Here is a 55,644-nt window from a genome sequence, read left to right as displayed (position 1 = left end):
TCATCGAGAAGGTGGGCGTGACGGTGGTGATGGTCACGCACGACCAGGAAGAGGCCATGACCATGGCCAGCCGCATCGCCATCATGAGCAAGGGGCGCGTGCTGCAGGTGGGCACGCCGGAAGAAATCTACGAGCACCCGACCAACCGCTTCGTGGCCGACTTCATCGGCAATGTGAATCTGTTCGAAGGCAAGCTCAGCGTGGACGAGGCCGACCGTTGCGCAGCCTCCACCGGCATCGGCGAGATCCAGGTGGGCCATGGCGTGAGCGGCACGCTCAACATGCCGGTCGCCATTGCCGTGCGTCCCGAGAAGCTCGAAATCAGCAAGCAACGGCCACCCGCCGATGCCGGGCCCAACGTGTTCACCGGCAAGGTCAAGGAAATCGCGTACTTCGGCTCGTACAACACCTACATCGTGGTGGCCAGCGACGGCTCCAAGGTGAAGATCACCGAGGCCAACACCTCGCGCCACGACCTGTCCGACATCACCTGGGAAGACAACGTGTTCTTCTGGTGGGACGACAGCGCCGGTGTCGTCTTGAGGGATTGACCATGGCCGCACCCATCCCCGTTCCCGGTAAACGCTTCGTCATCGGCGTGCCCTATGTGTGGCTGCTGGTGTTCTTCTTCCTGCCGTTCCTGATCCTGCTCTACATCAGCTTCGTGGACATGGGCGGCGACATCAGCCCGTTCAAGCCGATCTGGGACCCGGTCACCGGCATCCTGAGCCTGAAGTACGAGAACTACCTCTCCATCTTCCGGGTGTCCGAGGGCGAGCCCTGGTTCCGCACGCTCTACATCGACGCCTATGTGCGCTCGATCTGGTACGCGCTGTGCACCGCCATTCTCTGCCTGGCGATCGGCTACCCGTTTGCCTACTTCATCGCGCGCTCCCCGGCCAGCGTGCGCCCGGCGCTGCTGCTCATGGTGATGCTGCCGTTCTGGACCTCGTTCCTGCTGCGTGTCTACGCATGGAAAGGCATCCTGGCCGACCAGGGCGTGCTCAACCGGCTGATGATGACCCTGGGGCTGATCAGCGAGCCCATCCCCATGCTCTACACCAACGTGTCCATGCTGATCGGCATGACCTATGTGTACCTGCCGTTCATGGTGCTGCCGCTCTACGCGAACCTGGTGAAGATGGACTTTCGCCTGCTCGAAGCAGCGTACGACCTGGGCACCACACCGTTCAAGGCGTTCTGGCTGGTGACCGTGCCGCTGTCCAAGGCCGGTATCGTGGCCGGCTTCATGCTGGTGTTCATCCCCTGCGTGGGCGAATTCGTGATTCCTTCCCTGCTGGGTGGGCCGGAGAACCTGATGATCGGGCGCGTGGTGTGGGACGAGATGTTCACCGCCAACGACTGGCCCCGCGCCACCGCGCTCGCGGTGGTGATGATCGCCATCATCGTGATCCCGCTGGCCTTCTACTACCGATACGCGAGTGAACGCAGCGAAGGAGGCAAGGCATGAAACCCTTCCTGGAAAAACACTTCGGCAAGGCGTGGCTGGCGCTGGTGTTCGCCTTCCTGTACCTGCCGCTGCTGTTCATGATCGTGTTCTCGTTCAACAGCACGCGGCAGGACGCCCGCTTCACCGGCTTTTCGCTGCGCTGGTACGAGGCGCTCACGCGCGACACCAAGATCGTTGAAGGCTTCTGGCTCTCGCTCAAGGTGGCGACCATCACTGGCCTGCTCTCGGCCGTCCTGGCCACCTTTGCCGCCTTCGTGCTCGTGCGCTACCGGCGCTTTCTGGGCCGCACCATTTTCAGCGGCATGGTGAACGCGCCGCTGGTGATGCCCGAGGTGATCATCGGCCTGTCGCTGCTGCTGCTCGCGGTGGGCGCGCAGAACCTGTTTGGCTGGCCGCAGCGCGGCATGCTCACCATCATCCTGGGGCACACATTGCTCGGCATGGCCTATGGCATGGTGGTCATCCAGTCGCGCCTGATGGAGATGGACCGCTCCATCGAAGAAGCCGCCATGGATCTCGGCGCAAGGCCGCACCAGGTGTTCTTCCTCATCACGCTGCCCAACATTTTCCAGGCCTTGCTTGCGGCCTTCCTGCTGGCCTTCACGCTGTCGTTCGACGACGTGGTGATTTCCGAATTCCTCTCGGGGCCGGGCGTGAACACGCTGCCGCAGGTGATCTTCGGCTACGCCCGGCGCGGCATCAATCCCACCATCTATGCGGCGGCCACGTTGCTGATCGTGACGGTGACCATCGTGATCGTGAGCTACGCCATCTGGGTGGCGCGGGCGACGCGAAAACGCGAGCGGGAGATTGCGGCGGCTTTGAAAAGTTGACCCCTCCGCGCCGCAGGGGGCAACGCCTGCGGCCCGGCGGAGCCAGTTCCGCGGCGTTCTGGTCCGGTATGCGTCATGCGGAGCGGGCCAGCTTTGGCAAAGTGGACTGGCTACTTTGCTTGTTCTGGGCGTAGCATGAGGTCACTCGTTCATCCCCTCCGTTCGGGCTGAGCCTGTCGAAGCCCCACTCCCGATCATCCTGAGCGTGTCAAAGGGCAGGCTCAAGGCGAACGGGGGTTTATTCACTCGCCACCATGACCACCCTCTCGCCCCAGGCCTCATCCCTCACCTTCGACGGCCGTGCCTTCATCAACGGCGAGCGCGTCGCCGCGCGCGATGGCCAGACATTTGACTGCCTCTCGCCGGTGGACGGCCGGTTGCTCACCGCCGTGGCGCGTTGCGGCGAGGGCGACATCGACGCCGCCGTGACGGCCGCGCGCACCGCCTTTGAAGATGGCCGCTGGAGCGGTATGGCGCCGGCGCAGCGCAAGCGGCTGATGATCAAGTTCGCCGAGCAGCTCCTGGCCCATGCCGACGAGCTGGCCCTGACCGAGACGCTGGACATGGGCAAGCCGGTGAAGTACGCGCGCAGTGTGGACGTGAACAGCGCGGCCAACTGCATTCGCTGGTACGGCGAGGCGGTGGACAAGGTGTACGACGAGATCGCGCCCACGGGTCGCAACGCGCTGGCGCTCATCACGCGGGAGCCGGTGGGTGTGGTGGGCGTGATCGTGCCGTGGAACTACCCCATGATCATGGCGGCGTGGAAGATCGCGCCGGCCCTGGCGGCGGGCAACTCGGTGGTGTTGAAGCCGAGCGAGAAGAGCCCGTTGACCGCGTTGCGCCTGGCCGAGCTGGCGCTGGCCGCCGGCATTCCGCCCGGGGTGTTCAACGTGGTGCCGGGCTATGGCCCCGAGGCGGGCTCGCCGCTGGCGCTGCACATGGACGTGGACTGCATTGCCTTCACTGGCAGCACGCGCGTTGGCAAGCAGATTCACGTGATGGCCGGGCAGAGCAACTTGAAACGTGCCTGGACGGAGCTGGGTGGCAAGTCCCCCAACATCGTGTTCGCCGACTGTCCGGACCTGGACAAGGCGGTGGAGGCGGCGGTGGGCAGCATCTTCTTCAACCAGGGCGAGAGCTGCAACGCGCCCTCGCGCCTGTTTGTGGAGGCGTCGATCAAGGACGCCTTCCTGGACAAGGCGCTGAAGCTGGTGCCGCAGTACCAGCCGGGCAACCCGCTGGAGAAGGGCACGGTGATGGGCGCCATCGTTGACCAGGTGCAGAAGGACAACGTGATGCGCTACATCGGACTGGGCAAGAGCGAAGGCGCGACGCTGCTGGCGGGTGGCGAATCGGCCGAGCCGGTGAAGGGTGGCCACTATGTGCTGCCCACCATCTTCGACGGCGTGACGCCGCAGATGACGATTGCTCGCGAAGAGATCTTCGGCCCGGTGCTGTCGGTGCTGTCGTTCACCGATGCGGCCGACGTGGTGAAGCAGGCCAACCGCAGTGTGTACGGCCTGCAGGCGGCGGTGTGGACGCGCGACATCAACAAGGCGCACGGCGTGGCGCGTGCGCTGCGGGCCGGCACGGTGCACGTGAACCAGTACGACGAAGACGACATCACCGTGCCTTTCGGTGGCTTCAAGCAGAGCGGCGTAGGGCGCGACAAGTCGCTGCACGCGTTCGACAAGTACACCGAAACGAAGACGACCTGGATACGGATTGACAGTCCTGTTTAAGGAGACCGACATGAACGCACCGCAAAAGTCCGAGCACCTCAACGCGCCGCACACCAACGCCGCCTGGCACGCGCGACGGCTCGCCGCCACGCCGCGCGGCGTGGGCGTGATGGGGGATTTCTTCATCGAGCGTGCGAAGAACGCCGAGTTCTGGGACATCGAGGGGCGTCGCTTCATTGACTTTGCCGGCGGCATCGCGGTGCTCAACACCGGCCACGTGCACCCCAAGGTACAGGCCGCCATTGCCGCGCAGCTGGAGCGCTTCACGCACAGCTGTTACCAGGTGGTGCCCTACACCGAATACGTGGCGCTGGCCGAGCGCATCAATGAGCTGGTGCCGATCGACGGGCCGGTGAAAACGGCGTTCTTCTCCACCGGCGCGGAGGCGATCGAAAATGCGATGAAGATCGCACGCAGCAGCACCGGGCGCAGTGGCGTCATCGCCTTCGGTGGCGCGTTCCACGGCCGCAGCATGTTCTCGGTGGCGCTCACCGGCAAGGTGCAGCCGTACAAGGCGGGATTCGGCCCGTTCCCGCCCGAGATCTACCACGTACCGTTTCCCTGCCATTGCAGTTCGCTGGACGACACGAAGCACGCGATGGAGCAGCTCTTCAAGTGCGACATCGAGCCCTCGCGCGTGGCGGCCATCGTGTTTGAACCGGTGCAGGGCGAGGGTGGCTTCAACGTGATCCAGCCGGCGGCTGTGAAGTGGTTGCGTGAGCTGTGCGACCAGCACGGCATGCTGCTGGTGGCCGACGAGGTGCAGACTGGCTTTGCGCGCACCGGGAAGATGTTTGCACTGGAGCACTTCGGCGTGAGCCCCGACCTCATGACCATGGCCAAGAGCATGGCCGGCGGCACCACGCTCTCGGCGGTGAGCGGCAAGGCCGCCATCATGGATGGCCCGGCGCCGGGCGGGCTGGGTGGTACCTACGCTGGCAACCCGCTGGCCATTGCGGCCTCGCACGCGGTGCTGGACGTGATGCTGGAAGAGGGGTTGCCCGAGCGCGCGCAGCGGCTGGGCGACCGGCTCATCGCCCACCTGAACGCCGCCCAGGCCAAGTACCGCCGCATTGGCGATGTGCGCGGCCTGGGTGCCATGGTGGCCTGCGAGTTCAACGACCCGACCACTGGTGCGCCCGATGCGGACGTCACCAAGCGCGTGCAGGCGGCGGCCCTGAAGCGCGGCCTGCTGCTGCTGACCTGCGGCGTGTACGCCAACGTGATCCGCTTCCTGTTCCCGCTGACCATCGAGGACAACGTGTTCGACGAGGCCCTGGCGGTGCTGGACGCGGCCATGGCCGAGGTGCTGGCTTGAGTCGCCTTCCCACGCTGGAGGAGCGCATCGCCACCTTGCGAGCGCAGGGCATCCACTCGGTGCTGGCCACGTTCACCGATCTGCAGGGCGTGCCCAAGGGCAAGCTGGTGCCGCTGTCCGCGCTGGCCAGCGCGGTGGACATCGGCGCCGGATTTTCCGGCCCGAGCATCACGGGCACTGGCCTGCCGCGCATGGGCGCGCGCAGCGAGTACATGGGCCGCGTGCGGCCCGAGAGCCTGCGCCCATTGCCCTTCATGCCAGGGGTGGCGCATGCCGTGTGCGACGGGTTTGCCGGTGATGAGCCGCTGGACACCTGTTCGCGCCAGGTGCTGCAGCGCCAGGTGGCGCGGTTGAAGGCCCGAGGCTGGACGCTGTGGGTCGGCATCGAGCCGGAATTTTTCCTGCTGCGGCGCCAGGCCGCAAACGGCGGGAAGCTCGGCTGGCAGGTGGCCGACGCCGAAGACCGGCTGGCCAAGCCGTCCTACGACCTGTCGGCGATCGGCCGCAACTTCGGTTTCCTGGACGCCATGCGCCAGACGCTGGATGCGCTGGGCTTCGAGCTCCAGCAGATGGACCACGAGGACGCGTGTGGCCAGTACGAGATCAATTACCGGCACGACGACGCCCTGGCTGCTGCCGACCGCTACCAGCTCTTCAAGCTGGCCACGCAGGCGGTGGCCCATCAGCATGGCCTGGTGTTCTCCACCATGCCCAAGCCGCTGGCGCACGCGCCAGGGAGTGGGCTGCATTTCCACCTGAGCCTGGCCGATGAGAAAGGCCATGCCGTGATGGCCGATCCCGCCGGCACGCTGGGCCTGAGCGAGACCGGCCAGCGGTTTGCCGCCGGCCTGCTGCACCACGCCGACGCGCTGACCGCGCTGTGCGCACCCACGGTGAACAGCTACCGGCGCCTGGCCGCGAGCGCGAGCGCCTCGGGCACCACCTGGTCGCCGGTGTGGAAGGCGGTGGGCGACAACAACCGCACCTGCCTTGTGCGCACCGTGGCCGGCCGTCTGGAATGGCGCCTGCCCGATCCCTCGTGCAACGTTTATGCCGCGCTGGCCGCCACGCTGGCTGCTGGCCTGGCAGGTATCGACCAGGCGATGCCGATGCCGGCGCCCTGCGAGGACGACCTGTATGAACGCCACGCGGGCGGCTTGCCGATGCCTGAACGCCTGCCGCGCGACCTGCATGCCGCCCTCGATGCGCTGGAGCAGAACACCGGCCTGCGCGAGGCGGTGGGTGAAGGCTTCTGCGGCCAGTTTCTGCAGATCAAGCGCACCGAGTGGGACGCCTGGAGCCAGCAGATCAGCGACTGGGAAATGGACCGGTACGCCAACGCTGGATAATCGGCCCCGTTGAACCCGCCCAACTCCGCCCTCAAGACCTGGACCAAGACCGCCGATCGACCGCTGCGCAGCCTGCGCAAGTCGATGAGCATCTGGTTGTTCGCCCATTTCGTCGGCGTGCCGGTGCCATGGCATGCGGTGCGCCAGACCGACGGCGTGGCCCTTCTGGCCTATGAGCACGAACGCCTGCGGGCCCTGGCTGCCGCCGGTGAACACGTGCCACCGGTGCTGGCCTTCAACGGTCAGTCGCTGACCACCGGCGACGTGGGCGACACGCTGGACCACCAGTTGCACCGCCTGCCGGAAACCGAATGGCTGGCGTTGATGTGCGCGGCCAGCACCGACCTGGCGGCCTTTCACGCTCGCGGTCATTGGCACGGCGGCGCCCAGATTCGCAACATCACCTGGGACGGCGAGCGATTTGCCCGGCTGGATTTCGAAGAGCGTCTGCAACCCGGCATGGCGCTGGAGACCGTGCAGGTGTATGACATGCTCCAGCTGCTGCTGTCGCTGGCGCGCTACCTGCAGCCGCTGGGGCCGGGCGCGGTGCGAGCGGTGCTGCAGGCCTACGACGAATCGGGGCCGGGTGGGCATGCACTGCGAGCGTTCGTGATCCACCTGCTGCCGCGCCTGCAACGCGTCTCGCGCATTGCCGCATGGTCGAAGCGGCTGGACGGTTCGCGCGAGCTCGTGCGCCTGCGCACCGTGCTCGAGGGCATGGCCGCTTTCGTGGCGCCTGTGTCGTCCCCCTGAGCGGTCTGCCTCGCTGGCCGAAACGCTGGCTGCTCAGCTCCGGTAGCCCGGATCGAGCCGTTCGGCCTTGCGCAGCAGCGCCGGCCACGCCAGCTGGGCGCCCTGGCCGGCGGTGGCGATGCGCATCACGTCGGCCATGCCGGCGAGGATGGACGGGTCCACCTGGGTGAGTTCGCCGCCGCCGGCCTGCGCGTCGATCTGGATGCGGCAGGTGTTCTCCAGCGTGTACATGTGCAGGAAGGCGTCGGCGATGGTGCGGCCCACGGTGAGCATGCCGTGGTTGCGCAGCACGAGGTAGTTGGCGTTGCCCAGGTCGGCTTGCAGGCGCACCTTTTCTTCGGGCCGCAGCGCCACGCCTTCGTAGTCGTGGTACGCGAGCGAGTGCAGCACAAAGGTGCTCTGCTGGCTGATGGGCAGGATGCCGGCCTTCTGGGCGCTCACGCCCACGCCCGCGCGGGTGTGCGTGTGCAGCACGCAGCCCGCCTCGGGCCGCGCCTCATGCACCGCGCTGTGGATCACGAAGCCGGCCGGGTTGACCGGGAAGGGTGACTCGTGCAGCTTGTTGCACGCCATGTCGACCTTGACCAGGCTGCTCGCCGTGATCTCGTCGAACATCAGCCCGTAGGGGTTGATCAGGAAATGGTGCTCGCCACCGGTCACGCTCTCGGGCAGTTTGGCGCTGATGTGGGTGAACACCAGATCGCTCCAGCCGTAGGCGGCCACCAGGCGGTAGCACGCGGCAAGGTCACAGCGCAGCGCCCATTCTTCGGCGCTCACGAGTTCTTTGAGGGAAGGGATGTGCATGGCGTGTCTCCTGGGCCGCATCGACGGCGCGGCCTGTCACGCACTGTATGCCGTCCACACGGCCTCGGGTTGTCGCTGTATCGACAGCGACGCCGGATCAGGGTTTCTTCATCGAGCAGGTGTTGAAGCCCAGCATGGCGTAGGGCGGACACCAGCCGATCAGGCCGGTGAGCAGCGGCACCACACCGATGTAACCCCACAGGCCCACCGTGCCGGTGGCGGCCGCGGCAATGAGCGCCAGGCCGATGAGGATGCGCAGGGTGCGGTCGATGCCGCCTACGTTCTTGGTCATGAGTTTCTCCAGTCGGGTGACACGGGCGCCGGCTCGGCGCGTCTCCATTACGCGCCTCATGGGCCAACCTGTGTTTGATCTGGATCAGCCGGCGCGCTCGCCCTGTTGGTGGGAGAATCGCGGGTTGTCCCGGCACCGTCCGCACGGTGCCTCTCCGAAGCGATCTGCACCATGTTGTACCCCCAGGAATTCGATGTCATCGTCGTCGGCGGTGGCCACGCCGGTACCGAAGCCGCGCTGGCTGCCGCGCGCATGGGCTGCGCCACGCTGCTGCTCACGCACAACATCGAGACGCTGGGCCAGATGAGCTGCAACCCCTCGATCGGCGGCATCGGCAAGGGACACCTGGTGAAAGAGGTGGACGCGCTCGGCGGTGCCATGGCGCTGGCCACCGACGAGGGCGGCATCCAGTTCCGCATCCTCAACAGCTCCAAGGGTCCGGCGGTGCGTGCCACACGCGCCCAGGCCGACCGTGTGCTCTACAAGTCGGCGATTCGGCGCACCCTGGAAAACCAGCCGAACCTGTGGCTTTTCCAGCAAGCGGTGGACGACCTGATGGTCGAGGGTGACCGTGTGACGGGGGCTGTGACGCAAGTGGGCATACGCTTCCGTGGTCGCACGGTGGTGCTGACGGCGGGCACATTCCTGGATGGCAAGATCCATGTGGGCCTGAACAACTACGCGGCAGGCCGGGCGGGCGACCCGCCGGCGGTGTCGCTTTCGGCGCGCCTGAAGGAGCTGAAACTGCCTCAGGGTCGCCTGAAAACCGGCACCCCGCCGCGCCTGGATGGCCGCAGCATCGACTACTCGAAATGCACCGAACAGCCCGGCGACGGTGTGCCCGGGGGCATGAATGCAGACCAGCCGGTGCCGGTGTTCAGCTTCATGGGCAGCACCGCGATGCACCCGCGCCAGGTGCCTTGCTGGATCACGCACACCAACGAGCGCACGCACGACATCATCCGCTCCGGCTTCGACCGCAGCCCCATGTTCACCGGCAAGATCGAGGGCGTGGGCCCGCGCTATTGCCCGAGCGTGGAAGACAAGATCAACCGATTTGCCGACAAGGACAGCCACCAGATCTTCCTGGAACCCGAGGGCCTGACCACCAACGAGGTCTATCCGAACGGCATCTCGACCAGCCTGCCATTTGATATCCAGTACCAGTTGGTGCGCAGCATGGCGGGGCTGGAGAACGCCCACATCCTGCGCCCAGGTTATGCGATCGAATACGACTATTTCGACCCGCGCTCGCTCAAGAACAGCTTTGAGACAAGGCAGATCGCCGGTCTGTTCTTTGCGGGGCAGATCAACGGCACCACGGGCTACGAGGAGGCGGCGGCGCAGGGCCTGTTCGCGGGCATCAACGCCGCGCTGCAGTGCCGGGGGGAGGGTGCCTGGCTGCCGCGCCGCGACGAAGCCTACCTCGGCGTGCTGGTGGACGATCTCGTGACCCAGGGCGTGACGGAGCCCTACCGCATGTTCACCAGCCGAGCCGAGTTCCGTCTGCAACTGCGCGAAGACAATGCCGATATGCGCCTGACCGAAGCCGGGCGGCGCCTGGGGCTGGTGGGGGACGCCCAGTGGAATACCTTCTGCCGCAAGCGCGACGCGGTTTCACGTGAAACCGAGCGTCTGAAAGCCACATGGGTGAACCCGCGCAATCTGCCGGCGGCCGAGAGCGAGCGGGTGCTGGGCAAGGCCATTGAGCACGAGCACAACCTGTTCGACTTGCTGCGACGCCCTGGCGTGAGTCATGGCGATCTGGTCGGCATGGACGGTGGCAGGTACGCATCGTCCGAGGTTTCACGTGAAACACTGGCCGAGCTGCTGGAGCCGGTGGTGGAACAGGTCGAGATCGCCGCCAAATACGCGGGGTACATCGACCGCCAGAAAAACGAAGTGGAGCGTGCGGCCCACTATGAGGGGCTGAAGCTGCCTGCCGACCTGGACTATTTGCAGGTCACCGCCTTGTCTTTCGAGGCGCGGCAGAAACTGGCCAGACACCGCCCGGAAACCCTGGGTCAGGCCTCGCGCATCTCGGGCATCACGCCCGCGAGCATTTCTCTGTTGCTCATCCACCTGAAGAAGGGTGGCTTCAAGGGCTTTGCCACGCTGACGGCGGCCGCCGATTTGTCCGCATGAGTGGATTGCGAGCCACCCTGCAGGCCGGGCTGCAGACGCTTCGACTCGACCTCGATGCCCGCCAGATCGACCTGTTGCTGGAATTTCTGGGCCTGCTTCAGAAATGGAACAAGGTCTACAACCTCACGGCCGTGCGGGACCCCGCCGAGATGATGACGCACCACCTGCTCGACAGCCTGGCCGTGGTCGGGCCGCTGTTGACCCAGGTCGGGAATCGCCCGGTCAAACTGCTCGATGTAGGCTCTGGCGGCGGATTGCCCGGGGTGGTGATCGCCATCGCCTGCCCGCAGATCGACGTGACTTGCGTGGACACCGTCGCCAAAAAGGCGGCGTTCATCCAGCAGGCCGCGGCTACCCTCAGGCTGCCCAATCTGCACGGCCTGCACGCGCGGGTGGAAACGCTCAACGCCTTGTCCGGGCCGGCCTACGACGTGGTGGCGGCGCGGGCCTTTGCCTCGCTGCTGGACTTCACCCGTTGGTCACGCGAGGCGCTGGGGCAGGGGGGCATCTGGATGGCCATGAAGGGAAAACACCCGGGCGACGAGCTCGCAACCCTTTCGACAGAGGGTGGTGCAGTGGACGTGTTTCACGTGGAACCGCTTCAGGTTCCCGGCCTCGCTGCCGAACGCTGCATCGTCTGGATGCGCCCCGGCCCGCCTTCTGTGGCCTGAGCGGCACAGGCGCAGAATGCGCCACTGTCGGGCAAGACCGTTCACGTAAACTCGACCCTCCACTTTCCAGGGGTCTTTCATGTTCGGCATTGCGGATTACGGCGCGTTCGTCGCGGCCATCATCGTGTTTTTGCTCATTCCCGGGCCGGGCAACCTGGCGCTGATCACCTCCACCAGCAAAGGCGGCGTGCGTGGCGGCCTGGCGGCCACTTTGGGCGTGATCGCGGGCGACCAGGTGCTGATGTGGCTGGCCGTGGCGGGCGTGGCCGCCTTGCTGACGGCCTATCCCGCCGCCTTCAGCGCCGTACAGTGGCTGGGCGCGGCCTACCTGGCCTGGCTGGGCTGGAAAATGTTGACCGCCAGGCCCGGCGATGCGCCGGTGCTCAACATCCGCCCCCGCCAGTATTTCCAGCAGGCGGCGCTCATCACGCTGCTCAATCCCAAGGCCATCGTGTTCTACATGGCCTTTTTCCCACTGTTCGTGGACCCCGCCCGCCACCAGGGCCTGGCCACCTTCGGCGCCATGGCCGCCACCGTGGCCGTGCTCACCTTTCTGTATGGCCTCACTGCCGTGCTGCTCACGCATTTCCTGGCCGAGCGCATGCGCGCCAACCCAAAGATCGGCCGGGCGCTGGAGAAACTGGCGGGCGTCTTTCTGATTGGTTTTGGCATCAAGCTGGCCATTTCAAAGTAAGCGATGGCCAAGATTTTCTGCGTGGCAAATCAAAAGGGCGGGGTTGGAAAAACCACCACCACCGTCAACCTCGCCGCCGGCCTGGCCAAGGTGGGTCAGCGGGTTCTGATGGTCGATCTGGATCCGCAGGGCAATGCCACCATGGGCTCGGGCGTCGACAAGCGCAGCATGGCGCTGTCGGTCTACGACGTGCTGCTGGAATCGGCTTCCATCCATGAGGCGGCCGTGTTTTCGGACAAGTGCGGCTACCACGTGCTCGGCGCCAACCGCGAACTGGCGGGTGCCGAGGTCGAGCTGGTGGAGGTGGAGCGGCGTGAAAAGCGCCTGAAGTCGGCCCTGGCGGATGTGGCGGACCAGTTCGATTTCATCCTGATCGACTGCCCGCCGTCCCTGAGCATGCTCACGCTCAATGGCCTGTGCGCGGCGCATGGCGTGATCGTGCCCATGCAATGCGAGTATTTCGCGCTCGAGGGGCTGACCGACCTGGTCAACACCATCAAGCAAGTGCATGCCAACCTCAACCCCGATCTCGCCATCATCGGCCTGCTGCGGGTCATGTTCGATCCCCGCATCACCCTGCAGCAGCAGGTGAGCGAACAGCTCAAATCGCATTTCGGCGACAAGGTGTTCGACACCGTCATTCCGCGCAATGTCCGCCTGGCTGAGGCACCCAGCTACGGCCTTCCGGGCGTGGTGTTCGATCCCTCCGCGCGCGGAAGCCAGGCTTTTGTGGCCTTCGCGCAGGAAATGGTCGAGCGCATTCAGAAGCTTTGAAGCGAACCTGTTTCACGTGAAACCAGACAACGTCCTCATTCTTCCCGGCTGGCAGAACAGCGGCCCCGCGCACTGGCAAAGCCGCTGGGAAACGACCCATGGCTACCGTCGGGTGGACCAGCACGACTGGATGAATCCGAAGCGCGGTGACTGGTCCGCCCGCCTCGAAGACGTGCTGCTGGGCTGTGACGAGCCGGCGGTGCTGGTGGCCCACAGCCTGGGCTGCCTGCTCACTGCGGCCTGGGCTTCGCACTCCAAGAACACTGGCCGGGTGAAAGCCGCTCTGCTGGTGGCGCCGGGTGACGCCGAGCGCGAGGAAATGCGCCCGGTGCTGCCGAGCTGGTCGCCCGTTGCCATGCAGCGCCTGCCTTTTCCCAGCGTGCTGGTGGGCAGCCGCAACGACCCGTATTGCAGCTTCGAGCGCGCACAGGCCTTGGCCTCCGCCTGGGGCTCGCGATTTGTGGACCTCGGCAGCGCCGGCCACATCAATGCCGAATCCGGCCTTGGCGACTGGCCGCAAGGCCACGCGGTGCTGGTCGAACTCATGAACCTCTGAACCCCGAAACAGGACGACCCATGGTCACCAAAAAACCCAAGGGCCTCGGCCGCGGACTCGAAGCCCTGCTGGGCCCCAAAGTGGTGGAAGGTGCAGCCTCCGCCTCTGGCGCGGGTGAGGGCCTGCCATCGAGTCTCAGGCTGGATCAGCTCGTGCCCGGCATGTACCAGCCGCGCACCCGCATGGACGAAGGCGCGCTCTACGAACTGGCCGAAAGCATCAAGGCCCAGGGCGTGATGCAGCCCATCCTGGTTCGCCAGCTGGCCGATGGCCCCAGCGCCGGCAAGTACGAGATCATCGCTGGCGAGCGCCGCTTTCGCGCATCGAAGCTGGCGGGCCTGGACAGTGTGCCGGTGCTGGTCCGCGACGTGCCCAACGAAGCCGCTGCGGCCATGTCGCTGATCGAGAATATCCAGCGCGAGAACCTAAACCCTTTGGAAGAAGCCCACGGCCTACAACGGTTGGTGAAAGAGTTTGGGCTCACTCACGAACAGGCGGCGCAGGCCGTGGGTCGCTCGCGCAGCGCCGCGAGCAACCTGCTGCGCCTGTTGCAGCTGGCCGAACCGGTGCAGACCATGCTGATGGCGGGCGACCTCGACATGGGCCACGCGCGTGCGCTCCTGGCGCTGGACAAGGCCAGCCAGATCACGGCTGGCAACCAGATCGCGGCGAAAAAAATGTCGGTGCGCGAGGCCGAAAGCCTGGTGAAAAAGCTCGGCGCCGAATTCGCGTTGGCGCCTCAGAAGCTCAAGAAGGAGAAGTCGCGTGACATCCGCCGGGTGGAAGAAGAACTGGCCGACCTGCTGACCGCCGAGGTCGAGGTGCGGGTGAAGAAGCGCGTGAAGCGCCATGGGCGCTTCGAGGAAATGGGCGAAATCGCCATCCAGTTCGGCTCGCTCGACGAACTCAATGGCCTGATCGACCGCCTCAGAGGCTCACATTGAAAAGATCTTCCCGGGGTTCATGATGTTCTGCGGGTCGAGCGCGCGTTTGATGGTGCGCATCATGTCCACCGCACCGCTGCCGGCTTCGGTGAGCAGGAAATCCCGCTTGTGCAGGCCCACGCCGTGCTCGCCGGTGCAGGTGCCCTCCAGGCTGAGCGCGCGCGCCACCAGCTTGTGGTTGAGCTCTTCGGCCAGCGTGTGTTCTTCGGGCTTGTCGGGGTCGATCAGGTAGCCGAAGTGGAAGTTGCCGTCGCCCACGTGGCCGACGAGAAAATAGGGCAGGCCGGCGGCGTCGGCTTCGCTCACGGAATCGAGCAGGCAATCGGCCAGGCGGCTGATGGGTACGCAGGTGTCGGTGGAGATGGCGCGGCAGCCGGGCTTGCTCTGGATGGCGGCGAAGTAGGCGTTGTGCCGAGCGGTCCACAGGCGCGTGCGCTCTTCGGGCGTGGTGGCCCATTCGAAGGCGTTGCCGCCGAACTCCGCGGCGATCTCCTGAACCGTCTCGGCCTGTTCCTTCACGCTCGCGGGCGAGCCGTGGAATTCCATGAGCAGCATGTTCTCTTCGCGCAGGCCGAGCTTGCTGTGCGTGTTGACCATGCGCACGGTGTTGTGGTCGATGAGCTCGCAGCGCGCAATCGGCACACCCAGCTGGATCACCTGGATCACGGTGCGCACGGCGGCCTCGATGCTGGGGAATGAACAGGTGGCGGCAGAGATGGCTTCGGGCAGCGGGTAGAGCTTGAGCGTGATCTCGGTGATCACGCCCAGCGTTCCTTCGCTGCCCACCAGGAGGCGCGTGAGGTCGTAGCCGGCACTGCTCTTTTTCGCGCGTGTGCCGGTGCGGATCACCTCGCCGGTGGCTGTGACCACTTCCAGCGCCAACACGTTCTCTCGCATGGTGCCGTAGCGCACCGCGTTCGTGCCCGAGGCGCGCGTGGCCGACATGCCGCCAATGGACGCGTCGGCCCCGGGGTCGATCGGAAAGAACAGGCCTTCACTCTTCACGGCTTCGTTTACCGCTTTGCGCGTCACGCCGGGTTGCACCGTCACGGTGAGGTCCTCGGCGTTGATCGCGAGCACGCCGTTCATGCGGCTCACGTCGATGCTGATGCCACCTTCCACCGCGAGCAGGTGGCCTTCGAGCGAAGAGCCCACGCCAAACGGGATGACTGGCATGCGGTGCTGCGCGGCGATCTTCACCGCATCGGCCACGTCCTTCGTGCTCTGTGCGAACACCACGGCCGCCGGTGGTGGCACCTGGTAGACCGACTCGTCCCGGCCATGCTGTTCGCGCACCACCAGGGCGGTGGAGCACTGCGCGCCAAATCGGGTCTGCAAGGCCTCGATGAACCCGGCGGGAATGGCACGCTGGTGGACATCGGGCACCAGGTGGGCGTGGGCGGTGGGGGCGTTCATGGCGGCAGGTCTCCGGTCGGTCGCTGGTGAGGTCGGCCGGCCAGTTTAAGCCTTGCTGCCGCGCTTGTGCGGCCAGCCCCTGTGCCCAATGGGACTCAGGTACGCGGTCTGCGCGGCAGCAGGCGCGGCGCCTCGTTGAAGCTGGTTTTGGAGGGCGCCGTGGTGTGCGTGGAAGCCTGTCCCGTGATGCGAGAGAGCGTGGCGTTGGGCAGGCTGGCCACTCCGGCCAGCCCCAATGTGCAGGCGGCGATCAGCTGCACGCTGCGGGCCTCGAAGTCGGCAATTCGCTGGCGGGATCGGGACATCGGTGATCTCCTTGAAGTGAACAGGCGCCCATTAGCGCCGGAATCGCCTGCGCAGGCCAGCGCTTTTGCCCGCCGTTGCCTGGGTGACATCCCATCAGCGACATTCACATTTCCCTGCGTGTTGTTACTCGGCGAGAGGACATGGCCCTTGTCGCACAATCGGCGTCTGCATTCCCCTTCACCAGGACTTCCATGGGCAACCGACTCACCCAGATCGCCACCCGCACCGGCGACGCCGGCACCACCGGCCTCGGCGACAACACCCGCGTTTCCAAGAACAGCCTGCGCGTGCATGCCATGGGCGACGTGGACGAACTCAACTCCCACATCGGCGTGCTGCTCTGCGAAGACATGGGCGACGACGTGCGCGCCCTGCTGGTGGAGATCCAGCACCAGCTCTTCAACCTTGGCGGCGAGCTGTCCATCCCCGGCTTCGAATTGCTCAAGCCGCAGGCCGTGATCGCGCTCGACGAGGCGCTGGAAACCTACAACGGGCAGTTGCCCCGTCTGCAGGAATTCATCCTGCCCGCCGGCACTCGCGCGGCCAGCCTGGCTCACGTGTGCCGCACGGTGGCGCGCCGCGCCGAGCGCGCGGTGGTGGCCCTGGGCAGCGAAGAGGCGCTCAAGGAGACGCCGCGCCAGTACCTCAATCGCCTGTCCGACCTGATGTTCGTGCTGGCGCGGGTGCTGAACCGCATGAACGGCGGTGACGACGTCTACTGGAAGAGCGAGCGCATGGCCAGGGCCGAGGCGCCATGAGGCGGCCTGCATGGGTGGGTGGCCTCTTGCTCTTGGCCACGGGCCTGGCTTGCGCGCAAGGCGGCAAGCCGCCCAAGAGCCAGCAGCAGAAGACCGTGGCCCTGAGCTGCGAAGCGGTCTACCTGCCTGCTCGCACCACCTGGACACGCCTCGTCACCATTGACTACGACCAGCAGCGTGTGCGCTCGGTGCAGATCGACGGCGTGCCGGTCTACACCTTCAACGTGCGCGACACGGTGATCCTCACCTCCACCGACAACGAGCGCATCCAGATCGACACCGCCACGCAGGTCTGGACCAGCGACTTTCGTGGCGCCGCCACGTCGCAGGGGCGTTGCGAGCGGCGTTGATCAGCGCGGAGCGAGCACCGCCAAAGTGAGTCTTGAATCATGCCAAGTAGCACGGAAGTCTCGGCATTCGACACCGCTCTAAGGGCGGCGTGGTCGATCACAGACCCAGCGGCGCGCGCCGCTGCTCTTGCGGGCGTGCTCACCCTTCGAGCCTGCGCAGCCGTGGCTGATTCTGGCGATGTCACGGCCATTGGCCAGGCAGTGAATGCTGCGACGTGGATCTCAGACCCAGATGCGTGCGCTGCCGCTGTTACGGGCTTGCTCACCGATCCAGCGTGCGCAGCCGTGGCTGGTTCTGGCAATGCCACGGCCATTGGCCGGGCTGCAAATGCTGCGACGTGGATCACAGACCCAGGGGTGCGCGAGGCTGCTCTTGCGGACGTGCTCACCCCACGAGCGTGCGCAGCCGTGGCTGGTTCTGGCAATGCCACGGCCATTGGCCGGGCTGCAAATGCTGCGACGTGGATCACAGACCCAGGGGTGCGCGACGCTGCTCTTGCGGGCGTGCTCACCGATGACGCGTGCGCAACCGTGGCTGGTTCTGGGGATGCCACGGCCATCGGCCGGGCTGCAAATGCTGTGCCGTGGATCACAGACCCAGGGGTGCGCGCCGCCGCAGCCAGGGGCTTGCTCACCCCTCAAGCGTGCGAAGTTGTGGCTGGTACTGGCCATGCCCTGGCCATTGGCCAGGCTGCAGGTGCTGTGCCGCGGATCACAGACCCAGGGGTGCGCGCTGCCGCAGCCAGGGGCTTGCTCACCCACCGAGCGTGCGAAGTCGTGGCTGGTTCTGGGGATGTCACGGCGATTGGCCATGCTGCAGGTGCTGTGCCGTGGATCACAGACCCAGGGGTGCGCAACGCCGCTGCCAGGGACTTGCTCACCCATCGAGCGTGCGCAGCCGTGGCTGGTTCTGGGGGTGCTTGGGCCATTGGCAACGCTGCAAATGCTGCGACGTTGATCACAGACCCAGGGGAGTGCGCGGCCGCTGCCAGGGACTTGCTCACCCCTCAAGCGTGCGCAGCCGTGGCATCGGAATATGTGCAACAACCCACTTTGCAAGCAGCTTCGAGCATTGGAGCCGTTCGACGCTTGGCAGCTGATGCAGGGCACCCGATTCGGTGGGATGCAGGTTGGGACCGTGGTGCGTTTGACAGCCGCCCTCCAGCTGAAGGCGAGACCGTTGGCCTGGCTTCGGCCAGCGCAAGAGTGTTGGCATTTGCAGGACAAGTCGATCAACACCAGCCTCAGGTCTGGACCGAACTGGAAACTCATTCAGGCGCCCAAAACCTCGCCCGGGCATTGAATTCTTATTCTGCTATTCGCCAAGGCGACGACCCGGCGCCGTCCAGAAGTGCCATGAGCGAGTGGAGCCGCGCAGGGGGTGGCGCCGCCGCAGTGCTGGAGTTGCAAAGGAATCCAGCTGCGTTGAGAAAGATACTTGACACTGTTGATCCATCACAGGCGCTAGCGTGTGGAAACAACCCGGCTTACCACGCTTTTCTCGCACTCAATAATGTTCCTATGGCTGTGCAATTGGCCCACGGCGATTTACCTGCTGCAGCAGCAGCGGCACGCCAGGCAACCGCCGCACAGTACATTGCCAGCAGCGTCGCTGAGCGGATTGCAACCGTGAATCGTGCGGTACCAGAAGGCGACCCGCCCATGGTCGGGGCTGGCGTCCAAACCGAATATTTCAACAGAGTTGCAGCTGCAGCGGGTGGTGGGCGCTTGTGGGGGGCACTTCCGAGGGAAGCATCTGTGCCGTTCGGTGCGATGGTTGTCGGTGCTTGCAGATTGCCGGACCATCCAGCTTTTGTTCATGGCCTTGCAGCTAAAACGGGTCGAATTCTCAATGGCGACGAGCCGCAACTTGTTGCTGAAACCCTCACTGGGGCTCCCGGAGTGCGAGATATTTGGACTCGAGCAGTCATGCGCCAAGCCGACGCATTGTTTTTGCCTGTCGGGGCAGACGTAAACCGCGCCTTGCAACTAGAACAGCCGCCATTTGTGCCCAGCCAGGCGCTTGCCCGTGCCGCCAGGGGATTGGGGGATCCACTCGATAGGCTGACTCCAGACATGGATGGCGTACGTCCAGGAGTGAACGAGGGGGATTTTCTTCGGTTAAGTCACGCGGTTAGGGCAGCCAGCGATCAAATAAATGCCCGTGTGGTGGCTCAATTGACAGAGAGCATTGTTGGGCGGGGTCTTGATTTGCGCCATACACCCTCGCATGAAGACGTCACGCGGGCGGTGGTTAGGGCCCAGGAGCAACTCGGCGTTGCGGCCGATCGGATTCACAGGCCCGAGAATGCCGGGGGCGTTCCGGAATTCTTGCGTCGTCTCCATCCCCTTCTTTCTGGCCTGCGACCGCCTTCGGGTTCGGCACCTCACTACAGTGCCATACTCGCCGCCGCTGCGAGTGATCAAGCGCCGGGAGGGGCGCGGTCCCCGTCTGCGGGACCGCCCAGTCCTGCTCACTGAGTCCGCAAGCGCTACCTGGCCCTGCTGACGGGCAATGAAGAGGTCATCTCGCTGTACCGCGACCATGCCACCCATGAGCAGTCCCATGCGGAATTCAAGACCGACATGGACTTGAACCGCCTGCCCTCGGGCAAGTTCGCCACCAACCACCTGGTGTGTGCACTGGCGGCGGTGGCCATGAATCTGCTGCGCATCGTGGGGCAGCTCCGCGCTAGGTCGACGAAGGATGTGCTGATCAGCGGGGCGCCAGCACCGCCATCGTGATGCGTGAAACGCAGGTCAGCTCGCCCGCGTCGTTGGTCAGGTCGATCTGCCAGACCTGGGTGGTGCGCCCGATGTGCACCGGCCGCGTGACACCGGTCACCCAGCCGCTGGTGGCGCCTTTCAAATGGTTGGCGTTGATGTCCAGCCCCACCGCGCGGTGGCCTTCGGGGCAGCTGTAGGCCGCGCCGCACGAGCCCAGGGTTTCGGCCAGCACCACGCTCACGCCGCCGTGCAGCAGGCCGTAGGGCTGTTTGGTGCGCGTGTCCACCGGCACGCGGGCCCGGATGAAGTCATCGCCGACCTCCAGGAATTCAATGCCAAGTTGCTGCACCGCGGTGTCCTTGTGGATGGCGGTGAGCTCTGCGATGGAGATGGGTTTTTTCCAGATGGACAAGGTCAGGCTCCTGTGATGAGGGTTCGACTATAGGAAATATCCGATCTACACGCGCCCGGTGTGGGGGCGCAGATGCGGCAAACGCCTACAGACGGCAGCGCACCGCGGGCGCACCATGCGTGCGGAGCAGTCCCCATTCATGACACATGCAGCACGCCGCTGGGCCATTGCCGCAGCCGCCCTCGTGGCGCTGCTGGCTGCCGCGTGGCTGGCGCTGGTGGCGATCGTGCCATCGGACGAGCAGCTTGCGCGTCGTCTGGAGGCAGAGTTCGAGGAGCGCATGGGCCAGAAGCTTGTGGTGGGCAGCGTGCGCTGGCGCGTGATGGGCCTGCCAATGATCGAGCTGCTTGACGCAAGCACCTTGCAGCAACCCGAGGCGATCCGTGTCCGGCGCGTCGCCATCTACCCGGAGCTCATGCCCTTGCTGCAGAAGCGGCTCGTCATCAGCCGCCTGCTGGTGGAGGGTGCGTTGGTGCCGCGCAATGCACTGGCCGCTTACCGCGGCAAGGCGCAAGGCGGGGAGGGCGCGGTGCTGGTGCGCGCCGTGGAATTCACCGACTCGACCTACATCGCCTACAACGGCATCCCCGTGGTGTACGAAGGCGAGATCCGTTTCGACAACGACCGCCTGCCGCAGCGCCTGGCGTTGCGGCGGCCCGACGCGAGACCGCCCGCCTCGCTGGAGGCCACGCGCGACGGCACCACCGACACCGGCGCGCACCTCTACCGGCTGCGCCTGCAGGCGGCCGGTGGCTCCGCGCAGGGCCAGGCGCGGCTGACCCAGTCGGCCAAAGGTCGCATGGCGCTTGTCGGTGAACTGGCGCCGCGCGGTGTGGACCTGCAGGCGCTGCTCGACACCTTTCACCGCCGCTCGCCCATCGGCGGCCTTGCGTCGGGCGAGACCCAGCTGCAGGCTGAGGGCAACACAGCGACCGAGCTGTTCCGCTCGCTGCACTCGCGCAGCGTGCTCACGGTGGAACGCGCCAGCATCCTGCGCTTCAACCTCGACCAGGCCATCAAATCGCTCGGTGAGGACCGCGCCGGCGAGACGCCGCTGGACAGCCTCTCCGGCGTGATGGACACGCAGAACACCGAGCACGGCCTGAAGACCGTGTTCACCGACGTGAAGGCGGTGGCGGGCCATTACGCCGCCACCGGACAGGCCACGCTGTACCGCGGGCAGATCGACGCACAGGGCGAGCTCGAAATCGGCGGCGGCATCGTCGATGTGCCCTTCTCGGCGCATGGACCCACCGGCCAGCCGACGTTCAACCTGGCCTGGGGCGCCGTGGCCGGCGCCGCGGTGGGCACGGCGGTGTTGCCCGGCATCGGCACCGTCATCGGCGCCAAGATCGGCGGTGCGGTGAGCGAGCCGCCCAGGCCCGACAAGGGCGAGGCACCGCCTCAGCGGCCACGCCGGTGATGAGGGTGATGGGGCGGAAGCCGCGTCTTGCCACGCGGCCTCGCGCACTCAAACTCAGTGGATGGTGCTGGTCTGCGCGGCCTGTCCGCGGTTCAGCAACCCGTAAAGAATGATCGCGCCGAAGGTCGCGGTGCCGATGCCGCCGAGCGCGAAGCCGCCGAACTTCAGCGTGTAGTCGCCGGTGCCCAGGATCAGCGTGATGGCTGCCACCAGCAGGTTCTTGTTGTCGGAGAAGTCCACCCGGTTCTCCACCCAGATGCGCGCGCCCGCAATGGCGATCAGGCCGAAGACGACGATGGACACACCACCCATCACCGCCAGCGGAATCGCCTGGATCAACGCGCCGAACTTGGGGCTGAAACCCAGCAGCACGGCGATGCACGCGGCCACCACGAACATGGCGGTGGAATAAATCTTGGTGGCGGCCATCACGCCGATGTTTTCCGCGTAGGTGGTCACGCCCGTGCCGCCCGAGGCGCCGCTGACCATGGTGGCCACGCCGTCGCCGATGAACGCCTTGCCCAGGTAGGGGTTCAGGTCGCGCCCGGTCATGGCACTCACGGCCTTGATGTGACCCAGGTTTTCCGCCACCAGGATCAGCGCCACCGGAGCAATCAGCAGCATGGCCTGCGCCTCGAACACCGGCGCGGCAAACTTCGGCATGCCAAACAGCGGCGCGGCCGCCAGCGCCGAGAGGTCGATCGGCTTGCCCAGGCCCATGCCGTTGGTGAGCACGGCGTAGACCAGGCTGGCCACGATCAGGCCCACCAGAATCAGCAGGCGCTGCGTCATGCCGCGCGTGTACACGGCCACCAGGCCCACGCTGACGAAGGTCACGGCCTGCATCCAGGCATCGAAGCCGGTGGGCGCCATGTTCTTGATCGGGATGGCCGCCAGGTTCAGGCCGATCACGGCCACCACCGCGCCGGTCACCACCGGCGGCATCAGCCGCTCGATCCAGTGCACGGCCACGTCGTTCTCCACCTCCTCGACCTCCATGCCCTTGATGGGCGTGGAGCGCGTGTGGCGCACGTTGGTCAGGTGCACGATGAAGCCGATCAGCGCGTAGATGGCACCGCAGGCGATGATGCCGCCCAGCGCCACGCCCAGGTTGGCGTTGAGCCCGGGCCCGGCGTAGCCGCTGGCGGCGATCACCACGCCGATGAAGGCGAAGCTCGAACCCAGGTAGCTCGGCACCTTGCCGCCGGTGATGACGAAGAAGATCAGCGTGCCGATGCCGCTCATGAGGATGGCGACGTTGGGGTCGAACCCCATCAGCAGCGGCGCCAGCACGGTGGCACCGAACATGGCAATGACGTGTTGCACGCCCATCACGGCGGTCTGTGGCCAGGGCAGTCGCTCGTCGGGCGCGATCACGCCCCCCTGGTCCAGCGTGCTCGACGGTTTCTCCGCCCAGTGGAACATGCCCATGTCGTGCCTCCTCGTTGTGGATGGATGCCGTTTGCCGGCTGGCCACATTCTGCCCGCAAAGCCCGCTTGTCGCCCCCGGCCACCCGCTCCTGGTGGCCCGCTGCTAGGCTACACACCGAACAAGAGGAGCCAACCCATGAGCGAGACAACGCGCCCCCCGCACCTGCCGCAAATTCGCCTCTACCAACAGTGGCTCGCTGAACACCGAGGCCTGCGTTTTGACAGCTACGACGCGCTGTGGCGGTGGTCCACCACCGAGCTCGACGCCTTCTGGCAAAGCATCTGGGACTACTTCGAACTGCAGTCGCCCACGCCGCACACGGCGGTGCTGGCCAGGAACGTGATGCCGGGTGCCGATTGGTTCCCGGGTGCGCAGGTGAACTATGCGCAGCAGGTGATGCGCCATGTGCAACCCGCGCACGCGGCCGGGTTCGCGGCCGTGGTCAGCCGCAACGAGAAGGGTCGCCATGGCGAGCTCAGCTGGCCCGAGCTGCGTCGCCAGGTGGCCTCGCTGGCGCTGCACCTGCAGGCCCAGGGCGTCAAGCCGGGTGATCGTGTCGCGGCGTACCTGCCCAACATTCCAGAAGCGATGGTGGCCTTCCTCGCCACCGTGAGCATCGGTGGCGTGTGGAGCATCTGCGCACCCGACATGGGCACGAACGCCGTGCTCGACCGCTTCCGCCAGATCGAACCGGTGGTGCTCATCGCCTGCGACGGTGTCACCTATGGCGGGCGGGATTTCGACCGCCTCGGCGTGGTGGCCGAGCTGCGTGCGGCGCTGCCCACGGTGCGCCACGTGCTGCTGCAAACCAACCTGGCCGAGGGCGATGCCGACCGCGCCGACGCACTGCAACGGGTTGCTCCCTGCGCGAGTTTTGAGCAGGCGACCGCGCGCGACGACGCCACGGTGCGGGCCTTCGAGCCGCTTTGGCTGCCGTTCGACCACCCGCTGTGGATCGTCTACTCCAGCGGCACCACCGGCCTGCCCAAACCGATCGTGCACGGCCACGGCGGCACCCTCATCGTGGGGCTGGCGCTGAAGATCCTGCACAACGACATCGGCTGCAGCTACGCGCCCAACAGCTGGGGCGAGCGTTACCACTGGTACAGCTCTACTGGTTGGGTGATGTGGAACGCGCAGACCAGCGGCCTGCTCAACGGCACCACCTGCGTGATCTTCGATGGCAACCCCGGCGGCAGCAAGGACCGCCCGGACTGGACCACGCTCTGGCGCTTTGCCGCCGAGACAGGCGTGACCTTCTTCGGCGCGGGCGCGGCGTTTTTCGCCAATTGCCTCAAGGCCGGCGTGGACCTGTCCACCTGCGGCGACCTCTCGGCCGTGCGCGCGCTCGGCACCACGGGTTCACCGCTGTCGGAGGATTCGCAGCGCTGGGGCACGGAGCAGTTTCGGAAATTGCGTGATGACGCACCCGTTCACCCTGAGCCCGCGCCCGTTCGCCCTGAGCCTGTATCCGTTCGCCCTGAGCCTGTCGAAGGGCTCACCCGGGCGCCGCTTCGACAGGCTGAGCCCGAACGGAGTGGGACTCAGACTCAACCTGCTGGAATTCCAAACCAACGGGATGAAGACATCTGGTGGTGCAACATCAGTGGCGGCACCGACTTCGCCGGCGCCTTCATCGGCGGCAACCGCGAGCTCCCACAGACCCCCGGTCGCATGCAGTGCCGCCTGCTCGGCTGCGCGGTCGAAGCCTGGAATGAGAAAGGCCAGCCGGTCATCGACGAAGTGGGTGAACTGGTTTGCGCGCAGCCCATCCCGTCGATGCCGCTGTACTTCGTGGGCGATGTGGACAACCGCCGGCTGATCGGCAGCTACTTCGACACCTACCCGCCGGGTCAGGGCCGCCGGCCCGGCGGCGGTGATCTCGATGCAAGTGCCGGCGCGGTCTGGCGGCACGGCGACTGGCTGCGCATCCACCCGGATGGCTCCTGCGTCATCTATGGCCGCTCCGACGCCACCATCAACCGCCATGGCCTGCGCATGGGCACGAGCGAGCTCTACAGCGCGGTGGAATCGCTGCCCGAGGTGATGGATTCCATGGTGGTGGACCTCGAATACCTGGGCCGCGAGAGCTACATGCCGCTCTTCGTGGTGCTGCGCGAGGGCCACGCGCTGGACGAGGCCACGCGGCGACGCATCACCGACAGCATCCGCACGGCACTCTCGCCGCGCTTCGTTCCCAGCGACGTGTTCCAGGTCGCCGAGATCCCGCGCACGCTCTCGGGCAAGAAGCAGGAACTGCCGATCAAGAAACTGCTGCTCGGCCAGCCACTGGAGAAGGTGATCAACCGCGAAGCCATGGCCAACCCCGGTTGCCTGGATTGGTATGTGGCCTTTGCGGCACAGCGCGAGGGCCTCAGTTCGCCACCGTGAAGCGGGCCCGGAGGTGCCGGGGATTTTCGATCTCGTCCACGATGGCCATCGCCAGGTCCTGCACCGAAATACCAGCCGGTTGCGCGCCCTGGCCGGGGAGCAGCTGGTCGCCACCCACGCGGTAGCGGCCAGTGCGCTCACCCGGTGCGAGCGCAATTGGCGGCGAGAGAAAGGTCCAGTCCAGCGCGGTTTCGGCGCGCAGGCGCGTGAGCAGATCGCGCGCGGCCAGCGCACCCTGCTTCCACTCCGCCGGGAATTCGGGCGTGTCCACCAGTTGCAGGCCCGGCGCCACCTCCAGGCTGCCCGCGCCGCCCACGGCCAGCAGGCGCTTCAAGCCGGACTACTTCAGGCCAGCCAGGATGCCGTCGTAGCCCTGACCGAACAGGCGATAGATGTCCGCCTCGCCCCAGCCCGGGTTGTAGGCGCTGACCACCGCATCGTGCCCGGCGACCGCCGCAGCCACTTCGGCGGCATTCTGCGCGTCGGCCTTCACCACGCGCAGGCTGGCCTGGGCGGCCAGTTTTTCCGGGTGGCGGGCCAGTGCGGTGACGGCATGGCCACGGGAGAGCAGTTCGGTCAGCACGGCGCTGCCGACAAAGCCGGTGCCACCGATCAGGGCGATGTTCATGGTGAGGTCCTTTCGAGATTGACGATGAGACCTAGTGTCATGACTTCACGAAATCGGCGGTAGATGGCAAGATCGCCCATCTTTATTTAGAAAATCTAATAAATGAGCGAGGCAATGATCTGGACAGACCAGCTCAAGCGCATGGCCGTGTTCGCCGAGATCGTGGACAGCGGCTCCATCAGCGCCGCCGCTCGCCGCCTGGGCAGCACGCCTTCGGCGCTGAGCCAGCAGCTGCGCCTGCTTGAACAGGCGCTGGGGCTGGTGTTGCTGCACCGTTCCACACGCCGCCTCTCGCTCACCGAGGCGGGCGAACGGTATTACCCGGCCTGTGCAGCCATGGTGGCCCAGGCCCGCAGCGCCGGCATGGCCCTGGAGCGCCTGCGCGACGAGCCCGAAGGCGAGTTGCGGCTGGCCGCCCCCATCGGCTTTGGTGAGTTGCTGGCGGTGGCCCTTGAACCCCTGCGCCAACATCCCCGCCTGCGGCTGCACCTGCTGCTCGACGACACGCCCATCGACCTGCTGCAGTCGCGCGTGGACCTGGCGCTGAGGGCGGGCCAGATGCCCGACTCCACCCTGGTGGCTCGTTCGCTCGGCGGACTGCCACGGCAACTGTGTGCCGCCCCGCGCTACCTGGCCGAGCGCGGCTGGCCGCAGCACCCGCGCGACCTGGCACAGCACGACTGGCTGGGTTTGCCGCCGCGCCAGGGCAGCGCCGAGGTGCTGGAGATGACCGGCCCCGAGGGCGAAAGCGAGACGGTGCGCCTGCAGGCCCGCGTGCTGGCCAGCCAGGTGGTGGCGCTGCAGGCCATGGCCGAAGCGGGATGGGGCATCCATGTTGCGGTGGCCAAGGACACCCGCCAGTCCATCGAACAAGGACGGCTCGTGCCGGTGCTGCCGGGCTGGCGGCTCTCGCCGGTGCCGGTGTACGCCGTCACACCCACGCGCGACGAACTGCCGGCCAAGGTGCGCCATGCGCTGGCGGCGCTGCAGGCGCATTTTCAAGCGCACCCGGGTGGCAGTCGCGCCCGCGACTGATTGGCGCCCGAACCAAGGGGCGGCCCGCTGTTCAGCGGCGCGCGCTTTGTTTACGTTTCCGGTTTCCCCACCGAACTGGAGACCTGCCATGCGCAAGACCGATCTTTCCCTGAATCGCCGCCAGGTGCTCGGCGCGGCAGCTGCCGCTGTCGCCATGCCCGCGTTGCTGCCTGCGGGTGCGCTGGCGCAGGACAAGTACCCTTCTCGCCCGATCACGCTGATTGCGCCCTGGCCCGCCGGCGGCAGCAGCGACGGTGTGCTTCGCGCACTCGCGCAGAGCGCCAGCAAGACGCTGGGCGTGCCGGCGGTGGTGGAGAACAAGCCCGGCGTGGGCGGCACGCTGGGTGCCAGCGCGATGCTGCAGGTCCGGCCCGACGGCTACACAGTGACGCAGTTGCCGCTGGGCATCTACCGCCTGCCGCACATGCAGACCATGCCTTTCGATCCCGTGAAGGACATCACCCACATCGTCTGCCTCACCGGCTACACCTTCGGCATCGCCTGCACCGCCGATGCACCGTTCAAGACCCTCAAGGACATGGTGGCCTACGCCAAGGCGAACCCGGGCAAGCTCGAATACGGCCACACCGGTACCGGCACCACGCCGCACCTGGCGATCGAGGAGTTCAGCGAGAAGGCCGGCATCCAGCTCAACCCGATTCCCTACAAGGGTTCGGCCGAAATCATGCAGGCCATTCTGGGTGGGCACATCCGCATGATGAGCGGCACCACCGAATTTGCGCCACACGTCGTCAGCGGCAAGCTGCGCCTGCTGGCCACGCTGGGGAGTCAGCGCAACAAGGCCTTCCCCGACGTGCCCACCGTCAAGGAGAGCGGCTGGGACACCATCACCGAGTCGCCCTTTGGCATTGGCGGGCCCAAAGGCATGGACCCGGCCGTGGTGAAGGTATTGCACGACGCCTTCAAGGCCACACTCGATGACCCGGAGGTGAAGGCCACCTTCGACAAGTTCTACCAGCCCACGGTGTACATGAACACCGCCGACTACACGGCCTACGCGGCGCGCACGTTCGCGGCGGAGAAGGCGACCATCGAGCGCCTGGGGCTCGCCAAGAAAAGCTGAGCGCCCAGACGCCCCGTCGGCCCCGAGGCAGTCGTCCCGTCCGTTCCGAGGGAGCGTCCCGTTCGTGCTGAGCCTGTCGTCCCGTTCGCCCTGAGCCTGTCGTCCCGTTCGCCCTGAGGCAGTCGTCCCGTTCGCCCTGAGCCTGTCGTCCCGTTCGCCCTGAGCCTGTCGAAGGGCCCCGCGTTCAGCGCCTGGACACCAGCACGATCCCCGCCGCCACGCCCGCCAGCGCCACCACCAGCTGCGGCGTGAGCGGCTCGCCCAGCAGCACAATGCCGAACACCAGCGCAAACACCGGCGTGAGAAACGTGAAAGTCGACATCTGCGTGGCCGGGTAGTGGCGCAGCATCCACATCCACGTGAGGTAGCTGGCGAAAGCGCCCACCGCGGTCTGCAACACCACCGAACCCCAGGCCATGCCGGAATAGTCCCAGGCCCACGGCTCGCCCAGCGCCAGCGACAGCAGCGGCGCCACCAGCGCGGTGACGGCGAGCTGGTAGAACAGGGTCTTCTCGGCGCTCGCGCTGGTCAGGCGCGTGGCACGGATGGTGAGCGTGGTCAGGCCCCACAGCAGGCCGGCTGCCAGCCCCATCAGGTCGCCGCGCCACTGGCCCGCCACCGGCGAGCTGTGCAGGAAGCCTTCGCTGAAGGCGATGGCCACGGCCGAGAAGGCGATCACCAGCCCGATCCATTGAACGCGGCGCAGGTGCTCGCCTGGCACCACGCGGGGCAGCAGGATCGCCACCACAAAGGGGCTGGTGTAGAGAAACACGGTCAGGCGTGAAGCGCTGGTGTGCATCAGGCCGAGGTAGATGAAGCAGAACTCGCCGGCGAACAACAGGCCGGCCAGCACGCCGGCGCGCAACGTGCCGTCGCGCTGGAACAGCGGCACCCCGCGCGCCACGCACCAGACCCAGAGCAGAGCGGTGGCGCCCCACATGCGCAGCGAGGCTTGCCACAGCGGCGGGATTTCTTTCACCGCAAACTTGATCAGGATCTGCTGGAAGCCCCAGAAGGCACAGCACAGAATGAGCAGTGTGATGGCCAGGGCATCGAGATGGGCCTTGCGTTGGGTGAGGGCAGCGGTCATGGGCAAGGATTGTCGGTGCTCAGCCAGAGTGCGCCAGGCGGCGCAGCTGTTCCTTGAGCCGGCGCACCTCGGCCGTGCTCAGGCCGGCCACCACGGTGGCTTCATGGGCGCGCGCCTGGACGATCAGAGGCGCCACCTTTTTCTGCCCCGCTGGCGTGATGGCCACCAGCGTGCGGCGCTGGTCGGCCGGGTCGTCGCGCAGCGTCACCCATCCCTGCGCCGCCAGGCGCTGCACCAGCTTGGTCACCGTGGGTTGAAGGCTCAACACGTCTTGCGTGAGCTGGCCCACGCTGATCGGTGCCTGCGAATCGAGCACCGCCATCACCCGCCACTCCAGAGAGCCCAGGCCGGCCTCGCGCACGATGTTGTCGAAGTCTTTGAACAGGGAGTGGTTGGCTTGCCCCAACAAGTACCCCAGGTACTCGTCGACGAAACGGGCGCCCCCTCGCTCCGCCGCTTCGCGGGTCGCCGCCCCCCGAGGGGGCCGGGCCCGCCTTCGAGGCGGCCCCGCGGCGGGCCTCACTTTGCTCACAACGGATGCTCAGCGTAGAAGCGGCCGCCGTGGAACAGCAGTGGCGACGCGTCAGCTCGGTGGCTGCAGCGCTCGACTTCGCCGACGAAGATCACATGATCGCCTTCGGCGTACTGGCTGCGGTTGAAACACTCGAAGCTGGCGGCCGCGCCGTCCAGCAGGGGTGCGCCGCTGGGGCCGGTGCTGAAGCCCACGCCAGTCCACCGGTCGGTGCCGCGCGTGGCGAAGCGCTCGGCCAGCGACTGCTGGTCGGCCGCGAGCACATTGATGGCGTAGTGCCGGCCGTTGGAAAACACCGCCAGCGAGCCGGCCGCCTGACCCAGGCTCCAGAGCACCAGCGGTGGGTTGAGCGAGACCGAGTTGAACGAGTTGGCGGTGAGCCCCACCAGTTCGCCGGCGTCGGTGCGTGCAGTCACGATCGTCACACCCGTGGCAAACATGCCCAGCGAGGCGCGAAACTCATGCACCGAAAAATCGGGTGGCTGGGCCTGAAGGCCGGCGGAACGTGCGGGGGACATGGTTGGAATTTATATGAAAATTCATGAATAATGGCAAGACGCCGACGAAAAGGAGACCTCATGCTGCAGGAGCGGACCGAACCCGCCTGGATCGACGCCTTTGAAACCATGCTTCGCCGCTGCGCTCTTCAGCCGGGCGACACCGTGGCCATTCTCGGCGAAACCCAGAGCCGGCCGGTGCTGCTGGAACTGGCCAGGCTTGCTGCGGCGCGTCTCGGAGCCCGGTCGTTCACGCTCACGCTGCCTTCGGTGTTCAGTGCCAGCGAGCCGGTCTCCCGGTCCACCGGGGCAAGTCCGGCGATCCAGCAACTCGCTCCGGTGATCGCGGCACTCGCGGGCTGTGTGCTGGTGGTGGACTGCACTGTCGAGGGCCTGATGCACGCGCCCGAACTGCCGTCGATCCTCCAAGGCAACGGCACCTCACAGCCGCGCATCGTGTATGTGAGCAACGAGCACCCCGAGGCGCTGGCGCGCCTGTTGCCCGACGACGCCACCGAGGCGCGCGTGAAGGACCACATCAAGCGTGTGCGCGGCGCCCAATCCATGCGCGTCACGTCCGCCGCAGGCACCGACCTGTCGATCTCGCTCCAGGACGCAGTGGTGGGTGGCAACTGGGGCAGCACCATCCGCCCCGGCACGCTCACCCACTGGCCGGGCGGGCTGGTGCTGGCGTTTCCGGCGGCGGGCAGCGTCAACGGCACGCTGGTGCTCGCCGAGGGCGATGTGAACCTGACCTTCAAGCGCTACATCGAGCGAGCCATCACGCTCACCATCGCAGACGATCATGTGACCCGCATCGACGGCCGCGGGGTCGATGCCGAGCTGTTGCGCAGCCACTTCGCGGCGTGGAACGAAAAGGAAGCCTACGCCGTGAGTCATGTGGGCTACGGACTGAACGATGCCGCCCGCTGGGACAGCATGGCGCTCTACGACAAGCGCGACTTCAACGGCACCGAGCTGCGCGCCTTCGCTGGCAACTTCCTCTACAGCACAGGCGCCAACGAAGTGGCCGGGCGCCACACGCGCGGCCACTTCGACTTTCCCCTGCGCCATTGCACCGTGACACTCGATGGCCGGACCGTCATCGACGCGGGTCAGGTCGTGCCATGACCGCACCCGCTTTCACCATGCTCGGCAGCGGCCCCACCGTGCTCATGCTGCACGGCATCGGCGGTGGTCACCTGGCTTTCTCGCCGCAGGTGGAAACGCTGGCCAACGCGGGATTTCGCGCCGTGGCCTGGGACATGCCTGGCTATGGTCACAGCGCACCCATCGAGCCGTATACGTTCAAGGGACTGGCGCAAAGTTGCGTGGACCTCATCGACGCACTGCAGTGCGAACATGTGGCCCTGCTTGGCCACAGCATGGGCGGCATGGTGGCGCAGGAAGTGGTGGCCCGCCGGCCCGACCGCGTGAACCGCCTGGTGCTCTGCGGCACCTCGGCCGTATTTGGCAAACGCACCGATGGCCGCAGCGCCGACGCATGGGCGCGCGCGTTCGTTGCCCAGCGCACCGCGCCGCTGGACGCCGGCAAGACCATGGCCGACGTGGCGCAAAAGCTCGTTCCGCAGATGGTGGGCCCCGGCGCGTTGCCTGAAGGCCTGCGCCTGGCGGAGCACTGCATGTCCAGCGTGCCCTCGGCCACCTATCGCCGTGCGCTCGACTGCCTCGTCACTTTCGACCGCCAGCAGGAACTCGCCAGCATCCGCGTCCCCACCCTGCTCATCGGCGGCGAGTTCGACCGTATCGCCTCGCCGGCTGTGCTGAAGCAGATGGCGCAGTCGATTCCGCTGTCGCGTTATGCCGAGATCGCCGGCATCGGTCACCTCATGAACCTGGAAGCGCCCGACGAATTCGATGCCCTGCTCATCGACTTTCTGCGCGAGCCCCTGCCCGTGGCGACTCACGGCACCCACTGAGCTGGAGACCTCCATGAGCCCCCACGTCCGACACTTCGTGTTCTCTCTGCCTCCCAAGGGGGCGCAAGCCTCCGTTGAGGCGCCTCGGCAGGAGGCTTGATCATGAACAAGCCCTTGCCCGCCAACGCCACTGGTCTCGATTTCACGCCCGCTGTGGGCGACCTTCCGTTCACGGCGCTGCAGCAAGAGTTGCTGACCCGCGCCCACGCGCTTGGCAATGACCGCTTTGCCAAGCGCACTGCCCAATGGGACCGCGAGGCCAGTTTTCCGTTTGAAAACTACAAGGACTTGCGCGAGGCCGGCTTCCTCAAGCTGTGCGTGCCCACCGCGCACGGCGGCCTCGGCGCCGACTACGCCACCTACATGATGGTGGCGGCCGAAATCGGGCGTTACTGCGGTGCGACCGCGCTGACCTGGAACATGCACATCTGCAGCACCATGTGGACAGGCGTGCTGGCCGATGGAATTCCCATGACCGAGGCCGAGCGTGGCGAGCACCTGGCGCGGCGCGAATTGCACTTTCGCCGCATCGTGAACGACGGCGCCATCTACGCCCAGCCCTTCAGCGAAGGCAGCGCAGCCGCCGCCGGCCGCGCGCCTTTCGGCACCACGGCGAAAAAAGTCGAAGGGGGCTGGCTCGTCAACGGTCGCAAGATCTTCGCCAGCCTCTCGGGCGCAGCGGACTACTACGGCATCCTCTGCACCGAGGACAAAGGCGACGACCACCCCGATGCGCGCGATACGCTTTACATCAGCGTGCCCGCCACTGCCGCCGGCTTTTCCATCAGCGGCGAGTGGGACCCGCTGGGCATGCGAGGCACCGTCAGCCGCAACCTCGCCTTCAAGGACGTGTTCGTGAGCGACGCCGAGCAGCTCATGCCGCGCGGCATCTACTTCAAGGGTGCGCAGACCTGGCCTGCCATGTTTTTCACACTCTCCCCCACCTACCTCGGCCTGGCCAACGCCGCCTACGATTTCACCGTGAAGTACCTGCGCGGCGAGGTGCCTGGCGAGCCCCCGGTCAAGCGCCGCCAGTACCCCACCAAACAGATCGCGGTGGCGCAGATGCGCATCCAGCTGGAGAACATGAAGAGCATCTTCGCCCGGGCCATCACCGAAGCGCGTCCCAACCCGTCGAAGGACGAGAAGCTGCGCCTTTACGCGGCGCACTACAGCGTGATGGAGGGCGCCAACGACATCGCACGCTTGGCCATCCGCACCTGCGGTGGCCAGAGCATGATGAAGCACCTGCCGCTGGAGCAGATGTACCGCGACAGCCGCTGTGGCGCGCTCATGTTGCCCTGGACGGCCGAGCTCATCCTGGACCGGATGGGTCGTGAAACCTTGTACGAGGCCGGTGAGCGCGATGAGTGAGATGGCCCGCTCGGCGCTGCTCGCACTGCTGTTAGGGCTGGGCGCGATGGGTGCGCACGCCGCTCCGCGCGGCATGGGGGTGGCACCGCACGAACAAGATCCGTCACCCTGCGCCGCCCTGGTGGCGCGACTGCCGAATCTCCAGCAGGCCTTGTGCGAAGCCGCGGCGCTCAAACCCACCGACGGCCGTTCGGTGCAAGGCCGACGCCTGTACGCGCGAGATGTCGTCGGGCCCGATTCGCGCCTGCGCGTGCTGGTGGTGGGAGCCATGCATGGGGATGAATTGTCGTCGGCCTCGGTCGCGCTGCACTGGATTCAGCATGCGGTGCAAACCCCCGCCAACGCCCACTGGCGCTTCCTGCCCGCGCTCAATCCCGATGGTCTGCTGGCCCAGCCGGCGCGTCGCACCAATGCACGTGGTGTCGACCTCAACCGCAACTTTCCCACGCCGAACTGGAAACGCGATGCCAAGGTCTACTGGGAGCAACGCACGCGCAAGGACCCCCGCCGCTGGCCCGGGCCGAGCCCGCTTTCCGAGCCCGAGTCGCGGTTCCTGCACAAAGAGATGGCACGTTTCCAGCCCCACCTCATCGTTAGCATCCACGCGCCCTATGGCGTGCTCGATTTCGATGGTCCCGGCGTGCCGCCACCGCAGCTCGGGCGTCTCTATCTGGACCAGGTGGGCATCTTCCCCGGCAGCCTGGGCCACTACGGGGGCGTGCACCAGGGCATGCCGGTGGTGACCGTGGAACTGCCCAACGCCTTTCGCACGCCGCTGGACGCCGAGTTGCGCCAGATGTGGATGGACCTGCTGCGCTGGATGGGCGAGCGCATCGCGCCCACCGTGGCGCCCGGCCCGCCATTTCGACCCGGCCGGCCGGGCTGAAGTTGCGTCAGACCCGGTCGGTCTGCAGGCGCGCGGCCACGCGGGTCGAGGCGGACCCGGCGCGCGAGTCCATGCCATAGAAACCGAAATTCATGGCGGGCTGCTCGCCGCTGATGAGTTCGGCCAGGGCCTTGCCCGAACCGGCGCCGTGCGTCCAGCCGAGCGTGCCGTGGCCGGCATTGACCCACAGGCGGCGCAGCTTCGTGCGGCCAATCAGCGGGATGTTGGTCGGCGTGGCCGGGCGCAGGCCACACCAGAAACTCGGGTTGCCCCCTTCCTCCGGGGTGCGAGTGTCGGCCACGCCGGGAAACACCTGCTCGATGCGGCGCACCAGCATCTCGCAGCGCTTGCGTGCCAGCGGCGTGTCGAGCGAGAGATCGAAGCCGCCCAGTTCGATGGTGCCGGCCACGCGCAGGTGGTCGCCCAGGCGCGAGATGGCGCACTTCATCTGGTCGTCGATCATGCTCACGCTCGGTGCGTCCTGAGGGCGCTTGAGCGGCAGCGTGGCGCTGTAACCCTTGCCCGGGTAGATCGGCACCTGCAAACCGACCGCTTTGAGCAGGGGCGTGGTGTAGGAGCCGCAGGCCACGACGAAGGCGTCGGCCTTGAGCGTGTGGCCTTTGCCGGTGGCGCGGTCGCGCACGCGCACCTGGCGCACTTCGCTGCCGTCGCTCTCGATGCGTTCGATGTCGTGACCAAACATCAGCCGCGCGCCGCGCTCGCCGCACAATTCCGCCAGCTTCTGGGTGAACACCCGTGCATCGCCAGATTCGTCGGTCTTGGTGTAGGTGCCGCCCACGATGCGGCCGGCAAAGGCCTTGAGCGCCGGCTCGATCGCCAGCAACTCGTCGCGTGAAATCACGCTGCGCTGCACGCCAAAGCGCTGCATCACGGCGGCGGCGCTGGCCGCACCGTCGAAGGATTTCTGGTCTGTGTAGTAGTGCGCGATGCCGCGCTCAAGCCGGTCGTATTCGATGCGGGTCTCGTTCACCACCTCTTTCAGGGCGGCGTGGCTGTAGGCGCCCAGCGCCACCAGTTGCGCCACGTTGCGCACGAACGCCGCGTCGTTGCATTCGGCGAGGAACTGCAGGCCCCAGCGCCATTGCGCCCAGTCCAGCTGCGGCCGGAACAGCAGCGGAGATTCGTCGGAAAACATCCACTTCAGCGTCTTGAGCGGCGCCTCACGGTTGGCCCAGGGCTCGCAGTAGCTCACCGAAATCTGTGCAGCGTTGGCAAAGCTGGTTTCCAGCGCTGCGTTGTTCTGCCGGTCCACCAGCGTGACTTCGTGACCGCGCTGCAGCAAGTGCCAGGCGGTGCTGACCCCGATGATGCCCGCGCCCAATACCGTGACTTGCATGGCCTGCTCCAAAAAATGAATGAATTTGGCCGCAAGTATGGGAAAAACCCGGCTGTAAGTGAAGCGCAATTAAACTAAAATATTCGGCATCAGAACAGCTTATAAATCGCCATGAGCACCTTTGATCCCGACGCGCTGGAATGCCTGGCTGCCATCATCGAGGAGGGTGGATTCGAGCGGGCCGCGCAGCGCCTGTCGATCACCCAGTCGGCCGTCTCCCAGCGCCTGCGGGCATTGGAAGCACAGGTGGGCACGGTGCTGATCGTGCGAAGCCGACCGCTCAAGCCCACGGCGGCTGGCCAACTCATGCTCAAGCACGCGAAGATGATGCGGTTGCTGCGCGCCGACCTCGAAAAGGACCTGAAGGAGCTCGCTCCCAGTTCCACGGGTGGAGGCCGAGAGGAAGAGCGCATTTCGGTGGCCATCAACGCCGACAGCATCGCCACCTGGGCGTTGCCGGCACTCGATGAGCTCGCCCGTCACGGCCTGCCAATCGAGATCATCACCGACGATCAGGAATTCACCCATGAGTGGCTGCGCGAAGGCCAGGTGCTGGGGTGCGTGACCTCACTCGGACAGGCGCTGCGGGGTTGCCGCATGGAGGCGCTGGGCTCGATGGACTACATCGCCGTGGCGCAGGCGGACTACGCCGCCCAACATTGCCCCACGGGATTGAACGCACACAACTTCCACCAGTTGCCCTTCGTGGCCTTCAACCGCAAGGACAACCTGCAACACAGCTTCGTGGCCAAGGCGTTTGGCTTGTCTCGGGTCATGCTCAAGCAACTCTTCGTGCCCTCCAGCGAAGGGCAGGTGCGGGCCGTGCTCGGCGGCTGGGGCGTGAGCGTGCTCCCGGAGTTGCGGGTGCGCGACCAAGTGGCCAGCGGTGAGCTGGTCAATCTCGCGCCGCGCCAGCAGCTCGGCGTGGCCTTGTACTGGCACTGCTGGAATCTGAGCTCCGACGTGCTGGACGCCTTGAGCTCGGCCTTGCGCACCGCGGCAGCGGCCAATCTGCGTGCGCCCGCCTGAACAAAAAAATGGCCCCGAAAATGCGGGGCCTGTTGTCAGCGGGCGCTGACTTACTTGGGCATGATCACGCTATCAATCACGTGGATCACGCCGTTGTCGGTCGCGATGTCGGTCTTGACCACGTTGGCGGCGTCCACCTTCACGCCGCCCATGGTGGCCACGGTGATCGAACTTCCCTGCACAGTCTTGACCATGCCGGCTTTCACGTCTGCCGCCATGACCTTGCCCGGCACCACGTGGTAGGTCAGCACCTTGGTCAGTGCGGCTTTGTCCTTCAGCAGGGCATCCAGCTGGGCCTTGGGGATCTTGGCAAAGGCTTCATCCGTGGGTGCGAACACCGTGAACGGGCCCGGACCTTTGAGCGTGTCGACCAGGCCGGCGGCCTGAACCGCCGCGACCAGGGTCTTGAAGGAGCCGGCCGCCACGGCCGTGTCGACGATGTCGGCGGCCTGCGCTGAGCCGAGTGCACCGAAGGCCAGCAGAGATGCGATGAGGGTCTTTTTCATGGTGAGGTCCTTGGAAAGGTTGGAGGGAGACAAGGGAAGAACGCGGGCAAAAAAACGCGGAGTGCGTTTCTGTGTGCATCCTATACTCACACGGGAAAAAAGATACTGATTAGTCTGTAACATAACTTTTCGGTAGGGATATCGACGGCTTCGTCAATATCGGGCAGAATCCGAGGCCTACCAAAAGGTTGTCCATGACCAGCGCAGTCCAAAAATCCACCGCCGAAACGCCCCAGAAACGCAGCTTCCGCCAGCAGATGCACCTGGCACGCGAGGACGCGATCATTTCGGCGGTGAATCGCCTGTTGGCCGAAAAGGGCTTTGACGCGATGACGGTGGACGAAGTGGCGGCCGAAGTCGGCATCGCCAAAGCCAGCCTCTACAAGCATTTCCCCAGCAAGGAAGACCTCGCGGCGGCGGCCATGGTGCGCGTGATGGACCGTGCCCGTGCGTTTCTCGACAGCCTGCAGGGCGGCAACGCGCAGGCCAGCCCTATGGATCAATTGCGCGCAGTGGCTCGGTGGACGATGGAGGTGCAACTGGCCGGTGAGATGCCATCGCTGCCAAGTGAAAACTCCAGCCTGCGCGCATCGCTTACGACGAACAAGGCCTATGTGGACGGGCTCATGGATGTGAGCGACCGGCTTGGCGCATGGATCACCGCAGCCCAGGCCGACGGCAGCCTGAACAACGCGCTGCCACCCATTGCTGTGCTCTACACCCTTTATGCGCGGGCCTGCGATCCGGTGCTCGGTTTCCTCAAGAGCCACGGCCAGTACAGCAGCGAGCAGATCATCGACATGGTGCTCGGCACCTGCTTCGAAGGCCTTCGGTCGCGCTGACCGAAGTGCGAAGTGCTTTAGCGCACCAGCAGGACCGGCACGCCGCAGTGTGCAAGCACCTGCGTGGCCACCGAGCCCATCACCAGGTTGCCCAACGACCCGTGGCCATGGGAGCCCATCATCAGCATGTCAAACTTGCCTGCATCGGCGACCTTGGCAATCAGCTCGCCAGGCGAGCCGATCTTGTGCAACACCTTGGCATCAATGCCGTGGCGCTTGAGGAACTTCACCGTGGGTGAGGTGACCTTCCCGGCTTCGTCGGCGTAGTACTCGTTGGCCACGTCGGCGCCCACCGCCGCACGCGCACGCGGGGGAAGCGGCGGCTGCACCGTGAGCAACGTGAAGTCGTTGGTCGGGCCGAAAAGCTCGTCGTGCGTGGCCAGATAGGCCAGCATCTTCTTGGTGTAGGTGCTGCCGTCGACAGCGAGCAGAATCTTCATGAAGGTCTCCTGGTCAAGATGGGTCAAGGCTCAGTGTAAGACCTGAGTAGCGATGGACTTTGCGCTGGCTCAAGGGAATGCTTGGTGGCCGGGGCAGGCACCTGGATCAACTGGCGCGGGACGAAGCCCGCCTGCTCGTTCTTGTCGCTGTAGCCCAGCGGATTGGCCACGATGCGGCACGGCCCGACCTGGACGTCCGTAGGGCAGTGCAGATGGCCATGCAACCAGAGATCGGCGCGCGGCAGCCAGGTGTCCAGCGCATTGCAGAACCCCGCTGTGCCAGGGCTCGGGCCGTAGCGGGGATCCATGCTGTGCAGCGTGGGAGCGAAATGCGTGACCACCACCGTCGCACCGTCGAAGTGCTCCGCGAGAGCAGCGCGCAGCCAGCGCTGGCAATCCAGCGCCAGTTCGCGCATGGCCTCGGCATCAAACAGGCGTCCGTTGCGCTGACCTGCCATCTTGGTCAGGTAGTGATTGGCCACGCGGAAGGCCTTCTGGCGATCGCCGAGCACGTCGTAGTCGCTCCACAGCGTGGTGCCCACGAACCTCACGCCCTCCATCACCAGCGTCTCGCGCTCCAGCCAGTGCAATCCGAGGCGCTCGCAGGCCGCCCGCAAGTCGCCGTGCGCTTGGTCCACGTCGAGCGCATCGTACTCATGGTTGCCCGGCACGAACAGCACTGGCACCGGCCAGTGAGCGAAACGGCGCAAGCCCCAGTCCGGCTCCTCCATGGCGGTGCCGTCGCGGCGCATCTGGTAGGACCCCACATCGCCCGCGAGCACGAGCAGATCGGCGCCCGGGGCATGTTCAGGAACGAAATCGGGGTTGGCCTCGAGGTGCAGGTCGCTGAGCAACTGGATGTTCATGCGGGCATTGTCGATCAGGGTTTCGAGGCAGGGCGCCTGCGGGAGCGCTTCGCTGCAGGCGCGTCGTTGGGCCTGGTGGCCCGAAACCCGATGGCCGACGCCCGCTCCACCGTCTGGCGCAGCCAGCGGTGCGCACCGTTGTGCGTGGCGTTGCGGTGCCACAGGGCATCCACGTGAACGGCAGGCACGGCCAGGGGCAGTTCGCACATGGCCAGCTCTTCCTCCATGCCGGTGGCGCCCACGAAGTGGCGCGGTAGCACGGTCAGCAAATCGGTGTTGGCCACCACCCGCCCGGCGGTGAAGAACTGATTCACCGTCAGCACCACCCTGCGCTGGCGCGACAAGGCAGCCAGGGCCTCATCCACAAAACCGAAGGGGCGACCCGAAAAACTCACCAGCAGGTGGCGCGCCGCACAGTAGGTGTCCAGGCTGATGGCCTGACCCGCCAGGGGATGGCCGCGCCGCATGACCACCACGTACTCGCCGTCGTAGAGCCGCTGATGAAGGAAGTGTGGGTTGCGTTCTTGCAGATGCAGGGCGCCCAGCTCTGCCAGCACACCCGGGAAGTGGCCGATGGCGAGGTCAGCCAGACCGGATTCGAGCATCTCCCGCGGGTCGCGCGTGGTCAGCGGTAGCACACGCAGGTTGGCCCCTGGCGCATCGCTTTCAAAAATGTCCATGAGGCCGGGCACGAGCTTGGCGGCCGTGGCGTCGGCCATGGCCAGCACGAAGGCGTTGCGCGCGCTGCCCGGCTCGAAGGTGCCCGGTGCCAGTGACTCACGCAACAGATGCAACGCATCGCGCACGGTGGGCCACAGCGCCAGCGCGGCCGGCGTTGGCTCTACGCCATATCCGGCGCGATGCACCAGCTCGTCGCCCACCACCACGCGCAGTCGGCGCAGGGCGTTGCTCACCGCAGGCTGGGTCATGGCGAGGTTGTGCGCCGCTCGTGTGAGGTTCCGCTCGGCCATCACCTCGTCGAACACGCGCAGCAGGTTGAGGTCGAGCGTGCGAAAGTTGAGGTTATTTATCACCCTTGTGAATGTAAGTCATCACAAGAATAAATTGGCAAGAAATTGGGGTTTACCCTAGTATTGCGTTGTCCAAAAGACGTTTTGCCCTTTTCAGGAGTTCGCCATGAGCAGTTTCGCATCCACCCATTCCTCCCCTCTGGGGCTGAGCGCCGCAGCCGGTTCGGCGCGCAACGAAGCAAGCAGCCGCTTCGCGGGTACGCGCGGCCTGGCAGGCCTTCTGCTTGCCGCAATGGTCGCAGGCATGGTCGTGCTGGCCGATCAACTGATCAACACCTGGGCCGACGAGCACCTCTTCCTGGCGTGGGTGCTGCTGTGGGTGGTGGTGTTTGCGGGACTGGCGCTGTTCGCCGGAGCCGCCCGCTCCATGGCCCGTCGCGCTGGCGTCCATCTCGACAGTTGGTCGCAGTCGTTGGCCGAGGCCCGCGCAGAGATGCGCATGTGGGAACTGGCCCGCCGCGATCCTCGCCTGATGAGCGAACTGACGCTGGCCCGCTCGCGTGCCGACGCCGCCGAGGACGAACTGGTGGGCACTGGCCACACGGATTTCAGCGAAGCGCTGGCACCGCTGGGGATGGACCTGGCGGCGAAGGCACCTGCCGATGAAGGCTCGACCTGGGACCGTTGGGTCGAGTTCCGCACCCGCCAGGCGATGCTGCACCGCTTCATCTGAGCATCGAGCCGCTCCCAGAAAAAAGCCACCGCATGCGGTGGCTTTTTCATGGGTGCGTGGTGGTTCAGGCGGCCAGGCGTTTTTCGATCTGCGCCTTGGTGTCCTGCAGTTCGCGTGGCAGGTGGTGGGCGAGCTGGGCGAACAGCTCGCTGTGCAGCTCCAGTTCCTTGGTCCAGGCAGCCCGGTCGATGTGGGTCACCGTGCGGTACTGGTCGACTGAGAAGTCCAGGCCGTTCCACTGGATGTCTTCATAACGCGGGCTCACGCCGAACGCATGCTCGACGCCTTGTTGCGCATGGCCTTCCAGGCGGTCGATCATCCACTTGAGCACGCGCATGTTTTCGCCAAAGCCGGGCCAGACGAATTTGCCGGTCTCGTCCTTGCGGAACCAGTTCACGCAGAAGATGCCGGGCAGCTTCGCACCCTGGCTGGCCAGACGATTGCCCAGATTCAGCCAGTGCTGGAAGTAGTCGCTCATGTTGTAGCCTGTGAACGGCAGCATGGCGAACGGGTCGCGGCGCACCACGCCTTGCGCACCGAACGCAGCGGCCGTCGTCTCCGATCCCATGGTGGCGGCCATGTAGACGCCTTCGGTCCAGTTGCGAGCCTCCGTCACCAGCGGCACGGTGGTGGAGCGGCGACCGCCGAAGATGAAGGCGTCGATCGGCACGCCGGCCGGATCGTCCCAGGCCGGGTCGAGCGCCGGGTTGTTGGTGGCGGCCACGGTGAAGCGCGCATTCGGGTGCGCGGCCTTGGCGCCGGTTTCCTTGGCGATCTGCGGCGTCCAGTCCTTGCCCTGCCAGTCGATCGCGTGCGCCGGGGCCTCGCTCATGCCTTCCCACCAGACGTCGCCGTCGTCGGTCAGCGCCACGTTGGTGAAGATCACGTCGCGGTCCAGGCTGGCCATGCAGTTGGGGTTGGTCAGCGTGTTGGTGCCGGGGGCCACGCCGAAGTAGCCTGCCTCAGGGTTGATGGCATAGAGCCGGCCATCGGCGTGGGGCTTGATCCATGCGATGTCGTCACCGATGGTGGTGACTTTCCAGCCCTCGAAGCCCTTGGGGGGGATCAGCATCGCGAAGTTGGTCTTGCCGCAGGCGCTGGGAAACGCCGCTGCCACGTGGTACTTCCGGCCCTCGGGGTTGGTCACGCCCAGGATCAGCATGTGTTCGGCGAGCCAGCCTTGCTGGCGGCCCATGTTGGATGCGATGCGCAGGGCGAAGCACTTCTTGCCCAACAGCGCGTTGCCACCGTAGCCCGAGCCATAGCTCCAGATCTCGCGCGTCTCGGGGTAATGGACGATGTACTTGGTGGTCGGGTTGCAGGGCCACGCGGTCTGGTCGGTCACGCCTGCGGCCAAAGGTGCGCCCACGGTGTGCACGCAGGGCACGAACTCGCCGTCGGTGCCCAGCACGTCGAACACCGCCTTGCCCATGCGCGTCATGAGCTTCATGTTCACCGCCACGTAGGCGCTGTCAGAGAGCTCCACTCCGATGTGGGCGATCGGGCTGCCCAGCGGGCCCATGCTGAAGGGGATCACATACATCGTGCGACCGCGCATGCAGCCGTCGAACAGCGGCTGCAGCGTGGCACGCATCTCGGCCGGGGCTTTCCAGTTGTTCGTCGGGCCGGCATCTTCCTGCTTTTCCGAGCAGATGAAGGTGCGGTCTTCCACGCGGGCCACATCCGAGGGGTCGGAGCAGGCCAGGAAGCTGTTGGGCCGCTTGACCGGGTTCAGGCGCTTCATGGTGCCTGCGTCCACCAGTTGCTGGCACAGGCGCGCGTACTCCTCGTCGCTGCCGTCGCACCAGACGATGTGCGCGGGCTTGCACAGTGCGGCCATGTCGGCCACCCAGGCGACCAGCCGGGCGTTCTTCACATGGGCGGGAGTGTTGAGGGTCAGGCCCTGCATCACGGGAGAGTTCATGGATGGGCTCCAGAAGTTTGTAAAGCGGCGAGCCCTCAAGACACCGACAGCCGCCTCGTCGCGGGGGGTGACGGGGCGGCTGTCTCGGAAATCCCGGGGCAAAATTCTGCGGTCGGCGCCTGGCTGCGGTGCGGGTGGCGCATGCAGCGGAAGAGACAAAAACCCGGGTTGGTGAACCCGGATCTTGATCGGCGTGTCGGCCAATGGGTCAATTTTATGAAAGTGCCCGGACGGTTACGAACCCGTTACATGCAAAACCCGCATAACGTGATGCATTAAACGGTTTGCGCGCTCGACGGACGGTTGGGCGTGCCGCCCGAGCATGAAAAAGGCCGGAAACCCTGTCGGGAGTCCGGCCCTGGCGCGACAGCGCCGCGGCGTAGTGTTCAGGCCATGTAGATGGCGATGAAGGCCAGCAGAAACATCAGCACCGCACCGGCCACGGGCAGCACGACGGGCATGTAGGGAACGATGGACTCCACCAGATCCTGGGGCTGGTCGCTGGGGTTGTGGTGGTCGTGGTGAGACATCGTGCGCTCCGTCGGTGGTTTCAAAACTTCCGGGATTTTAAGGGAACTGATTCACAGCAAGGCGTAGGTCGTGCTCGCCCGGCACACGCTCTTGCCATCGTTCGCGCCACAGATGTCGATCTCGCCGAACACCAGGCTCTTGCCCGCACGCACCACGCGCGCGGTGATGCGCGCGTCCTGGCCAGAGAGCGGCTTGAGGAAGCTGGTGTTGAGCTGCACCGTGGTCATGGGCCGTTCCGCGCCAAGCTGGGTGACGATGGCCAGCACCATGGCGGTGTCTGCCGCTGACATCATGGCCTGACCACACAACATGCCGCCGACGCGCGACAGCTGGTCGTTGCGGGGCAGGCGAAGGGTCACCTCCCCCTCGGCGAACGACTCGACTTGCAGGCCCAAGGCCTGGATCCAGGGGGCAAACCAGTCGGCCAGCAGCCCCTGGAGGGAATCAACGCTGGTCATTCGCTCACTCGCCGCGCCGGAATCGGGCCAGCCAGTGGTCCATCAGCTTGCCGGCTGCTTCGCGCCCGCCGAGCCCAAAGGACAGCGCCACCGCCACGGCCACCGCCCCGAGGGTGAGCCCGAAGGCCAGGTTGACGATGTCGTCGGCGATGCCCATGGCCCGCAGGCCCATGGCGATCACCAGCGCGAGGATGGCGTAGCGGCCGATGCGCGCCAGGCCTTTGGTGCCGGCGCCGCTGGCGCGGTCGATGGCCTCGTAGGCCACGTTGGCCAGCCAGAACCCGATCACCAGGATCGCCGAACCGAGCAGGATGTCGCCGCCGAAGCGGATGAAGCTGGCCACGATGTCGCTGACCTGCGAGAAGCCAAGCTGCGAGGCCGCCTCCACGGTGGCGAACAGCATGGCGAAGAACAGCGCGACGCGCCCGACCACGGCGGAAGCGCTGGTGCGCTCGAAAGCGTGCGCCATCTGGATGCGCGCGGGCAGGGCGTCGAAGCCCAGTGCGGCCAGCAACGTGGCCAGCAACTGGCTGGCGAACGAAGCGACCAGCCAGGTGATCACCAGGATGAGCGTCGCGGCAATGAGATTGGGCACGGCTTGCATCAGGGTGTGCAGCATGTCGGTGGCGGGCCGCGAGATGGCCTCGACCCGGAGCGCGTCCAGCGCGGCAATGAGCGAGGGCAGGAAGACCGCCACAAAGACGAGCAGCCCGATCACGCGAGAGAGTCGAACCGACTCGGCCAGCCCGGCGCGACTGACGAGCTTGTCCACACCGGCCGTGTGGCTCAGGTGGGTGGTGAGGTTGCGCAGCACGGTGGCCAGGATCCAGCCGACGCCACCAATGATCAATGCAGCCACCGCGTTGGGCAGCATGTCCAGGGCTTTGGTGACCATGGCGCGCAAGGGTTCGAGCAGGCCTTCGAGCTGGAGCGCGCCCAGGATGGCGGGCACGAAGAGCAGGATCACCAGCCAGAACAGCGCGCCCGAGAGACTCTCGCCGATGGGCGCCATGTTTGCGTGCTCTGAGAGCTTTTCATCCAGCGTGGTCTTGTCCAGCAGCTTTTGCGAGACGGCGCGCACCACGCTCGCCACGAGCCAGCCCACCAGCGCGAGCACCAGGCCACCCAGCAGACGCGGCGCGTATTCAAACAGCTGTGTGGTGAAGGCCGAGAACGGGCCGGAGACCAGTGCCAGGTTCAACGAATTGAACACCGCCACCAGGGTGAGAAGAATGACCAGCCAGAACAGCGCCAGTGCCACCGCGCCCTCGATGTCCACGCCCGTGCCGGTGAGTTTTCCGAAGCGGTGGTTCACGCCAATGAAGCCCAGCGTCTTGCGTGTTGCTGCGCGCACCAGCACCGCAATCAACCAGCCAAGGATGAAGATGGCCAGCGCACCGAGCAACTGCGGTATGTGGGTGCCGAGTGCGCTTTGCAGCGAATCCCACAGGGCATTGGTATTCATGGTGCGGCCTCCTTGGTGTGGTTGCAAAAGGGTCATGATGTCAGAGCGCGGCGCGGCGCGTCAACCCGATGGATGGCGAACGGAGCTTCAGAGCAGCGATGCCTCAAAGCCCGCTTCCCGCAGGCGCTCGATCACCTGTCCCACATGCTCGCGCCCGCGCGTCTGCAGCACCAGTTCGATGGCGACGTTCTGCGCCGCCAGCAGGGTGAACGCGCGCTGGTGGTGCACTTCGTCGATGTTGGCGCCCGCGTCGGCCACGGTGGCGGTGATGCGCGCCAGGTTGCCCGGCACATCGCGCGCGTTCACCTGAATGCGCGCCAGCCGTCCGGCTCGCACCATGCCGCGTTCGATGATGGAAGCCAGCAGCATCGGGTCGATGTTGCCGCCGCACAGCACCAGGCCCACGCGCTTGCCAGCAAAACGCCTGGGGTGCTTGAGCAACGCGGCGAGGCCGGCGGCGCCAGCGCCTTCCACCAGCGTCTTTTCGATCTCCAGCAACATCACGATGGCCTGTTCGATGTCGCCTTCATCGACCAGCACCATGTCGTCGACCAGTCTGCGGATGATCGCCTGCGTGATCTCGCCCGGGGTGCCCACCGCAATGCCCTCGGCGATGGTGCTGCTGCCCTGCGCCAGGTGCGTACCCTTGATGGCGTTGTACATGGCGGGAAAGCGCTCCGTCTGCACGCCCACCACCTCGATACCCGGGCGGATCGCCTTGGCCGCCGTTGCCATGCCGGAGATCAGACCACCGCCGCCCACCGCCACCACCAGCGTGTCCAGGTCGGGTTGGGCGCGCAGCATCTCCAGCGCCACGGTGCCCTGGCCGGCCACGATGGCGGCGTCGTCGTAGGGGTGCACGAATACCAGGCCTTGCCGCTCGGCCAGCTCGCGCGCGTGGGTGCGCGCTGCTTCAAGGGTGTCGCCGTGCAGCACGACCTCGGCGCCGAAGCCACGCGTGCGCTCCACCTTGACGCCCGGTGTGAAACGCGGCATGACGATCACCGCCCGCAGACCCAGCCTTTGGGCGTGGTAGGCCACACCTTGTGCGTGGTTGCCTGCGCTCATGGCGATCACACCGCGAGCCCGTTCGTCGGCGTCGAGCTGCGCGAGTTTGTTGCAGGCGCCGCGTTCCTTGAACGAGGCGGTGTACTGGAGGTTTTCGAATTTGAGGAAAACCTGGCAGCCGGTGAGCTGAGAGAGTGTGCGGGATTCCACACAAGGCGTGTCCAGAATCTGACCCGCCAGGCGGTCGGCTGCCGCTTCAATATCGCTTCGTTGCACTTGGGTGTCCGTTGGTGGCTGCATGGCGCGATTGTGAACGCGCACCGGACGCCCGGTGCCTTCGTAAAGCCCTACAGATTCATCAAACACGCATCATCAGTCACTTCCATGATTGATCAAGCTGGGTTATGGTCCCACCGACTGCCAGCCCGGGCACGGCATGGTGTCGCTGGAAAGGATGTCTTGGAGGTGTCTGTATGAACAAGCGATCGTTGCCGCCACCGGCCGCTGCGACCCGCTCCGTGCACGACGCGCGAGAGGGGCGCTCGGCCTTCGCGGGCGAAGGCCGCGTGTTCGTGCCGCACGGCCTGCGTCAGGCCCCGGTGCTCGATCTCATGTGCTCGCATTTCGTCCTCACCCTGGCCGCACGCCAGGGGCCGCGATTCAACGTGCGGCGCGACCTCAATACCCTGCTGTCGCTTGCCGGCCGTCACCTGGTCTGGCCGCACACCGTGCTCTCGCGCCTGCGCGAATTCCTGGAGCGCCGCTGCAAGGACAACGAACTCTGGCTGGGGCACGACCGCCTGGCCACCAACGCCTTCATGGAACGCTATGGCGTGTGGCGCGGCCCCTACGAAGAAGGCACGCTGTTCTTTTACCTGGATGAATACGCCAAGGAATCGCCCAAAGACCTGCTGTCGGTGCTGGCCGTCACTGGCGAGTGGCTCAGCCAGACGCTCAAGAAGCAGTCCACCCTGGTGGAGAAAAATATCGACGCCCTGGCCGGCCTGCTGCAGCTCAACCGGGCCGAGCGCGCGCTGCTGCTCTATGGCACCCTGGCGCGCTACCAGCGCGACCTGCGCTCGATCCTGGTGGAGTTCAAGGTCAACAACGCGCCCGAGGCCTACGCGGCCATTGCCGATGTGGCGGGTGTGAAAGCCAGCGAGGTCGGCGAGGCCTTGCGTGCCGGCTCGCGGCTGGAGCGCATCGGCATGGTGGAGAACCTCATCTCCGAGCACAACATCACCGACCTGGCCGACCTCATGAAGGTGAGCGAGAAACTGCCGCCAGTGCTCATGCGCGAGTACCGCACGCAGAGCGAGCTCATGGCCGTGTTCACGCGCCCGGCGGCACGCTCTTCCCTGAATGAAAAGGATTTCGACTACGTGGGCGAAGACGTTCGCCTGCTCTGCGGGTTGCTGCGCGAAGCGGTGGCGCGCAAGGAGCCGGGCGTGAACGTGCTGCTCTATGGCCCGCCGGGTACCGGCAAGACCGAGCTGGCGCGCGTGGTGGCGCAGGCGGCCGGGCTGGAGCTGTTCGAGGTGGAATACGCAGACCGCGATGGCAACGCGCTTTCCGGCCGCGACCGCTACCGCTCCCTGCAGATCGCCCAGGTGTTTCTGAAGGGCACCGCGCATTCGGCGCTGTTGTTCGACGAGGTGGAGGACGTGTTCCCGCCCATCTCCAGCGAAGCCGCCCAGATCATGGCACGCGCCGAGCACGTGGCTGCGTCCCACACCAGCAGCGTGAGCGGCAAAGCCTGGGTCAACCAGATCCTGGAAACCAACGCCGTGCCCACGCTCTGGGTAACCAACCGCATTGAGCAGATCGACCCCGCGTTCCGCCGCCGCTTCGCCTACCACCTTGAACTCAAGAGCCCGCCGCCCGGTGCGCGCGAGCAACTGGTGCGCAAGACGCTGGAAGACGCGCCCGTATCGGATGCGCTGGTGGCGCGCCTCACCGAGCGCAAGGGCCTCACGCCTGCCCAGATCCGCACCGCCTTGCGCTTTGCCCAGCTCGCCGCCAGTCCGGCCCGGCCTGCCACACGGCGCCGCAGCAAAGCGGTCGACGCGCCCGCGCCAGTGCTCGACGCCCTGATCGAGCGCCAGCTCAAGAACGCCGACCTCGCCTTGGGGCGCAAGCCCGATCTGGTGCAGCGCCCCAGCCCCACGCAGTACAGCCTGGACATGCTCAACGTCGAGTCGCGCCACGAGCTGCCGCGCATCATCGCCGCGCTCAAGGCGCGAGGGCACGGTTGTCTGTGCTTCCACGGCGCGCCCGGCACCGGCAAGACGGCTTTGGCCGAGCACCTGGCGCAGCAACTCGAACGCCCGCTCATGATCCGGCGCGCCAGCGACCTGGTGAGCAAGTTCGTGGGCGAGACCGAGCAACAGATGGCGGCGATGTTCCGCGAGGCCGAAGCCGAAAAGGCGGTGCTTCTGCTCGACGAGGCCGACAGCTTCTTGCAGGACCGGCGCGGCGCGCAGCGCACCTACGAAGTGACGGAAGTCAACGAGATGCTGCAGGGCATGGAACGCTTCGCCGGCATCTTCGTCTGCACCACGAACCTGATGGACAGCATCGACCAGGCGGCGCTGCGGCGATTCACCTTCAAGATCCGCTTCAAGCCGCTCACGGCGACACAGCGGGAAACGATGTTCGTGGTGGAAGCGCTCGGCGGTGATGCGTCGCGGCTGGAGTCTTCACTGGCCACGCGCCTTGCGAAGCTCGATCAGCTTTGCCCTGGCGATTTCGCCGCCGTGAAGCGGCAGGTGGAGATCCTCGCGGAGGCTCTGGAGCCCGAGGAATTCATCGCCCAGCTCGAAGCCGAGCACCGCATCAAGCCGGAAGTGCGTGAAGCCCGCAACATGGGCTTTACTTGAGACGCGAGGAGTGAAGTGTCTTCGTCAAGAATGCCGCGGAACCGGCTTTGCCGGGCCGCAGGCATTGCCCCTTGGGGGGTGACGCGCTGAAAGCGCGGTGCGGGGGGTTCAATGAAGCAGCGCCATGGGACCGCTTGGCAGCTCTTCTGGCGAGTAGTCCGGATGGTTGGACACAAAGAAGCGAAGTTTCTGGTCCAGACGAGACACGCGGGTGTTGGCCACGCTTTCGCAGTGGTGTTTGGAAATCAGGTTGAACAGCTTGCCGCGCAGGAACCACAGGTCCTTCGGCGTTTCGCAAGACATGAGCGCCGCGTGGATGCGCGTGCGAAGCGGATCCTTGATGTCGGCCATGGCCTCGTGAAACTCGTCCACCAGAAAGTCGAGCTCCAGTACCTGGGTGTCCTGGTCGTGGACCTGTCGGGTTTTGCCAAACCATGGCAACCTGAAAAACATGAAGCGCTCCGTTGTCTGATGTCCGGGAGCTGAAGAACCTCCCGGCTACCTTCCATTCATCGACAGACGAACGGCGCGCTTGAGCGTGAAAAACGTCCTTAAGCGAGGCCGCCCGATGGGCGGCAAACGCTGTCACCCGATGGTGAACAAAGGGGGAGTCTGCTCCGTTGTCGCATCAACCAAAAGCACTCACCACACGCACCACCTCGGTGCCGTAAGCCTCGCGTTTTTTCTGGCCAATGCCGGAAATGCCGTCCAGATCGGACAGGCTGCGGGGCAGACGCGTGGCAATCGCACGCAGCGTGGCGTCGTGAAAGATCACGAACGCCGGCAGGTTGTGCTCCCGCGCCACGCTGGCACGCCAGGTTTTGAGGGCTTCCAGGCAGTCGCGCTGGGCCAGGCTGAGTGGCTGGCCGTCGGCGCTCCTGGCGGTAGCGCGCGCTGCGCGCTGGCGGCTGCCACGCGCCGCGCCCGGTGCCTTGTCGGCCAGGGTGCGCAACCACACCTGGCATTGCCCCTTGAGGATGTCGCGAGCACCATCGGCCAGGTGCAGGGTGTTGTAGGGCGCATCATGGACCTGCACCGCCTCGCGGGCGATGAGCTGGCGCAACAGGGCGCGCCACTGGGTCTCTGACCAGTCGGCGCCGATGCCGAAGGTGGAGAGCTTGTCGTGTCCGTACTGGGCCATTTTCTCGGTCGACTTGCCGCGCAGGATGTCCATGATGTGGCCGGCGCCGAAGGCGGTGCCGCTGGCCTGTTGCACACGGTAGATGCACGAGAGGAGTTTTCGCGCGGATTCGGTGGCGTCGTGCAGCTCGGGCGGATGCAGGCAGTTGTCGCAATTGCCGCAGGGCTGGCTGTCTTCGCCAAAATACTTCAGCAGGCGCACGCGCCGGCAGTCGCTGGCTTCAGCCAGCCCCAGCAGGGCGTCGAGCTTGCCGCGCAGCACCTGTTTGAACTCGTCCGCCGCCGGGCTTTCGTCGATCATGCGGCGCTGGTTCACCACGTCCTGCAGGCCGTAGGCCATCCAGGCGTTGGCCGGTTCGCCGTCGCGGCCGGCGCGGCCGGTCTCCTGGTAATAGCCTTCGATGTTCTTGGGCATGTCCAGGTGGGCGACGAAGCGCACATCGGGCTTGTCAATGCCCATGCCAAAGGCGATCGTGGCCACCATGATCAGGCCCTCCTCGCGCAGGAAGCGGTCCTGGTGGCGTTGCCGCACCGCGCCGTCCAATCCCGCGTGATAAGGCAGTGCGTCCAGTCCGGCTTCGCAAAGCAGCGCGGCCACCTCCTCCACTCGCCGGCGCGACTGGCAGTAGACGATGCCGGCGTCGTGGCCGTCGGCACCGGTGTGTTCGTCGCGGATGAAGCGCAGCAGCTGCGTGGTGGCGTCCTTCTTTTCCACCAGCTGGTAACGGATGTTGGGCCGGTCGAAGCTGCTGATGAAGGTTCGCGCCTGCTGCAGTTGCAGACGCTCGACGATGTCGGCGCGGGTGAGGTCGTCTGCGGTGGCCGTGAGGGCCACGCGCGGCACGCCCGCATAGCGCTCATGGAGCACCACCAGTGCGCGGTACTCCGGGCGGAAGTCGTGTCCCCACTGGCTCACGCAATGCGCCTCGTCGATGGCGAAGAGGCCGAGTTTGCCGCGCTCGTGCAGCGAGTCCAGCAGCGCCAGGAAGCGCGGCGTGGTCAGGCGTTCGGGCGCAGCGTACAGCAGCGTGAGCTCACCGCGAAGCATCTGCTTTTCGACCTTCTGCGCGTCTTCGCTGGACAAACTGGAGTTGAGGAAAGCGGCCGCCACGCCTGCCTCGATCAATGCACCGACCTGGTCGTGCATGAGCGCGATCAGAGGTGAGACCACCACCGTGAGTCCCTGCCCGGCGCGCTCGCGCACGATGGCCGGCACCTGGTAGCACAGCGACTTGCCCCCACCCGTGGGCATCAGCACCAGGGCGTCACCGCCTGCGCCCACGTGGGTGACGATATCGGCCTGCGGGCCGCGGAAGGCGTCGTAGCCGAACACCTCGTGCAGCACGCCCAGGCTGGCCTCCAGCAGTTCGCCCGCCGGGGCGATGTCGATGGTGTCTTCCTGCATCGGGCTACATCTGTTCCCAGGGCAGACCGTCGAAGCGCCAGCCATTGAGGCTGGAGCGCTTGAAGTCCTCGTTGAGTTCGCCCTCGAAGCCATGCACCACGTGGGCCACGTCGGTGAAACCCGCGGCCTCCAGCGCCTTGCCTGCGTCCAGCGTGCGCTTGCCGCTTCGGCAGATCAGCAGCACCGGGCGGTCCTTGCCGCCCGCTTCTTCGGCCACGGCTTGCGCAAAACGCGTCGGGTCGGGCGTGAGGTCAGGGTATTCGTACCAGGGAATGTTCTCCACGCCGGGCGGGCGACCCACGTACAGCGATTCGATCTCCATGCGCACGTCCACGAACAGTGGAGGCTCCTCGCCGCGCGCGACGCGCTGTTCGCGCTCGGCCTGCAGCCAGGCCCAGGCCTGCTGGGGCGTGAGGTGTTTCATGCCCGGTATTGTCGGGGAATTCACAGGGCTGCCCGTGCGGACCCGCCCGGGATCGACGGGGTGCTTCATACAATCCAGCCATGAACGCCCCAGCCTACACCCGCGCCCAGGCGCTGCCCGCCATCCTCCAGCAACGCATCGCCGTCCTCGACGGCGCCATGGGCACCATGATCCAGCGATTCAAGCTGGACGAGGCGCAGTACCGCGGTGAGCGGTTCAAGGACTTCCACAAGGACGTCAAGGGCAACAACGAACTGCTGAGCCTCACGCGCCCGGACGTCATCCGAGACATTCACGAAGGCTACCTGGCCGCCGGTGCCGATCTCATCGAGACCAACACCTTTGGTGCCACCACCATTGCGCAGGACGACTACGAGATGGGCCATCTGGCGCGCGAGATGAACCTGGCCTCCGCCCGCATTGCGCGGGCCGCCTGCGACAAGTTCAGCACGCCCGAGCGACCCCGTTTCGTGGCCGGAGCCCTCGGCCCCACACCCAAGACCGCCAGCATCAGCCCAGATGTGAACGACGCCGGCGCTCGCAACGTCACCTTCGAACAGCTGCGAGCCGCCTACCTGGAACAGGTGGAGGCGCTGGTCGAGGGCGGCGCTGACGTGCTGCTGGTCGAGACCATCTTCGACACGCTCAATGCCAAAGCGGCGCTGTTCGCCATCGACGAATTCTTCGAACGGTCTGGCCAGCGCCTGCCCCTCATCATCAGCGGCACGGTGACCGACGCCTCCGGCCGCATCCTCAGCGGCCAGACGGTGAGCGCGTTCTGGGCCAGCGTGCGCCACCTGCAGCCCCTGGCCGTGGGCCTGAACTGTGCCCTGGGTGCCGCGCTCATGCGGCCGTACATCCAGGAGCTGTCCAAGGTCGCGGGCGACACCTTCATCAGCTGCTACCCCAATGCCGGACTGCCCAACCCCATGAGCGACACCGGGTTCGACGAGACGCCCGAGGTCACCAGCCGCCTGCTGCGCGAGTTCGCTGCCGAAGGACTGGTCAACATCGTGGGTGGCTGCTGCGGCACCACGCCCGAGCACATCGCAGCCATTCACGACAGCGTGAACCCGCTCGCGCCGCGCGGGCTGCGCAAGGACTTCTTCTACAAGGAAGCGGCCTGAATTCCCGAGAACGCGCGGGGTCAATCGGCCTCGCGCAGAATCGGCGTTCCCTTCAAGGGGAGTAGTCAGTTCGCCACCCGGCGCCATGCCGGGCCTCGGCAAATGGGGTTTTCGTCAATACGCAGCCTGACGGCCGCCGGAAACCCCCAGCCGCGCATCCTTGCGCGGTGGTGGCAAGACCTTGGGGTGTTTGTTCAACACCAACCCGAGGTTTTTCATGGAAAGCATTGCCCCCGTTTGGCTGTGGGTCGTCTTCGTCGTGTTCGTCGTCGCGGCCCTGTTTGTCGATTTCGTCGTGCTCAAAAAGCAGGGCTCTCACGCCGTGGGCGTGAAGGAGGCGCTGAACTGGTCGCTTGTCTGGGTGGCCTTGAGCTTTGTTTTCAACGCGCTGTTCTGGTGGGCCGTGAAGGACACCACCGGGTCGAGCGCGCTGGCGAACGAAAAATCGCTGGAGTTTCTCACCGGCTACCTCATCGAGAAGAGCCTGGCGGTGGACAACATCTTCGTGTTCTTGTTGATCTTCACCTACTTCGCGGTCCCGGCCGAGTTCCAGAAGCGCGTGCTCATGATCGGCATCGTGGGCGCCATCGTGTTGCGCACCGTGATGATTCTGATGGGCGCCTGGTTGATCTCGGAGTTCCATTGGGTGCTGTATGTGTTCGGTGCTTTCCTGGTGCTGACCGGCGTCAAGATGTGGTGGGCGGCGGGCAAGGAAGCGGGCCTGGATGACAACCCTGCACTGAAACTGCTGCGCCAACTGATTCCCGTGAGCAAGGGCTTCGACGGCGAAAAGTTCTTCACGGTCGAGAACGGCAAACGCCTTGCCACGCCGCTTTTCATGGTGATCTGCCTCGTGGGACTGACCGATGTGATCTTCGCGGTGGACTCCATCCCGGCCATCTTTGCCATCACGCAGGACCCCTTCATCGTGCTCACCAGCAACGTGTTCGCCATCCTGGGTCTGCGCGCCATGTTCTTCCTGCTGCAGGCCGCAGCCGGGCGCTTTCACTTGCTCAACTACGGTCTGGCGGTGATCCTGGTCTTCATCGGCGGCAAGATGCTGTTGATCGACATCTACAAGATTCCGGTGGCGGTGTCGCTGGGGGTGGTTTTCACCATCCTCGCCATCACCATGCTCTGGAGCAGCAAGACCGCACCGAACACTTGAAGGAACAGGTCAGCCCCCACGCTCCGCCGCTGCGCGGGTCGCTGCCCCCCGAGGTGGCTGATTCGCCTTGGGGCGGCCCGGCAGCGACTCAGTCCGGAATCAGCCGGTCGATTTCCTTCTGCATGGAGAAGACGAGCTGGCTGTAGAGCTGCAGCTTGATGTCGTTCTGCCGCAGGCGCGCGCTCAGGCGCTGGGCCACGGCGCTGAGCAGCTTGGCGGCGGTGGTGGGTTCCTCGGCGATCAGGGCTTCGAGCGATTCGCGGTTGAGCACGGCGCATTGCACGGCGGTGCTGGCGGTGCAGGTGGCCGAGCGGGCGGCACCGTCCATGAGCGACATCTCGCCCAGGAGGCCACCCGGCCCGAGCACGTTCACGGTCAGCTTGTCCAGGCGGCTGACCACGTCGGCCTCCACAGTGACTTCGCCGTCGACCACCAGCGCCATGAAGCCGTCGTCACCGGTGCCACCGCTGGCACCCTGGCGGATGATGGCTTCGCCCTCGGCGTAGCGCCGCAGTTCCATGAAGCCCATGGCCGTGAGGGCCTCGGCCTCGCTGAGCTGCACCAGCGCCTTGGGCGAGCACAGCAGTTGCGCCGCCCGCAAGGCGGTAGGCGAGCCTTTCACGCGCGAGCGCCGCACCCCCGAAGGACTCAGGCGCGAACGGAACAGTCGCTGGATCAGGGCCATGGGCGGGAATGCAAAGAACGGTTCAACAGCCGCGATTGTCGTCGGTCAGGTCGGGC

General features: G+C 66.0%; 53 protein-coding genes and 2 pseudogenes (1 of these 55 only partly in view). 30 read left to right on the top strand and 25 right to left on the bottom strand.

Annotation, left to right across the window (positions count from 1 at the left end):
- The 7 genes from AB7F11_RS10265 to AB7F11_RS10235 form a co-directional block, all read left to right on the top strand.
- Positions 1–551, top strand: the 3' portion of a protein-coding gene (locus tag AB7F11_RS10265; protein WP_428290446.1) for an ABC transporter ATP-binding protein. Its footprint begins 547 nt before the window's first position; the window shows 551 of its 1,098 coding nt (coding positions 548–1,098); the start codon falls outside the window, past its left edge; the stop codon is at positions 549–551.
- 2 nt (positions 552–553) lie between these two features.
- On the top strand, positions 554–1,471 hold the full coding sequence (locus tag AB7F11_RS10260) for an ABC transporter permease (RefSeq protein WP_428290445.1): 918 nt from the start codon (positions 554–556) through the stop codon (positions 1,469–1,471).
- A complete protein-coding gene (locus tag AB7F11_RS10255) occupies positions 1,468–2,304 on the top strand; it encodes an ABC transporter permease (protein WP_428290444.1) in 837 nt (278 codons plus the stop codon). Before AB7F11_RS10260 ends, AB7F11_RS10255 begins: the two co-directional genes overlap by 4 nt.
- 254 nt (positions 2,305–2,558) lie before the next feature.
- Complete coding sequence (locus tag AB7F11_RS10250) at positions 2,559–4,049, top strand: aldehyde dehydrogenase (RefSeq protein WP_428290443.1); 1,491 nt, start codon at positions 2,559–2,561, stop codon at positions 4,047–4,049.
- A 10-nt stretch (positions 4,050–4,059) separates the two neighbouring features.
- The gene (gabT, locus tag AB7F11_RS10245; protein WP_428290442.1) at positions 4,060–5,367 is read left to right on the top strand and encodes a 4-aminobutyrate--2-oxoglutarate transaminase; all 1,308 of its coding nucleotides are present in this window, start codon (positions 4,060–4,062) and stop codon (positions 5,365–5,367) included.
- Positions 5,364–6,716, top strand: a complete 1,353-nt coding sequence (locus tag AB7F11_RS10240) for a type III glutamate--ammonia ligase (protein WP_428290441.1) — start codon at positions 5,364–5,366, stop codon at positions 6,714–6,716. The genes gabT and AB7F11_RS10240 overlap by 4 nt, the downstream gene beginning before the upstream one ends.
- A gap of 9 nt (positions 6,717–6,725) precedes the next feature.
- Positions 6,726–7,469: a hypothetical protein gene (locus AB7F11_RS10235; RefSeq protein ID WP_428299972.1), complete on the top strand. Its 744-nt coding sequence runs from the start codon at positions 6,726–6,728 to the stop codon at positions 7,467–7,469.
- A gap of 33 nt (positions 7,470–7,502) precedes the next feature.
- On the opposite strand, the gene AB7F11_RS10230 is transcribed toward AB7F11_RS10235, so the two are convergent.
- Entirely contained in the window at positions 7,503–8,273 is a 771-nt protein-coding gene (locus AB7F11_RS10230; RefSeq protein ID WP_428299973.1) for a class II aldolase/adducin family protein, read from the bottom strand.
- Between the two features lie 97 nt (positions 8,274–8,370).
- Positions 8,371–8,565, bottom strand: coding sequence for a YgaP family membrane protein (locus AB7F11_RS10225; RefSeq protein WP_428291110.1), 195 nt, complete (start codon positions 8,563–8,565; stop codon positions 8,371–8,373).
- Between the two features lie 171 nt (positions 8,566–8,736).
- Here AB7F11_RS10225 and mnmG point away from each other — a divergent pair, with 171 nt between their 5' ends.
- From mnmG to AB7F11_RS10195, 6 genes are all read left to right on the top strand, one after another.
- The gene (gene mnmG, locus AB7F11_RS10220) at positions 8,737–10,710 is read left to right on the top strand and encodes a tRNA uridine-5-carboxymethylaminomethyl(34) synthesis enzyme MnmG (RefSeq protein ID WP_428291109.1); all 1,974 of its coding nucleotides are present in this window, start codon (positions 8,737–8,739) and stop codon (positions 10,708–10,710) included.
- Positions 10,707–11,381: a 16S rRNA (guanine(527)-N(7))-methyltransferase RsmG gene (gene rsmG / locus AB7F11_RS10215; RefSeq protein WP_428291108.1), complete on the top strand. Its 675-nt coding sequence runs from the start codon at positions 10,707–10,709 to the stop codon at positions 11,379–11,381. Before mnmG ends, rsmG begins: the two co-directional genes overlap by 4 nt.
- A gap of 79 nt (positions 11,382–11,460) precedes the next feature.
- On the top strand, positions 11,461–12,075 hold the full coding sequence (locus AB7F11_RS10210) for a LysE family transporter (protein WP_428291107.1): 615 nt from the start codon (positions 11,461–11,463) through the stop codon (positions 12,073–12,075).
- Between the two features lie 3 nt (positions 12,076–12,078).
- On the top strand, positions 12,079–12,849 hold the full coding sequence (locus tag AB7F11_RS10205) for a ParA family protein (RefSeq protein ID WP_428291106.1): 771 nt from the start codon (positions 12,079–12,081) through the stop codon (positions 12,847–12,849).
- 16 nt (positions 12,850–12,865) lie between these two features.
- A complete protein-coding gene (locus tag AB7F11_RS10200; protein WP_428291105.1) occupies positions 12,866–13,405 on the top strand; it encodes an RBBP9/YdeN family alpha/beta hydrolase in 540 nt (179 codons plus the stop codon).
- A 20-nt stretch (positions 13,406–13,425) separates the two neighbouring features.
- A complete protein-coding gene (locus AB7F11_RS10195; protein WP_428291104.1) occupies positions 13,426–14,349 on the top strand; it encodes a ParB/RepB/Spo0J family partition protein in 924 nt (307 codons plus the stop codon).
- Here AB7F11_RS10195 and AB7F11_RS10190 read toward each other — a convergent pair.
- The gene (locus AB7F11_RS10190; RefSeq protein WP_428291103.1) at positions 14,341–15,765 is read right to left on the bottom strand and encodes an FAD-binding oxidoreductase; all 1,425 of its coding nucleotides are present in this window, start codon (positions 15,763–15,765) and stop codon (positions 14,341–14,343) included. The genes AB7F11_RS10195 and AB7F11_RS10190 overlap by 9 nt on opposite strands.
- A gap of 95 nt (positions 15,766–15,860) precedes the next feature.
- Positions 15,861–16,070 (bottom strand): hypothetical protein, encoded by a 210-nt coding sequence (locus AB7F11_RS10185; protein ID WP_428291102.1) that lies wholly within the window; start codon positions 16,068–16,070, stop codon positions 15,861–15,863.
- Positions 16,071–16,262: 192 nt separating this feature from the next.
- Here AB7F11_RS10185 and AB7F11_RS10180 point away from each other — a divergent pair, with 192 nt between their 5' ends.
- Positions 16,263–16,829 (top strand): cob(I)yrinic acid a,c-diamide adenosyltransferase, encoded by a 567-nt coding sequence (locus tag AB7F11_RS10180; RefSeq protein WP_428291101.1) that lies wholly within the window; start codon positions 16,263–16,265, stop codon positions 16,827–16,829.
- Positions 16,826–17,179 (top strand): hypothetical protein, encoded by a 354-nt coding sequence (locus AB7F11_RS10175; protein ID WP_428291100.1) that lies wholly within the window; start codon positions 16,826–16,828, stop codon positions 17,177–17,179. Before AB7F11_RS10180 ends, AB7F11_RS10175 begins: the two co-directional genes overlap by 4 nt.
- Before the next feature lie 222 nt (positions 17,180–17,401).
- Here AB7F11_RS10175 and AB7F11_RS10170 read toward each other — a convergent pair whose 3' ends face one another.
- Complete coding sequence (locus tag AB7F11_RS10170; RefSeq protein ID WP_428291099.1) at positions 17,402–17,992, bottom strand: hypothetical protein; 591 nt, start codon at positions 17,990–17,992, stop codon at positions 17,402–17,404.
- Positions 17,993–19,696: 1,704 nt separating this feature from the next.
- Between AB7F11_RS10170 and AB7F11_RS10165 the strand changes: the two are divergent.
- Positions 19,697–19,867, top strand: a pseudogene (locus AB7F11_RS10165) (IS1380-like element ISCARN34 family transposase); the annotation flags it as partial.
- Between the two features lie 28 nt (positions 19,868–19,895).
- On the opposite strand, the gene AB7F11_RS10160 reads toward AB7F11_RS10165, so the two are convergent.
- Complete coding sequence (locus tag AB7F11_RS10160) at positions 19,896–20,318, bottom strand: hotdog fold thioesterase (protein ID WP_428291098.1); 423 nt, start codon at positions 20,316–20,318, stop codon at positions 19,896–19,898.
- 139 nt (positions 20,319–20,457) lie between these two features.
- Here AB7F11_RS10160 and AB7F11_RS10155 point away from each other — a divergent pair, with 139 nt between their 5' ends.
- Positions 20,458–21,741 carry a hypothetical protein gene (locus tag AB7F11_RS10155; RefSeq protein WP_428291097.1) on the top strand — a complete coding sequence of 428 codons (1,284 nt, stop codon included), beginning with the start codon at positions 20,458–20,460 and terminating at the stop codon, positions 21,739–21,741.
- Between the two features lie 54 nt (positions 21,742–21,795).
- On the opposite strand, the gene AB7F11_RS10150 is transcribed toward AB7F11_RS10155, so the two are convergent.
- Positions 21,796–23,172 (bottom strand): solute carrier family 23 protein, encoded by a 1,377-nt coding sequence (locus AB7F11_RS10150; RefSeq protein ID WP_428291096.1) that lies wholly within the window; start codon positions 23,170–23,172, stop codon positions 21,796–21,798.
- A gap of 136 nt (positions 23,173–23,308) precedes the next feature.
- Between AB7F11_RS10150 and AB7F11_RS10145 the strand changes: the two genes are divergently transcribed.
- Entirely contained in the window at positions 23,309–25,564 is a 2,256-nt protein-coding gene (locus AB7F11_RS10145; RefSeq protein ID WP_428299974.1) for an acetoacetate--CoA ligase, read from the top strand.
- Here AB7F11_RS10145 and AB7F11_RS10140 read toward each other — a convergent pair.
- Positions 25,548–26,192, bottom strand: a pseudogene (locus tag AB7F11_RS10140) (NAD(P)-dependent oxidoreductase). The gene AB7F11_RS10145 and the pseudogene AB7F11_RS10140 sit on opposite strands and share 17 nt — an antisense overlap.
- 102 nt (positions 26,193–26,294) lie before the next feature.
- Between AB7F11_RS10140 and AB7F11_RS10135 the strand changes: the two are divergent.
- Both AB7F11_RS10135 and AB7F11_RS10130 read left to right on the top strand, forming a co-directional pair.
- Positions 26,295–27,227, top strand: a complete 933-nt coding sequence (locus AB7F11_RS10135; RefSeq protein WP_428291094.1) for a LysR substrate-binding domain-containing protein — start codon at positions 26,295–26,297, stop codon at positions 27,225–27,227.
- Positions 27,228–27,315: 88 nt separating this feature from the next.
- The gene (locus AB7F11_RS10130; RefSeq protein ID WP_428291093.1) at positions 27,316–28,311 is read left to right on the top strand and encodes a tripartite tricarboxylate transporter substrate binding protein; all 996 of its coding nucleotides are present in this window, start codon (positions 27,316–27,318) and stop codon (positions 28,309–28,311) included.
- 184 nt (positions 28,312–28,495) lie between these two features.
- On the opposite strand, the gene AB7F11_RS10125 is transcribed toward AB7F11_RS10130, so the two are convergent.
- From AB7F11_RS10125 to AB7F11_RS10115, 3 genes are all read right to left on the bottom strand, one after another.
- The gene (locus tag AB7F11_RS10125) at positions 28,496–29,401 is read right to left on the bottom strand and encodes a DMT family transporter (RefSeq protein WP_428291092.1); all 906 of its coding nucleotides are present in this window, start codon (positions 29,399–29,401) and stop codon (positions 28,496–28,498) included.
- A 19-nt stretch (positions 29,402–29,420) separates the two neighbouring features.
- The gene (locus tag AB7F11_RS10120; RefSeq protein WP_428291091.1) at positions 29,421–29,810 is read right to left on the bottom strand and encodes a MarR family winged helix-turn-helix transcriptional regulator; all 390 of its coding nucleotides are present in this window, start codon (positions 29,808–29,810) and stop codon (positions 29,421–29,423) included.
- A 119-nt stretch (positions 29,811–29,929) separates the two neighbouring features.
- Positions 29,930–30,451, bottom strand: a complete 522-nt coding sequence (locus AB7F11_RS10115) for a flavin reductase family protein (protein ID WP_428291090.1) — start codon at positions 30,449–30,451, stop codon at positions 29,930–29,932.
- 60 nt (positions 30,452–30,511) lie between these two features.
- Between AB7F11_RS10115 and AB7F11_RS10110 the strand changes: the two genes are divergently transcribed.
- The 4 genes from AB7F11_RS10110 to AB7F11_RS10095 all read left to right on the top strand — a co-directional run bounded on the left by AB7F11_RS10110 (position 30,512) and on the right by AB7F11_RS10095 (position 34,630).
- Positions 30,512–31,561, top strand: coding sequence for a peptidase M29 (locus AB7F11_RS10110; protein WP_428299975.1), 1,050 nt, complete (start codon positions 30,512–30,514; stop codon positions 31,559–31,561).
- Positions 31,558–32,370 carry an alpha/beta fold hydrolase gene (locus AB7F11_RS10105; protein WP_428291088.1) on the top strand — a complete coding sequence of 271 codons (813 nt, stop codon included), beginning with the start codon at positions 31,558–31,560 and terminating at the stop codon, positions 32,368–32,370. The genes AB7F11_RS10110 and AB7F11_RS10105 overlap by 4 nt, the downstream gene beginning before the upstream one ends.
- A 102-nt stretch (positions 32,371–32,472) precedes the next feature.
- Positions 32,473–33,744: an acyl-CoA dehydrogenase family protein gene (locus AB7F11_RS10100; protein WP_428291087.1), complete on the top strand. Its 1,272-nt coding sequence runs from the start codon at positions 32,473–32,475 to the stop codon at positions 33,742–33,744.
- Positions 33,737–34,630 (top strand): M14 family zinc carboxypeptidase, encoded by an 894-nt coding sequence (locus tag AB7F11_RS10095; RefSeq protein ID WP_428299976.1) that lies wholly within the window; start codon positions 33,737–33,739, stop codon positions 34,628–34,630. The genes AB7F11_RS10100 and AB7F11_RS10095 overlap by 8 nt, the downstream gene beginning before the upstream one ends.
- Positions 34,631–34,637: 7 nt before the next feature.
- Here the strand turns inward: AB7F11_RS10095 and AB7F11_RS10090 are convergent, their stop codons facing one another.
- A complete protein-coding gene (locus AB7F11_RS10090) occupies positions 34,638–35,987 on the bottom strand; it encodes a D-amino acid dehydrogenase (RefSeq protein ID WP_428291709.1) in 1,350 nt (449 codons plus the stop codon).
- A gap of 111 nt (positions 35,988–36,098) precedes the next feature.
- Between AB7F11_RS10090 and AB7F11_RS10085 the strand changes: the two genes are divergently transcribed.
- Positions 36,099–37,016 (top strand): LysR family transcriptional regulator ArgP, encoded by a 918-nt coding sequence (locus tag AB7F11_RS10085; protein ID WP_428291708.1) that lies wholly within the window; start codon positions 36,099–36,101, stop codon positions 37,014–37,016.
- Positions 37,017–37,066: 50 nt separating this feature from the next.
- Here the strand turns inward: AB7F11_RS10085 and AB7F11_RS10080 are convergent, their stop codons facing one another.
- Positions 37,067–37,522 carry a fasciclin domain-containing protein gene (locus AB7F11_RS10080; protein ID WP_428291707.1) on the bottom strand — a complete coding sequence of 152 codons (456 nt, stop codon included), beginning with the start codon at positions 37,520–37,522 and terminating at the stop codon, positions 37,067–37,069.
- Positions 37,523–37,716: 194 nt separating this feature from the next.
- Here AB7F11_RS10080 and AB7F11_RS10075 point away from each other — a divergent pair, with 194 nt between their 5' ends.
- The gene (locus tag AB7F11_RS10075; protein WP_428291706.1) at positions 37,717–38,364 is read left to right on the top strand and encodes a TetR/AcrR family transcriptional regulator; all 648 of its coding nucleotides are present in this window, start codon (positions 37,717–37,719) and stop codon (positions 38,362–38,364) included.
- Between the two features lie 17 nt (positions 38,365–38,381).
- Here the strand turns inward: AB7F11_RS10075 and AB7F11_RS10070 are convergent, their stop codons facing one another.
- The 3 genes from AB7F11_RS10070 to AB7F11_RS10060 are packed head-to-tail and all read right to left on the bottom strand — an operon-like array spanning position 38,382 to position 40,701.
- Positions 38,382–38,804 (bottom strand): universal stress protein, encoded by a 423-nt coding sequence (locus AB7F11_RS10070; RefSeq protein ID WP_428291705.1) that lies wholly within the window; start codon positions 38,802–38,804, stop codon positions 38,382–38,384.
- Between the two features lie 23 nt (positions 38,805–38,827).
- Entirely contained in the window at positions 38,828–39,670 is an 843-nt protein-coding gene (locus tag AB7F11_RS10065; RefSeq protein WP_428291704.1) for a metallophosphoesterase, read from the bottom strand.
- Positions 39,671–39,684: 14 nt separating this feature from the next.
- Positions 39,685–40,701: a LysR family transcriptional regulator gene (locus AB7F11_RS10060; RefSeq protein WP_428291711.1), complete on the bottom strand. Its 1,017-nt coding sequence runs from the start codon at positions 40,699–40,701 to the stop codon at positions 39,685–39,687.
- 106 nt (positions 40,702–40,807) lie between these two features.
- On the opposite strand from AB7F11_RS10060, the gene AB7F11_RS10055 reads away from it, so the two are divergent.
- Complete coding sequence (locus AB7F11_RS10055; protein ID WP_428299977.1) at positions 40,808–41,374, top strand: hypothetical protein; 567 nt, start codon at positions 40,808–40,810, stop codon at positions 41,372–41,374.
- A 64-nt stretch (positions 41,375–41,438) separates the two neighbouring features.
- Here the strand turns inward: AB7F11_RS10055 and AB7F11_RS10050 are convergent, their stop codons facing one another.
- From AB7F11_RS10050 to AB7F11_RS10030, 5 genes are all read right to left on the bottom strand, one after another.
- The gene (locus tag AB7F11_RS10050; protein ID WP_428290747.1) at positions 41,439–43,298 is read right to left on the bottom strand and encodes a phosphoenolpyruvate carboxykinase (GTP); all 1,860 of its coding nucleotides are present in this window, start codon (positions 43,296–43,298) and stop codon (positions 41,439–41,441) included.
- A gap of 386 nt (positions 43,299–43,684) precedes the next feature.
- Positions 43,685–43,828: a hypothetical protein gene (locus AB7F11_RS10045; protein ID WP_428290746.1), complete on the bottom strand. Its 144-nt coding sequence runs from the start codon at positions 43,826–43,828 to the stop codon at positions 43,685–43,687.
- Positions 43,829–43,879: 51 nt separating this feature from the next.
- The gene (locus AB7F11_RS10040; protein WP_428290745.1) at positions 43,880–44,287 is read right to left on the bottom strand and encodes a PaaI family thioesterase; all 408 of its coding nucleotides are present in this window, start codon (positions 44,285–44,287) and stop codon (positions 43,880–43,882) included.
- A gap of 4 nt (positions 44,288–44,291) precedes the next feature.
- On the bottom strand, positions 44,292–45,752 hold the full coding sequence (locus AB7F11_RS10035) for a mechanosensitive ion channel (RefSeq protein ID WP_428299978.1): 1,461 nt from the start codon (positions 45,750–45,752) through the stop codon (positions 44,292–44,294).
- Between the two features lie 87 nt (positions 45,753–45,839).
- Complete coding sequence (locus tag AB7F11_RS10030; RefSeq protein WP_428290743.1) at positions 45,840–47,060, bottom strand: threonine ammonia-lyase; 1,221 nt, start codon at positions 47,058–47,060, stop codon at positions 45,840–45,842.
- Between the two features lie 311 nt (positions 47,061–47,371).
- Between AB7F11_RS10030 and AB7F11_RS10025 the strand changes: the two genes are divergently transcribed.
- On the top strand, positions 47,372–49,639 hold the full coding sequence (locus AB7F11_RS10025) for an ATP-binding protein (protein WP_428290750.1): 2,268 nt from the start codon (positions 47,372–47,374) through the stop codon (positions 49,637–49,639).
- Between the two features lie 108 nt (positions 49,640–49,747).
- On the opposite strand, the gene AB7F11_RS10020 is transcribed toward AB7F11_RS10025, so the two are convergent.
- The 3 genes from AB7F11_RS10020 to AB7F11_RS10010 form a co-directional block, all read right to left on the bottom strand.
- Positions 49,748–50,092 carry a hypothetical protein gene (locus AB7F11_RS10020; RefSeq protein WP_428290742.1) on the bottom strand — a complete coding sequence of 115 codons (345 nt, stop codon included), beginning with the start codon at positions 50,090–50,092 and terminating at the stop codon, positions 49,748–49,750.
- Positions 50,093–50,267: 175 nt separating this feature from the next.
- Positions 50,268–52,184: a DNA helicase RecQ gene (recQ, locus tag AB7F11_RS10015; protein WP_428290741.1), complete on the bottom strand. Its 1,917-nt coding sequence runs from the start codon at positions 52,182–52,184 to the stop codon at positions 50,268–50,270.
- A 4-nt stretch (positions 52,185–52,188) separates the two neighbouring features.
- Positions 52,189–52,608 (bottom strand): rhodanese-like domain-containing protein, encoded by a 420-nt coding sequence (locus AB7F11_RS10010; RefSeq protein WP_428290740.1) that lies wholly within the window; start codon positions 52,606–52,608, stop codon positions 52,189–52,191.
- 80 nt (positions 52,609–52,688) lie between these two features.
- Here AB7F11_RS10010 and AB7F11_RS10005 point away from each other — a divergent pair, with 80 nt between their 5' ends.
- Both AB7F11_RS10005 and AB7F11_RS10000 read left to right on the top strand, forming a co-directional pair.
- The gene (locus AB7F11_RS10005) at positions 52,689–53,735 is read left to right on the top strand and encodes a homocysteine S-methyltransferase family protein (RefSeq protein ID WP_428290739.1); all 1,047 of its coding nucleotides are present in this window, start codon (positions 52,689–52,691) and stop codon (positions 53,733–53,735) included.
- A gap of 217 nt (positions 53,736–53,952) precedes the next feature.
- The gene (locus AB7F11_RS10000) at positions 53,953–54,903 is read left to right on the top strand and encodes a TerC family protein (RefSeq protein ID WP_428290738.1); all 951 of its coding nucleotides are present in this window, start codon (positions 53,953–53,955) and stop codon (positions 54,901–54,903) included.
- A gap of 88 nt (positions 54,904–54,991) precedes the next feature.
- Here AB7F11_RS10000 and AB7F11_RS09995 read toward each other — a convergent pair whose 3' ends face one another.
- A complete protein-coding gene (locus AB7F11_RS09995; RefSeq protein WP_428290737.1) occupies positions 54,992–55,588 on the bottom strand; it encodes a cyclic nucleotide-binding domain-containing protein in 597 nt (198 codons plus the stop codon).
- Positions 55,589–55,644: the final 56 nt, after the last annotated feature.

The sequence above is a fragment of the Hydrogenophaga sp. genome (assembly GCF_050250835.1).
Classification (GTDB): Bacteria; Pseudomonadota; Gammaproteobacteria; order Burkholderiales; family Burkholderiaceae_C; genus Hydrogenophaga.
Note: the sequence above shows the minus strand (reverse complement) of the source record. Positions and strands in the feature narration are given on the sequence as shown.

Coding starts and splice junctions, on each gene's coding strand:
- AB7F11_RS10095 (WP_428299976.1), top strand. CDS start 33,737: ATGAGTGAGATGGCCCGCTCGGCGCTGCTCGCACTGCTGTTAGGGCTG.
- AB7F11_RS10055 (WP_428299977.1), top strand. CDS start 40,808: ATGAGCAGTTTCGCATCCACCCATTCCTCCCCTCTGGGGCTGAGCGCC.
- mnmG (WP_428291109.1), top strand. CDS start 8,737: ATGTTGTACCCCCAGGAATTCGATGTCATCGTCGTCGGCGGTGGCCAC.
- gabT (WP_428290442.1), top strand. CDS start 4,060: ATGAACGCACCGCAAAAGTCCGAGCACCTCAACGCGCCGCACACCAAC.
- AB7F11_RS10100 (WP_428291087.1), top strand. CDS start 32,473: ATGAACAAGCCCTTGCCCGCCAACGCCACTGGTCTCGATTTCACGCCC.
- AB7F11_RS10025 (WP_428290750.1), top strand. CDS start 47,372: ATGTGCTCGCATTTCGTCCTCACCCTGGCCGCACGCCAGGGGCCGCGA.
- rsmG (WP_428291108.1), top strand. CDS start 10,707: ATGAGTGGATTGCGAGCCACCCTGCAGGCCGGGCTGCAGACGCTTCGA.
- AB7F11_RS10085 (WP_428291708.1), top strand. CDS start 36,099: ATGAGCACCTTTGATCCCGACGCGCTGGAATGCCTGGCTGCCATCATC.
- AB7F11_RS10110 (WP_428299975.1), top strand. CDS start 30,512: ATGCTGCAGGAGCGGACCGAACCCGCCTGGATCGACGCCTTTGAAACC.
- AB7F11_RS10065 (WP_428291704.1), bottom strand. CDS start 39,670: ATGAACATCCAGTTGCTCAGCGACCTGCACCTCGAGGCCAACCCCGAT.
- AB7F11_RS10010 (WP_428290740.1), bottom strand. CDS start 52,608: ATGAAACACCTCACGCCCCAGCAGGCCTGGGCCTGGCTGCAGGCCGAG.
- AB7F11_RS10070 (WP_428291705.1), bottom strand. CDS start 38,804: ATGAAGATTCTGCTCGCTGTCGACGGCAGCACCTACACCAAGAAGATG.
- AB7F11_RS10075 (WP_428291706.1), top strand. CDS start 37,717: ATGACCAGCGCAGTCCAAAAATCCACCGCCGAAACGCCCCAGAAACGC.
- AB7F11_RS10045 (WP_428290746.1), bottom strand. CDS start 43,828: ATGTCTCACCACGACCACCACAACCCCAGCGACCAGCCCCAGGATCTG.
- AB7F11_RS10005 (WP_428290739.1), top strand. CDS start 52,689: ATGAACGCCCCAGCCTACACCCGCGCCCAGGCGCTGCCCGCCATCCTC.
- AB7F11_RS10105 (WP_428291088.1), top strand. CDS start 31,558: ATGACCGCACCCGCTTTCACCATGCTCGGCAGCGGCCCCACCGTGCTC.
- AB7F11_RS10090 (WP_428291709.1), bottom strand. CDS start 35,987: ATGCAAGTCACGGTATTGGGCGCGGGCATCATCGGGGTCAGCACCGCC.
- AB7F11_RS10260 (WP_428290445.1), top strand. CDS start 554: ATGGCCGCACCCATCCCCGTTCCCGGTAAACGCTTCGTCATCGGCGTG.
- AB7F11_RS10135 (WP_428291094.1), top strand. CDS start 26,295: ATGAGCGAGGCAATGATCTGGACAGACCAGCTCAAGCGCATGGCCGTG.
- AB7F11_RS10000 (WP_428290738.1), top strand. CDS start 53,953: ATGGAAAGCATTGCCCCCGTTTGGCTGTGGGTCGTCTTCGTCGTGTTC.
- AB7F11_RS10230 (WP_428299973.1), bottom strand. CDS start 8,273: ATGCACATCCCTTCCCTCAAAGAACTCGTGAGCGCCGAAGAATGGGCG.
- AB7F11_RS10080 (WP_428291707.1), bottom strand. CDS start 37,522: ATGAAAAAGACCCTCATCGCATCTCTGCTGGCCTTCGGTGCACTCGGC.
- AB7F11_RS10020 (WP_428290742.1), bottom strand. CDS start 50,092: ATGTTTTTCAGGTTGCCATGGTTTGGCAAAACCCGACAGGTCCACGAC.
- AB7F11_RS10190 (WP_428291103.1), bottom strand. CDS start 15,765: ATGAACGCCCCCACCGCCCACGCCCACCTGGTGCCCGATGTCCACCAG.
- AB7F11_RS10115 (WP_428291090.1), bottom strand. CDS start 30,451: ATGTCCCCCGCACGTTCCGCCGGCCTTCAGGCCCAGCCACCCGATTTT.
- AB7F11_RS10150 (WP_428291096.1), bottom strand. CDS start 23,172: ATGGGCATGTTCCACTGGGCGGAGAAACCGTCGAGCACGCTGGACCAG.
- AB7F11_RS10195 (WP_428291104.1), top strand. CDS start 13,426: ATGGTCACCAAAAAACCCAAGGGCCTCGGCCGCGGACTCGAAGCCCTG.
- AB7F11_RS10145 (WP_428299974.1), top strand. CDS start 23,309: ATGAGCGAGACAACGCGCCCCCCGCACCTGCCGCAAATTCGCCTCTAC.
- AB7F11_RS10040 (WP_428290745.1), bottom strand. CDS start 44,287: ATGACCAGCGTTGATTCCCTCCAGGGGCTGCTGGCCGACTGGTTTGCC.
- AB7F11_RS10175 (WP_428291100.1), top strand. CDS start 16,826: ATGAGGCGGCCTGCATGGGTGGGTGGCCTCTTGCTCTTGGCCACGGGC.
- AB7F11_RS09995 (WP_428290737.1), bottom strand. CDS start 55,588: ATGGCCCTGATCCAGCGACTGTTCCGTTCGCGCCTGAGTCCTTCGGGG.
- AB7F11_RS10170 (WP_428291099.1), bottom strand. CDS start 17,992: ATGGCCAATCGCCGTGACATCCCCAGAACCAGCCACGACTTCGCACGC.
- AB7F11_RS10210 (WP_428291107.1), top strand. CDS start 11,461: ATGTTCGGCATTGCGGATTACGGCGCGTTCGTCGCGGCCATCATCGTG.
- AB7F11_RS10205 (WP_428291106.1), top strand. CDS start 12,079: ATGGCCAAGATTTTCTGCGTGGCAAATCAAAAGGGCGGGGTTGGAAAA.
- AB7F11_RS10180 (WP_428291101.1), top strand. CDS start 16,263: ATGGGCAACCGACTCACCCAGATCGCCACCCGCACCGGCGACGCCGGC.
- AB7F11_RS10050 (WP_428290747.1), bottom strand. CDS start 43,298: ATGAACTCTCCCGTGATGCAGGGCCTGACCCTCAACACTCCCGCCCAT.
- AB7F11_RS10035 (WP_428299978.1), bottom strand. CDS start 45,752: ATGAATACCAATGCCCTGTGGGATTCGCTGCAAAGCGCACTCGGCACC.
- AB7F11_RS10250 (WP_428290443.1), top strand. CDS start 2,559: ATGACCACCCTCTCGCCCCAGGCCTCATCCCTCACCTTCGACGGCCGT.
- AB7F11_RS10130 (WP_428291093.1), top strand. CDS start 27,316: ATGCGCAAGACCGATCTTTCCCTGAATCGCCGCCAGGTGCTCGGCGCG.
- AB7F11_RS10030 (WP_428290743.1), bottom strand. CDS start 47,060: ATGCAGCCACCAACGGACACCCAAGTGCAACGAAGCGATATTGAAGCG.
- AB7F11_RS10125 (WP_428291092.1), bottom strand. CDS start 29,401: ATGACCGCTGCCCTCACCCAACGCAAGGCCCATCTCGATGCCCTGGCC.
- AB7F11_RS10155 (WP_428291097.1), top strand. CDS start 20,458: ATGACACATGCAGCACGCCGCTGGGCCATTGCCGCAGCCGCCCTCGTG.
- AB7F11_RS10185 (WP_428291102.1), bottom strand. CDS start 16,070: ATGTCCCGATCCCGCCAGCGAATTGCCGACTTCGAGGCCCGCAGCGTG.
- AB7F11_RS10225 (WP_428291110.1), bottom strand. CDS start 8,565: ATGACCAAGAACGTAGGCGGCATCGACCGCACCCTGCGCATCCTCATC.
- recQ (WP_428290741.1), bottom strand. CDS start 52,184: ATGCAGGAAGACACCATCGACATCGCCCCGGCGGGCGAACTGCTGGAG.
- AB7F11_RS10255 (WP_428290444.1), top strand. CDS start 1,468: ATGAAACCCTTCCTGGAAAAACACTTCGGCAAGGCGTGGCTGGCGCTG.